Here is a 57,038-nt window from a genome sequence, read left to right as displayed (position 1 = left end):
TTTGCCAAGCTGCGGGAATTGACCGCCGGCTACGCCATCCCAGCTGATGCTTGCGGGGCGATGACCATGACCTACCAGATCCTGGAAGAATTCGACCACTTGGTCCAGGGCTAATTTTTACCAGCAGAGGAGAGGAAAATGCAGCATATATGTGTCAGCCTGGTCCCGCTGTTCGCGGACCTGCCAGAAAAAGACCAGCTTAAGATCAATTCCCTGGCCAGCCGCCGGCGCTATCAAAAAGGTGAGACGATTTTCCAGCCAGGGGATGAAAAGCTGCAGATCGTGGCCCGGGGGAACATGAAGGTTTATCAGTTGTCCGCCAGCGGACGCGAGCAGCTGCTCCGGGTTGTAGAGCCGGGCGGCTATGAAGGGGAAAAGCAGCTTTTTGGCCTGGAAAATGACAGCTTCTTCGGCCAGGCCATGGAGAACACGGAGATCTGCAGCTTGAGCAAGACAGACTTCAACCGGGTTCTCCTGGAAAATCCCCAGCTCTCCCTCAAATTGCTGGAACTCAGTGCCCAGAAGCTGCTGGAAACAGAAAGACAGACCCAGTTTTTGGCTATGGAAAGAGTCGAAGAAAGACTGGCCAGCTACCTTTTGGACTTGGCTAAGGTGGCTGGAAGCGACCAGGTCCAGCTGTCCATGAAGATGAAAGATATTGCATTATACCTCGGAACTACTCCCGAAACTCTCTCTCGCAAATTCAAACTCCTCGAAAAAATGACTTTGGTTAAAAGGAATGGCAAGCAGGTGCAAATTCTTGATGAAGACGGCCTGCTGGACTTATAATAGAGAACAAAACTCCCTCTGGCATTACTGATTTGCCAGAGGGAGTTTTTTACCGAATTTTTAAAAAGCTAAATATATAAGATAGAAGATGGAAAATATCAGAATCAGTGCAGGGCCGTTAGGAAAGTGATTAGGCCAAAAATAATGCCTGGAACATTGGCAATAAAGACCGGCCAGTCCTTGTACTTTTGCAATAGGGCGTAGCTGCACCAAAAAGTGCTGTTGATGCAGGCCACAAGCGGCTGAACGGGGTTGCCGTATTGACCGTGCAGGTTGTTCATGATCTGCGGAAAATAGGAAACGTACATCAGAATTGACATGATGCTGGCAATCCGGCCGACGAGCATGGCTTTTTTAGAATTCATCGGCTGCCTCCTTTAAGTCAAAATTGGTATTTTGCAAAAGACCGTATAAGGCCCCCAGCAAGTTGGCATCATTGCGGAATTTGGCGGCCACGATCTCCGGTTTGGTCAAAGTTTCGCCGATGATGGCCGGACTTTTGGTCAGCCGCTCATAAGCTGCCTTGATCCGGTCAAGCAGGAGGGGCTGGGCGGAAACACCGCCGCCGATGGCTACCCGGTCGCCGTCAATGATGGTCTGGATGTTCAAGATCAGCTGGGCAAGGTTGAGGCTACACTGGTCCAACACCGCCAGAGCCGCCTGGTTGCCGCTGGCCGCGCTGGCAAAAGCTGCCTGTCCGTCTAAGAGGTCGACGTTCCCAGCTGCTTGGTTCATAGCTTGGACCATTTCTACAGCTGAGCTGTTGTGGGCCACCATTTTTTCATCGCCGCCAGCTGGATCCCGGGTCATCATGAAGCTGAATTCCCCGGCTTGAGCATGCAGGCCATAGTGGAGGCGATGGTTGATGATAATCCCGCCGCCAACCGCCGTCCCTAAGACGATAACGGCGCCAGTATCGGTGCCTTTTAAGCTGCCCTGCCAGACTTCAGCTAAAGCCGCGGCCTTGCCGTCATTTTCGACATGAATTGGCAGGTCAAAATCGCAGAGCAAGTTACTAAAACTGATTCCGTCCAGAAAAGGCAGCATCCCTCCAAAGCGCAGGCGCTGGGTCACAGGATCAACCGTACCAGGCGTACTAATGGCGATCCCGCTGATCTGCTCTTTATATTGGCCGACCAAAGACTGGATCTTGCCGGTAAAGGCTTCAGCTACCGCCGGGGTGGGGCTGGTCTGCTTGTCAGTCAAGTTGCCCTCTTCGTCGGCCAGGGCGCTTTTTAACTTGGTGCCTCCGATGTCTAAGCAAAGAAATGTTGTCATGCTGAAGCGTTAGTCCTTTCTCAAAAAAGCCGAGATCTCCTTTAAAGCCTGGTCGCTTTCCGGCATGTCAAAAAGGACAAAGACGTGGAAAAGTCCTGGCCAGACCTTCAAGGTCGTGTCAACGCCGGCCTTAGTGGCGAGGTAGTTCAAAATCAAGGAGTGGTCCAGCTTGACCTCTTCGCTGCCGCAATTGATCATCATTGGCGGAAAGCCCTGGTAGTCGCCGTAAATCGGTGAAATCAAGGGATCCTTCTTGGCCGGCTCGGTGAAATACGGAACGGGGTCGCCGGCCCCAACCAGCATCGGGTCCCGGTCATCGTTCAAGTATTCTGAAGTCAGAATACTGAGCTGGGAAATAACCGGGGAAAAGAGGGCCAGGCGGTCTGGCAATTTTTCACCTTTTGCCTTTAAGGACAAGGTCAAGGTCAAGGCCAGGCTGGCCCCGGCGGATTCGCCGAAGACCAGGATGTGGCTAAAGCGTCCTCTCAAGTAAGCGTAGGCGGCTTCAACATCGTTTTGGGCCGCGGGATGCCGGCCTTCCGGGTATTGGGCGTAGTCAGCCGCAAAGACGTCGCAGGAGACTAATTGGCCCAAAGTTACCGCCAGCCGGCGGCGGGACTTGACCGTCCCGGTAGCGTAGGCACCCCCATGCAAAAAAAGGAGGACCGTGTCAGGCGAAGTTTTTTCTTCCAGCCGGTAAAATTCGCCTTTAACCGGACTGGTTACTTCTTCTAAAGTTACCCCAGCCGGGAAGCTGAAGGGGTTGCCGTCATCAGCTGACTTGCGGGCCCCTTGGACTACGTCTGGCGTAAGCGGCTCTCTTTGGGCCGGCTTGATGTATTTTCTTGAAAATTCGATTGCTTTTTCAGCTGCTTGACTAAGCATTTTGTCCCTCCAAATTGTTAGTGTTGTCTACTTTCTTTGCTTTTGAACCTTGGGCCAGCTTATTGTAGTTGACTCCGATCAAGATGGCTACGACCAAGAGGATGGCGAAGACGAAGGCCCCAAAGACGAAGGTGGTTGCTGGAGAATTGCTGCCAAAAATCTTGCTTACTGCCTGGGCAATGTATGGTGAAACCAAGGTCCCGATGTTGGCGGCTGACATGGCCACGGAAGTTGAGAATGGCACCCGGGAAGGGCTGGTGAAGTCACCCACGTAGGAACCCATGGAAACCATGGACATGGAAACGGCGATGCCGACCAAAACGACAGCCAGGCCGCTGAGGACTAAGGAGTTTGACAAAGGCAGGATGACAAAGGCTAAGGTCCCGCAAGCCAGGGCAATCGCCATGGAGAAGTGCTTGATGCCCCCCTTCAAGGCCATGAAGATGAAGCCGCCAGCGGCCATAGCAAAAGACATTACCCCCAGCAAGGTGCTGGCGTCTTGGACAGTGCCGTAGCCCTTAGCAACAACCAGGCTGGCAAAGCGGATGGTGATGAAGGCGAAAGTCGCGTTGAAGCAGAACATGAAGATGGCCAAGAGCCAGACAGGACCGTCAACGTGCTTGTCAGTCTTGACTTGCTTTTGCGGGTTTTGGCTGGCCGCGAACTTTTGGTCAATGCTGCTTGGAATAAAGAAGAGGACGAGCAAGAAGACCAGGAGGGCAAAAGCGTTAACCCAGTAGGAAGCCTGCCAGCCGTAGCGCATCAAAGAGCCGGCAAAGTAGGTCATGAGGAACATCCCCAGCCCTTGAACGACGCTGGAAAGACCCATCATTTGTCCTTGTTCCTGGCCCTGGTAAAGGGCGATGATCAAGGCTAAAGCGTAGGAAGCCAGCATCCCGGTCCCGACCCCGATCCCGATTCTGGAGATGAAGATCAAGGCAAAGTTGGTGGTCAAAGCTGGCGTAACCCCGGAGATCAAGATGATCAAAAGACCAAGCATGATGTCTTTCTTGACCCCGATCCGGTCAACGATGAAGTTGCTCAATGGCGTAAAAAAGATGATCCCCAAGGCCGGCACCGTCATCAAGAGCTCGATCATGGTTGGGCTGACATTGCTGAAGGACTTGGTCATCAAAGGAACAGTGGCGGCCGTGGCGCCAGAAGCGACCACGAAGACATTCAATAGAAGAATGGCCAATTTTGAGAAAAAGCGTTTCATTTTGCTACCTCGCTTGCTTTTTGCAAAGAATAATTTTGGAATAATTGGTTGATTTGCTTGATTTCGTTTTTATCTAATGGCTTGAAGCCGATGCCCCGCATCTCCTGGCTGAGCTGGTATAAGGAGAAGTCCTGAAAGTGGTCCAGGTTGCCCGGCGCGGTCAAAAAACCCCAGAAAGGCACCAGGTCCTGCAGCTGGTCGGCCAAGCTTTCGATTTGGCAGTAGTCCTTCAGCGGCGTGTGCACGTCAAAGGAGGTAAGCAGGGGCTGGTCGGGGATGATGGTAAATTCGTAAGTGCCCGGCCCCAGCATTTTTTGCATTTCTGCTAGGTCCAGGTTGACCTGGCCGCCAAAAGGCACGGTTAAGTGCAGCTTGACTTCGTTTGGACTGATGATTTCCCAGCCCGCTTGCAAGCTGCCGGCCGGCAGGGAAATCTGCCCAGCAAATTCCGGAAATTCCGGACTGATCCGCGGCTGCCAGCTGACCAGATTGCCATCTTGCTTTAAGCCCAGCAGGTCTTCATAAGCCCACTGCATGACAGCGCCGCTTGAGTAGTGGTTGAGGGAGTTCATCCCATTTTGGGCGATCTTGCCGGAGGAATCAACGGAATCCCATCTTTCCCAGATGGTCGTGGCTCCGTGCTCAACTTCGTAGAGCCAACTAGGGAAATCGTTGTTCAAAAAGAGGCGGACGGCCAGCTTGTGCTCCCCGTTTCTGGACAGGGCCGGCAATAAAAGGGGCGTGCCCACAAAGCCGGTGCTTAAGTGCTTATGGTTCTTTTCGATAATGTCAACCAAGCGGCGGACTAAGCGGTCTTTTTCCTGATCCGGGTAAAGGCCGAAGCTGAGGCAGATGGCTAAGCCGGTTTGCGTGTCGGCTAAAGGCCGGCCGGACTTGGTGAAGAATTCTTCCAAGAAGGCCTGCTTGATCAATTTGGCCAGCTGCCGGTAGTACTGCTGTTCATGCTTCATTTTCAGCACTTGGGCGCTTTGGGCCAGCAGACTGGCTGAGTGGTAGTAAAAGGCGCTGGCGATCAGGTCGTCGTCGGTCTTGCCCTTTAAGTGCATGATGTCTTCGGTGTCCAGGGCAAGCCAGTCGCCCAGCTGGTCGTCGCCCAGCCAGAGGTATTCGTTGCCGGCGGCTTGCGCCCGGTCATGGACCCAGTCGACCCAGGACATCATGGCTCCGATGTTTTGCTTCAAAATGGCCGGGTCCTGGCTGCGGGAGTAGGCCTGCCAAGGAATGATGACGCTGGCGTCGCTCCAGACGGCCTTGCCCCCGTCTTTTTCACCGACGCTCGGCACGTAGAGGGGAAGCTTGCCTTCATATTGGCTTTGTTCGACGGCCATGTCATAGCTGAATTTTTTGAAAAATTCGTATGTGTCCATGTTGTAGGAAGCCGTCTTGGCAAAAACTGCCGCGTCCCCGGTCCAGCCCAGGCGCTCATCGCGCTGCGGGCAGTCGGTTGGAACATCGATGAAGTTGGACTTCTGCCCCCATTTTACGTTCTCAAAGAGGCGGTTGACTTCTTTCCGGCTGCTCTTCAGCCAGCCAGTTTCTTGCATGTCGGAGTACAGGGCCACAGCCTTAAAGTCAGCTGGGTCGATTTGGCCAAAGCCGGTCAACTTGGCATAGCGGAAGCCGAAGTAGCTGAAGTGGGGGCGGACCCAAGCGGCCTCTCCGTCACTGACATAAGTGAAGCTGGCCCGGGCTGAGCGGAGGTTGTTCCGGTAGAATTCTCCATTTTGCAGGATTTCGCCAAACTGCAGGTCGACTTTCTCGCCTCTTGGCAGGCGGTTGTAGAATTCAACCCAGCCGGCCAGGTTTTGGCCAAAGTCCAGGACGCAGTCCCCGCTTGGCGTGTTAAGCAATTTGGCTGAAAAAACTTCATGCCCGGTAATTGGCAGGCTGAGCCGGTCGATGATGTAGCGGCTGACTGGCTTAACCAGAACTGCTTGACCTAACTTTCGTTTAGGTAGGGTCGGGTCAAAGTCTTCCCCGTAGTAGATGCCGGAGTGCGGCACCGGGGACTGGACCAGGTCCCAGTTTTCATCGGTCGTGATGATTTCTTCTTGGCCATCCTCGTCCAGCATCCGCAAGTCGCAGACAGCCATCAATTGGTCGCCATAGTTGTTGGCGATCCCGCCGTGTTCTTTAAGTCCCAATTTGCCCCGGTACCAGCCGTCAGCCACCATGATTTCCAGCTCGTGGCTGCCATTTTTGGCTAAAAGGGGGCTGGCATCGTAGACGGCTCTTTGCAAATAGTAGTTGTAGTCGGTAAAGCCGGGAGCCAGGTATTCGTCGCCTAATTTTTGCCCGTCCAGCCAGACCTCGTAAAGACCAAGGGCGGTTACGTAGAGGCGGGCTTGTTGGACATTGCGGCTGGTGAAGCGGCGGCGGAAGATCACCCCGTGACGGTCTTTTTGCGGGTCGCCGATCCACTTGCCCAGCAGGTTTTCTTTCATGTAGCCAGTTTCAAAGAAGCTGGAGGCAGAAATTTTTTCTTCGCCGCTAGCGGCAAAAATTTCGACTTCGTAGCGGCTGCGGGGCTGTAAGTCGATGTCAGTCTGGAAAATAAGGCTGCTGCCTTCTGCAAGGCCCGTGTCGTAGACGGTTTCGCCGGCGGTCTTGATAACCAGGCGGCAGCTGACGGTCTTGACGGCTGCCCCGGTCAGCTCGGCAGAGATCCAGAGGGGGCTGGCCAGCTGAAAGCCAACCGGCTCAGTCATGTGGTTGATTTGAATATTGCTTATCTTCACTTGTTGTCACCTCAGACATGGTATCGCGGACATTTGTAACCGCTTCATCTCTTAACGGTTACTATTATGCGGGATTTCCAGAACGCTTTTTTATAATTCGTGCTATAATTTTAGATAAAGCGTTAAAAAGAGAGCGATTACAAATGCTAGAGACGACAAAACTGTTAAGCGAATTTCAGCAGGCCACGGATTTGGACCTGTGCCTGTATTCGGTTAAAGAAGAAAAAATCATTGAGAGCTATACCCGGCCCTTGGCGGTTTTGCCCAAAAAGCAGCTTTTGCGGAATTTGGCCAAGGAGCAGGGCAAAGAGGTCCAGCTGAAGCAGGAAAAGTATCTCAGCCTGCTGGCCGCTTTTCCTTATGAGCAGGAGCTCATCGTGGCCTGGAGCACCAGTTATTCTTTGAAGGGGAAGGGAAACTATGATCGGCAGGTTCCCCTTTTGAGCGTGGAGCGTTTCCGCCACTTGGTCTTTTGCCTGTACTGGATGCTTTATCAAAGAGAGCCGGTTTTTAATGAAAATATCGGGCAGATTGCGACCGGGGACAATTTGGGAATGAATTTGCAAGATAACCAGCCGACATTGGAAGGGCGCCTGGCTGAAGAGAAAATCATGACTGATGTCCGCCGCGGCGACCTTGACCGCTACAATCATGATTTCCGCCACTTCGTCCAAGTCGGGAATTTTGGCCGCTTCAATCCTTCCTCGCTTAGAAGCAAGAAGGATCTGGCGATTTCGGCCACGACCCTTTATACCCGGGCGGCGATCGAAGGTGGTTTGAGCATTCAAGAAGCCTACCAGCTCAGCGATGAGATCATCAAGGGAATCGAGAGCGACGTGCAGATTTCCAACCTGTACGAATACACCCGGGCGATCGGGGAGATTTTTATCAACCGTTTGTGCCAGCAAAAGCGGCAGGCAGTCAGTCCCTTGGTCTATCGGGCCCAGCAGTATATAAGTGAGAACTTGAATCCGCCCCCGGATTTGGCGGAAATTGCCGGCCAGCTGCACGTCAGCCAGTCTTATCTGCAGCATGTGTTTAAGGAAGAGACTGGCCAAGGGATCAAAAATTACATCGACCAGCAGCGGCTCTTGAAGGCTAAGCAGTTGCTTCGCTTCAGCGATGAGTCGGTGACCGCTTTAGCCCAGCAGCTGGGCTACTCTAGTCCCAGCCAGTTTTCCCAGTTTTTCAAGCGGCTGACGGGCAAGTCGCCCCAGCAGTTCCGCAAGCAGGTGTATGAGAAAGAAACTGCCGATTGGTAGGAAAGATACTTCAATAGTAAGCAAAAGATTTTTGTCAAGGAGGACCAAATGAGCGAAAACATTTGCCGCCGGTGGGCGGAAGGCGACAAGCTGCTGGAAGAATACCATGACTATGAGTGGTGCAAGATCAAGCGCAGCGACCGCTTCGAGTTTGAATTGCTCTGCTTGGAAGGCGCCAGCGTGGGCTTGTCTTGGCGGACGATTATGCACAAGCGGGATTCCTACAAGGCCGCCTTTCATGACTTTGAAATCGCGGCCTGTGCGGCGATGACTGACGAAGAGTTGGAAGCTCTTTTGAAAAATCAAAAGCTGATCCGCAACCGGAGCAAGATTTTCAGCGTCAGAAGCAATGCCCAGGCGGCTTTGAAAGTGCAGGAAGAATACGGCAGCTTTGATGCCTATCTCTGGCATTTTACGGCGGGCCAGCAGGTCGACCGGCATTATGAAAAGCTTGAAGAAGTCCCGGCCCAAAGCGACTTGTCAAAAGAGGTCAGTAAGGACCTCAAGAAGCGCGGCTTCAAGTTCGTTGGCCCGGTGATCACCCACTCATTTTTGCAAAGCATCGGCATCGTCAACGACCATTTGGCGGACTGTGAATACCGGTAGTTTTTAGAAAACTCTGAATACTGAAAACGCAAAAGATCCGCTCCCAAAACTTTTGGAGTGGATCTTTATTTTTAGTCTTTAAATGTCAAGAATTCGTCATTGTCCATTCTGCTTGCCCGGAAATGGTTGATCAAGGAGTCGTCTTTTTCGTAGCCAAGGCCGATGCCCAAGGCAAAAACGTAATCATCGCCCACATCCAGTGCTTCGTGCAGGAACTTAGGGTAGAGAACGTATTCCATGGCCGGGATTGAGTCGATCCCCCGGTCAGCGGCGGCCAGCATCAAGGTCTGACCAAAGGCACCCAGGTCGTACGCTGAATACGGGGCAGTAGCGCGCGGCATCAGCAGATAAGCAACGGCCGGGGCATTGTACAGGCTGGCCGCGTCTTTAGCCATGGCCTGCGGGTCCTTGCTCATGAAATTGTTGATGCCGCTCATCCAGCCGCTCACGTTCTTCATCCCTGCCGGGCCCATGGTATCCCGGTGCAGCGGCGGCACTTCCGGGCTGTCCTGGTTTTCCTGGCCGACGGCAGACTCGTGGTGGCGACGGATCTTTTCCAGGGTCTCACCGCTGGCAATCACCAGCTTCCAAGTTTGGCTGTTGGCCCAAGAGGGGGTCAGCTTGGCTGCGTTAACAATGGCCAGCAAGTCTTCGCGGCTGACCTCCCGCTTGCTGAAGTCTCTGACTGAGTGACGGCTTTTAACCGCGTCTAAAAATTCCATAAATCTCAAACCTCTCATTCTTTAAACAACAGTTTTTTCTCTCTACGGTTCTCAGCTTACTACCGTAACTAACTTTTGGTAAGTAGCCACTTTTTTGTAAGGTTGGTTACTAAAAGTTAGTATTGTGCTATCATGGGCATTAGAGGTGATGATTATGGCTGAAGATATCAGCAGATTTGACATTTGTCCCTGCGCGGTGACCATTTCCCTGCTGGACAGCAAGTGGAAGATTCTGATTTTGCGGGAGCTGCTGCAGGGGCCCAAGCGCTATGGCGAATTGAAAAAGGGGGTCGTCGGCGTCAGTCAGAAGATGCTGACACAGAGCTTGAAAGAGATGCAGGCAGACCAGCTGGTCGACCGGAAGGTCTATCCTGAAGTGCCGCCACATGTGGAATACAGCTTAAGCCAGCTGGGGCAGAGCCTGTATCCAGTGGCTGAAGCCTTGGAGAACTGGGGCATTGCTTTTATCAAAAGCAGTGACCCGGACTACCTGGCCAAACGCTTCAACATTCATGAGCCGGGCAAGCACTGGCTGAGAATTCCAGACCGGTCAGAAGAGGAAAAATCTGGTAAGCTAGATATGTAAGCGGATACTTAAGCAGAAAGCAGGAGAAAAAATGAGTTTAACAGTCAACCTTTACTATCGCGGCCAAAACGGCAGTGCCCGCAAGTTCGCGGCGGAAATGGAAGCAAGCGGGGTGGCCAAGGCCATCCGGGAAGAAGCTGGCAACCTCCGCTATGAATACTTCCAGCCCCTGGATGACCCGGAAACCATCCTTTTGATCGACAGCTGGGAAAACCAGGCGGCACTGGATGCCCACCACGCTTCACCGATGATGGGCCAATTGGCCCAGCTGCGCGAGAAGTATGACCTGCACATGAGCGTTGAACGCTACGTCTCAGCTGAAGAAGCAGCTGGCGATGAGCAATTCATCAGAAAATAGAAAAAACAGAGTTTCCTTCTTAATTGGAAACTCTGTTTTTGCGTTAGGCGCGTTTTTTGCTGATTGAGGCCTTAATGGCCAAAATGACAAAGGTAACAGCGACAGGAACCAGCCAACCCAGGCCATCTTGGTAAAGAGGCAGAAAGCGGCCGTAAAGGCCGGTAATCGCCTTGACCTGCATCCCTGCCGGCAAAGCCTTGAAGAAGTCGCCCAGGGCGCAGAGGAAGGTAACAGCCGTCATGATCTGGTAGTCGACCTGCTTAAAGTCAAAGAGCTTGCTGGTCAGTGCCAGCAGGATCAAGGAAATCGCTAGCGGATAGAGCAGCATCAAGACTGGCAGGGAGAAGGAAATGATGGTGGTCAGACCCACGTTGGCAATCCCAAAGGCCAGGAGGCTGAAGATGATGGCCCACTTGTTGTAAGACAGGGTCTTGGGGAACATTTCCACAAAAGTCTCGCTGCAGGCCGTGATGAGGCCGATCGCCGTCTTAAGGCAGGCCACGAAGATCATCAAGGCAAAAATTACCGCCCCCAGACCTGGGAAGTAGTGGCGGGCAATCTGGGACAGGGCTTCCCCGCCGTTAGCGGCCAGACCCAGGCTGCTCCGGCTCTGGGCTCCGACCAGGGCGGTAATGGCATAGATCACCGCCATCAAAAGGCAGGTGAGGACCCCGGTCTTCAAAGTCGCGGAAGCAACTTTTTCCGGCTTGGTGATCCCGAAGGTCCGGATGCTGGAGATGACGATGATGCCAAAGGCCAGGCCCGCTAAAGCATCCATGGTGTTGTAGCCGGCCAAGACCCCGCTGATTAACGGGGCGCTGGCGTATTCGCCAACTGGCTTGACTGCCTGGTAGTTGCCCAAGGGATGAAGAAGCGCCGTGATCATGATAAAGAAGAAAAAGAGCAAGAAGGCCGGAGTCAGAAACTTGCCGATCCAGTCCATGATCCGGCCCGGTCTCAAAGAGAAGAAAAGCATGATCGAAAAGAAGATCAGTGAGAAAATAAAGAGGCCGGTGCTTTTGCTCATCCCGCTTGGCAATAGAGCTGAAATCCCGGTTTCAAAAGGAACCGTGAAGCAGCGGGGAATGGCGAAGAAGGGCCCGATGGTCAAGTACAGAAGGCAGGTAAAGAAGTAGCTGTACTTGTGGCTGACCCGGCTTGAGAGATCTAAAAGCCCTTCTGACCTGGTCATCCCCAAAGAGGCGATGGCCAAAAGGGGCAGGCCCACCCCGGTGATCAAGAAGCCCAAGAGGGAGATCCAGAGATTGGCCCCGCTGGCTTCCCCCAGGTAGGCAGGAAAAATCAGATTCCCGGCCCCGAAGAAGAGGCCAAAGAGCATGCTGGAAATCGTCAGCGACTCAGCATGCGTCAACTTTTCTTTCATGTTGATCCTCCATAAATCAAGTTAAAATAACAAATAGAAAGTAAAAACTAGAAAATATAAATTAGAAACTATTGTGCTAGAGCACACAATAGCTTATATTTTACCATACAGACTGACATAAAGATGAAAGCTCGGTGAAAAAATGACTTCTTTTTCAAAGTACCAGGCAGTTAAAAAGGCTTATGCAGCTGCTGCCAATGAAGAAAACGCCCAGGCCATGAGCAAGTACATGCGGAATCTTTTTCCTTTCTACGGGATCAAGAGTCCCTTGCGCCGGGACCTATCCAGACCTTTTTTAAAGGGTGTGACTAAAGAAGAAATAGATTGGGACCTGGTTGACCTCTGCTTTAAGGACGACTACCGGGAAATACAGTACTTTGCCTTGGACTACTTGAAAAGAGTAGAAAGGCAGCTGACTTTTAAGGATTTAGGAAAAATCAAGTAGCTGGCTGAGACCAAGTCCTGGTGGGACAGCGTCGATGGCCTGGTCAAACTGGTGGGGCAGGTTTTTGTCAGAGATGAGGAAAACAGGGAAAAGACGGCCGCTCTCATGCTGGCCTGGGCACAAGATCCCGACTTTTGGGTCCGGCGGACGGCAATAGAATTCCAGCTAGGCTTAAAAGAGGCAACGGACCCAGACCTTTTGGGCAAGATCCTTGACCTCAACCTGGGCAGCCAGGAATTTTTTATCAACAAGGCTATCGGCTGGGCGCTGCGGGACTACTCGAAGACCAACCCGGCCTGGGTCAGAAGCTATATCGCTTCCCGCCAACTTAGTCCTTTGAGCCGGCGGGAAGGCAGCAAGTATATCTAAATGTTAACTACTGAAGCAGATAACAGATTGAGTAGATAAGCGAGTGACTAAAAAATGTTTGAACTGAACTACTGCCCCCAATGCGGGCAAAAATTGACTAAAAAGGAGTTGCCTCTGGATGGCTTGATCCCATATTGCGAACAATGCGGGGACTTCCGCTTTCCGGTATTTTCTGTTGCCGTCAGCATGATCGTAATGAATGAAGCAGGCGACCAGGTCCTCTTAATCAAGCAGTATGGTAAGGACTCCTATATCCTGGTGGCTGGCTACGTTAATAAAGGGGAAAACGCTGAAGACACTTGCCAAAGAGAATTAATGGAGGAGCTTCACCTTACGGCCAAAAGCCTCCACTTCAACCGCAGTCAGTATTTTGCCCCCTCAAACACCTTAATGCTCAACTATACGGTGACCGTTGACCAGAAGGAAAGGGTTATCCCCAACGAAGAAATCGACGCCTGGAACTGGCTGAGCATAGAAGAAGCCCGCCGGCAGATCCGGCCGAACTCTTTAGCCCAGGCTTTTTTGCTGGAATACCTGGAGAAAAAAGACAAATTCGATAATAAATAATTTATGAAATATCATATAAAAACAATGAAGAACAGTGTTTCTCAGCTTAGTTAATAAGTATTTTATTATCCTGCGCTAATAACTTGATTTTACTAATCGAATGCTTTATAGTATTTTTTGCTTTAAAAGGTAGACACTCCGGCCAAGCCGCGAGTGCCTTCTTCAGTTAACGGTGTTTTGACTAGGAAATTCGTGTTTTGCTTGTGAGGTAAAGCTTGGAAAAATTTGGTGCTTTTAAGAGGAATTTTGATTTCAGCAGTCTTTCTCCCGCGGAAGCAAATAAAATGATGGGCTATGTAGGAATGATGAACCACTGTATGGACCGGGCCATGCAGGATGGGGATCCTAGCGACGCGATCATGATCTTCCTCGGTGAAATCGGGGAAAAGCTGGGGGCTGCCCGAACCTATATCTTCCAGCTGAATGACAAGCAGCTCTATGACAACACCTATGAATGGTGCGCGCCGGGAGTTGTTTCCGAGCGGGCGACCCTGCAGGACATGCCGCGGGCTGATCTTGGCTCGCCTTTTGCCCAGGCCTTTAGGGAAAATTCTGGTTACTATATCAGCGACATGGCGGCTTTCAAGGAGGCTGATCCCGTGTTATATGGGATATTTTCCCGCCAGGAGATCAGCAGTCTGGTCTTGTGCCCATTTTACTTTGAAAATGACCTGGTCGGCTTTGTCGGGGTGGACCAACCTAAAGACATGGATCTGGCCCTTCCGGTCATGCAGATTGTTTCCAGCCACATGTCAGGGCTTTTGCAAAAGTCCTTTTACGTGGAAAAAGGCTCTTCAGCTGACAGCGTGACTGGCCTGTGCAGCGTGACGGCCTTCCGCCACCATGTTGCCTATGAATTAGCCGAAATCAAGGCTGATCCTGGTATGAAACTGGACCTGGTCCACTTTGACATCAGCAATTTCAAGTTTTTTAACAAGGAGCATGGGCTAAAAGCTGGCGATGAGCTTTTAAAGCGCCTGGCTCAAGTGATTGGCCAAGAAGTGGGCAGCCCCTGGCTGGTCAGGCCGGTTGCTGACCACTTTTACGCTTTGGTTCCCGATAACAAAGTAGATCAAGCCATTAGGAATATTCATGACGCCATTATCGGGGATGAAGCCTTCGGGGCTTCGATCAGGGCCGGGATCTACCCGCTGTCGGCCAATGACCAGCAGGTTTCTTTTGTCATGGACCGGGCCAGAATCGCGGCCAACAATGCCGTCGGCAACTACCGGAACTACTATTGCCGTTATGATCCGAAAATGGAAGCTGATCTGACTTTGGCAAACTACCTCCTCAGTCACATTGATGAAGCTGTGGCCAAGGGCTGGATCAAGGTCTACTACCAGCCAATCGTGGACACCTTCAGCTCCAAGATCAGTACTTATGAGGCGTTGGCCCGCTGGGTTGACCCTAATTACGGCTTTTTGAACCCGGGTGAATTCATTGAAGTCCTGGAGCGGGGGCACCTTATCCACAAGCTGGACCTGCATATTTTGGACCTGGTCTGCCAGGACTTGGCAGATGCCATGCAAAAAGACGAAAACTACCCAATGGTTTCAGTCAACCTGTCCCGTTATGACCTGGAGCTGCCCGACCTGCATGAAAAAATCAACGCCATTTTGAACCAGCATGGAGTAAAGAGCAATCAGATCAGAATTGAAATTACCGAGTCAGCCTTGCTCAGCAATACTGAGGCCGTCATCCGGGAACACATCAGCCGCTTCCACGAAGACGGCTACCAGGTCTGGCTGGACGACTTCGGCAGCGGCTTCTCATCTTTAAACAGTCTGCAGAACTTTGACTTTGACCTGCTCAAGATCGACATGGCCTTTCTTCGTCACGCCAATGAAAAAACGCCAACTATCTTGATGGACGTGATCGACATGGCCAAGCGGCTGGGCATTGAGACTCTGTCAGAAGGGGTGGAGACCAAGGACGAATACGACTTCCTCCATTCTATCGGTTGCGTTTTGGCCCAGGGCTTCTACTTCTCCCAGCCCCTGCCAAAAGACAAGATTGCGGCCAAAAGGAAGGAGCGGGGCCTGGAATTTGAAAGCCAGGCTGAGCACGACTTTTACCAAAAGATCGGCCAGGTCAATGTTTTGAATGCCTTGTATCCTTTCAGCGGGAGAAATAACCAAGAGCTGGTGGAAACCGTTCCGGTCATGGTTGTCCTGGATCGGAAAGGAAAACTTGAGCTCATTTATGCCAACAAGGCCTCCCAGAATTTGATCAAGTCTTTGCGCTTGGAGGGCGAAATTTTTGAGACCATCTATAAGAAGGAATTTTATGCCCTCTTGAGGCGTCTGGGCAGCCAAGCTGATGGCGAAATCGTTGAAGAGAATTTCCGGATTAAGAATTATTCTGGTCGCCTCCGCCTGCAGCTGGTAGCAGAGATGCCAGGCCAGCGGGCCTATGTGACCAGCACGAATATGGTTTGATTTTTCAGAGCATTTTTTCTGTTGAAAGCTTTTTTAATAAACGTTTTCGCTTATAATTAACTGTTGAGAAAAAGCTTAAAGGAAAAAGACCATGAATGAATTAGAAAAAATGCGCGCTGGCGGCTTCTACCAGTTGACCGCCCCGGAAGTTGAGTATTATCAAGAAGCCGGGATCATCTGGAACGATGAACTGAGGCAGGGAAACAACCTGGACCGGCCGGCCCAGCTCTTGCGCTTAAAGATGCACCTGGGAGCTTTGGGGGACCAGGCCGTCTTTGGAACCAGCTTCAGCTGCCTGAATGGGCCCAACATCTATATCGGCCACCACTTTTTTGCGGCCAGCGGTTTAACCATCGAAGATGCCGGCGAGGTCCACATTGGCGACTACGTGACTTTTGGCCCCAACTGCCTGTTAACGACAATTGCCCATCCCCGGTCAACCCACCAGCGCCGCCAGCGCCTGGCCCAGGCCAAGGGGGTTGAAATTGGCAATGACGTCTGCCTTGGAGCAAGGGTCACGGTTTTAGCCGGGGTCAAAATCGGCGACAACGTGATTGTGGAAGCCGGAGCCGTAGTGGCCCAGGATCTGCCAGCCAATGGGGTATTTGCCGGCATACCGGCCAGGAAAATCGCAGATTTGAGCAACGACTGTGAATAATAGTCAACATATGGTTTGACTTTATCATCCTGTTTTAAGTAAAATATCACTATCAGCTTATGTTGATTTGACAAAGTGAGGAGTTAACAATGAAAATAGCTTTGCAAATTTTAGCCTGCCTGGTGGCGGCAGAGTTCTTCTACATCATGTATTTGGAAACTTTTGCAACGACTTCCAAGAAAACCGCGGAAGTCTTTCAGATCAGCCAAGAGGAACTGCGCCGTCCGGCTTTGAACGTCCTTTTTAAGAACCAGGGGATTTACAACGGCTTGTTGGCAGTCTTGACCTTGATTGCTGCCTTTGCCTTGAGCAAGCTTGTCCTGCAGCTGCTCTTGGCTTACATGATCCTGGTAGCGGCCTACGGGGCCGTGACCAGTCAGCCGAAGATCCTTTTGATGCAAGGGGGACTGCCGATCTTCACCTTGATTGTCAGCTTCTTTGCTTAAGGGCGGGATGCAAGCTATAAGTCTTTTTTCAGAAAAAGCCTTGCGCTGAGTTCTTGTAGGAATATAATATTTTTAATAAAACGATTAAAATAACCAGTGCAGCTGTTGAATAGGTGGGAGAACGAAATGGTTGAATACAAAATCGATAAAACCGACCGACGCATTTTACAAATGTTGGAAAAGAACGCCCGCATTTCCGTCAAGGATATCGCGGAAGCCAATTTCATGTCTTCTCCGGCCGTAGCCAACCGCATCAGACGGATGGAAGCCAACGACCTTATCAAGCACTACTACGCTGACATCGACTACTCGTCCATGGGTTACGTGGTCAAGGCCTTCATCAATCTGGAAGTCAAGCCGGAAGACAAGAGCGAGTTCTATCCCTTCATCGAGAAGATCCCAAACGTCATCCAGTGCGACTGCGTGACGGGGGACTACTCCATGCTGATCCAGGCGGCCTACCGGCGGCCAGAAGAACTGGACCACTTAGTCAACGAGCTGCAGAAATTCGGCCGCACCAAGACCGAAATCGCCTTCTCAACTCCGATTGAGCACCGGCCAATCCCGGTCAGCGCGGAGAGCAACGAGGAAGAAGACAAGAAAGAAGATTGATTTTAAGCCTCCATCTGGCAAGATGGGGGCTTTTTTTAGACCTTTTTGCAAAGAAAAAGTTAAGCTGGCCAATTTACCGCTTACAATTATACCAATTTGAGAGTAAAGACTTGACCCGGGCCAAAAAAACAGCTATGATTCCTATTGCAAGCGCAAAAATACAAATTAGTCCAATCACTTAAATTGAACTAGACCAAAGGAGAAGACATATGTGCGGAATTGTCGGTGTAGTTGGCAAGCCAGCTAGAGAAGTTGTTTTGAACGGTTTGAAGAACTTGGAATACCGCGGCTACGACTCAGCCGGTATCTACCTCAATGATTTACAAGGGCATGAATACTTGACCAAGGCAGTCGGCCGGATCGCCAATCTGGAAGAGAAGCTGACGCCAGAAGAAGAAGGGACGACCGGGATCGGCCACACCCGCTGGGCAACCCACGGCCATCCGACAGTAGAAAACGCCCACCCGCATTACTCAGAAGACGGCCGCTTCTACCTGGTCCACAACGGCGTTATTGAAAACTACCTGGAACTGAAGGAAAAGTACCTGGAAGGCGTTCACTTCAAGTCTGAAACCGACACTGAAGTTATCGTGCAATTGGTAGCTAAGTTTGCCAAGGAAGACAATCTGGATGCTTTTACCGCCTTCAAGAAGGCTTTGAAGCTGGTCAAGGGTTCATACGCCTTCTTGCTGGTAGACAACACCAAGCCAGACCACATTTACATTGCTAAGAACAAGAGCCCGATGATGCTGGGCCTGGGCGATGGCTTCAACATTATCGCGTCAGACGCGATTTCCGTTCTGGACCAAACCAAGACCTTTATCGCCTTGAACGACGGCGACTGTGCTGACGTAACCAAGGACTCAATCGAAATCCAAGACTACGACGGCAACAAGGTTGAAAGAGAAGCCCACGTTTTGGACATCGACCCGAATGCCGCTTCTAAGGGCACTTACGAATTCTACATGCTCAAGGAAATTGATGAACAGCCAGCTGTAATGCGCCGTTTGTCAACTGACTACCTGGATGAAGCAGGCAAGCCAGTTGTTGACGAAAAGATCGTCGACGCTGTCAGCCAAGCTGACCGGATCTACATCTTCGCGGCTGGTACTTCCTACCATGCAGGTCTGGTTGGCCAGCAGATCTTTGAGAAGTTTACGGGCATCCCAACTGAAGTTGGCTATGCTTCAGAAGCTGGCTACCACTTCCCAATGATGTCCAAGCACCCATTCTTCATCTTCCTGACCCAATCTGGTGAAACTGCAGACTCCCGCGTGGTCTTGACTGAAGCCAACAAGCGGGGGATTCCAAGCTTGACCATGACCAACGTTGAAGGGTCAACCTTGTCAAGAGAAGCAACTTACACCATGCTTTTGAATGCTGGTCCGGAAATTGCCGTTGCTTCAACCAAGGCTTACACTGCCCAAGTTGCCCTGCAGGCAATTTTGGCCAAGGCTGTTGGTGAAAAGCTGGGCGACCAGGATGCCAAGGACTGGAACTTGAAGCAAGGCTTGAGCCTGGCTGCTGAAGGCATCCAGGAAATCGTTGACGGCAAGGAAAAGATCGAAGAACTGGCCAAGAAGTACCTGGTACCATCAAGAAACGCCTTCTACATCGGCCGGGGGATTGACCACGCCGTTGCCTTGGAAGGGGCCTTGAAGCTGAAGGAAGTTTCCTACATTCAAACTGAAGGCTTCGCCGCTGCTGAACTGAAGCACGGGACGATTTCCTTGATCGAAGACGGCACGCCAGTTATTGCCTTGATCAACGACCCGGTAACGGCTGACCTCACCCGGGGCAACATTCAGGAAGTAGCTTCCCGCGGGGCCAACGTGATCACTATTGTTGGCAAGCAATTTGCCAAGGAAGGCGACAACATCGTTTTGCCGGAAATCGACTACTACCTGTCAGCTTTGCTGTCAGTAGTGCCGACTCAGCTTTTGGCTTACTACGCTTCCAAGAACAAGGGCCTGGACGTTGACAAGCCACGTAACCTGGCTAAGAGCGTCACGGTTGAATAATTTTTAGTAACAGGCAAATAAGCAAAACAGACAGGCGCCCAGGCGTCTGTCTATTTTTATTGAAAAAAGCAAGTAATTATTATTCTTTAGCAAAAGTAATTTACTTTTGCTACAATAGTGGCGTGATTTTGACAGAGGAGGCAGAGCAATGATTGTGACCGACCGGCAGAAAAGGATTTTGCAGATTTTGCTGGAAAACGAAGACGGCATCAGTTTGGCGGAAGTGGAAAAAAGGCTGGCGACCAGCCGGCGGACCCTCTACCGGGAATTTGGCTTGCTGAGGCCGGAACTGGCTAAATCAGACTTGACCTTGACCAACAAGAAGGGCTATCTGCAGCTGACCGGACCGACTGAGGCGATTGCCGACCTGCGCGCTGAAGTGCAAGAAAGCCAGAGTCAAGGAGAGATGAAGGCTGAAGACCGGGGTAATGCTCTGGCCGCCATGCTTTTATTGAAAGACGAACCGGAAAAAATCATTGCCTTGGCTGGTCAATTGGGTGTTAGCGAAGCTACCGTTCAAACCGACTTGGACGCGGTAGATGGGTCCTTGGCCAAGTATCAAGTGCTGCTCAAGCGGACAAAGGGTCTGGGGGTCCAGATCAGCGGCAAGGAAAGCCAGCGGAGGAGAATTCTTAACAGTATTTTGCTCAGTGAAAGCAATGACTATGTCTTTTTTGCCTACCTCAATAAGCCGGGCCAGGAAAAGTCAGGCAATTTTTTCATCGATCTTTTACCCAAAAAGGACTTACAGAAATGTTGGCAGGCTGTCAAAGGTCTGCTGCCGTCTTTCAATTTTGAAACCGACTACCAGTTGATTGAAATGATCCTTCTGTTTACCATCAGCCTGGACCGCCAGCGGCAGGGCAAAAGCGTGGAAAACACGGCGGCTAAGCCAGATTCTTTGAAATACCAAAGCTATGTTTACCAAATTTTCGCCAAGCTGGATGATGAAGAAGTCACATTGACACAAAATGAAGTGGCCTTTTTGGCCAACCAGCTGCAAGCTTATGCTGACCAACGGGTGCCTTTTGCCAATGACGACCAGGAGGTCTTTGTCAATTTGCGGGTTGGCCAATTTATTCAAGATGTTTCTGACCAGGTACATTTTGACTTTAGCAAGAACCCGGCCTTTGCCCGCCGGCTGCAAAAACACATTTCCGGTTTGCTCCAGCATCAGGTCAAGCGGCTGCCTAACGTGCGGATTGAGACCTTAAGCCAGCTGACCATGCACTTTCCAAAGCTCTACGAAGCAATCACAGCTGCTTGGAAGCTGGACTTTTCAGAGGAACTAAATGTCGCGGAGCTGCAGCTGCTGCTTTTGTATTTTGCTAATGAATATGGCAACCGGCAACCACGCCGCAACCTGTCGGCTCTGGTGATTTGTGACAACGGCTTGGGAACGTCAGCCATCCTGGCGACCCGCCTGCAAAAAGAGCTTCCGGAAATCAAGCAGGTCAAGACCGCCCGGGCTTCTGGCCTGGCTCAATTAAAACTGGAAGACTATGACATCATCTTTTCTACTTTAGATTTGCCTGGCTTTCCCCGTGAGTACCACCTGGTCAGTCCCTTGCTTTTAGGCGGGGAACTGGACCGGGTTAAAAGCGAGGTGGCTGCCTACGTAGCCAAATATCCGGAAAAAAACGAAGTCGAACAGCCGCGCCGCTTCAAAAATCCGTCAGCCATGCTGACCAAGCTGGCCCAGGAAAGTTCATTTTGCCAGCAGCTCTTGCGGGAGATGACCTTGCAGCCGCTGGCCAGCCAGGGGATGGATATGGAAGACGTTCTGGCCGCCATTGTCAACGCCGTGCCAAGCGAGTATGTTAAAGACCGGCTGGAAGTTACCCGCCGGCTGAAGTCACGGCTGGACCTGGCCCCTTTGGGCCTGCCCGGCAGTCATCTGGCCCTCTTGCACACAAGGACGCCGGCTGTCAAAAAATGCTTCTTTGCCATTTATGAGCTGGCAGAGCCAATTTCTATGGTGGCGATGGATCAAAGCCAGATCATGGTCAAGCGGCAGCTGCTGCTTTTGGCACCAGAGGATTTGCCAGAAGCCAGCGCCAATATCCTGGGAATGATCAGCAGCTTTTTGGTTATGAGCGATCAGACGCTTCGCTTATTTGAAGAAGGCAACTGCCCGGAAATCGCGGCTGGCATTGCCCAGCAGTATTTGGGGCAAGTGACCCAGCAGTTGAACCAGGCTCGCGGCCAACGATAATGCAAAAATCACAAATGGAACTCTGGCACCGTTTTCAGTGCCAGAGTTCTGTTTTCTTTCCGTTGAAAGCGGAAACAATTGATAATAAGATAAAAATGTAAGTAAAAGTTAAGTAGAGTAAGTTTTATTGTTTTTAGTAGTTTTTAGTGTTTAGGAGGAAAAGTAATGTCTGAAACTCAGAGCAAGAGCTCAGCTAAGGCAAAGATCCAAAAATTCGGGACCTTCCTGTCAGGCATGATCATGCCAAACATTGGCGCGATTATTGCCTGGGGCTTCATGACCGCGATTTTCATGTCGCCAAATGGCTGGTTCCCGAACAAGTACATCAACAGCTTTACCAGCTCGATGCTGTACTTCATGATTCCAATCTTGATCGCCTACACGGGCGGCAAGAGCGTTTATGAGGAAAGAGGGGGCGTAGTTGGTGCCATCTCCGTTGTCGGGACCATCGTCCTGGCCTTCCCTTGGGCCAACCCGGTAGCGCAAGGCATCGTTTATCCGGCTCTTTACCCATACGCTGCCAACAAGGCTACGGGGATTCCAATGTTCCTGGGGGCCATGATCATGGGGCCGCTCAGCGCTTGGTGCCTTAAGAAGTTTGACCAGGCCTTCCAAAGCAAGGTCAAGGCCGGCTTTGAAATGATCTACAACAACTTCTCCCAGGGGATCATGGGGATGATCTTCGTAGCGATCAGCTACTTCTTGATCGGGCCTATTTTGGTTGTATCCACGATTTGGATCGCCAACGGGGTTGACTGGATCATCGCTCACCACCTGCTGCCACTGGCCAACCTGGTTATTGAACCAGCTAAGGTCTTGTTCTTGAACAACGCGATCGGCAACGGTGTCCTGGTTCCTTTGGGGATTCAGCAAGCTGCCAAGGTTGGCAAGTCAGTCCTCTTCTTGATGGAATCAAACCCTGGCCCTGGTCTGGGGATCCTGCTGGCCTGCTCAATTTTTGGCAAGGGTTCAGCCAAGAGCTCTGCTCCGGGTGCCATTGTCGTTCACTTCCTCGGTGGGGTGCACGAAATTTACTTCCCGTACGTTCTGATGAAGCCAATCTTGATCTTGGCCGCCATGGCCGGTGGGATTACCGGGACCTTCCTTTTCAGCGTCTTGGGCGGTGGCTTGACTGCTGCTGCCAGTCCTGGCTCAATTATCGCCATCTTGCTGGTTTCAGCTAAGGATGCTTACTTCGGCAACATTGTCGGTGTTCTCGGCTCAGCTGCCGTTTCCTTTATCGTAGCTGCAGTCATCTACAAGATGGACAAGAGTGACGATGGTGACCTGGCTGCTGCTCAAGGACAAATGGCAGCCATGAAGGCAGAATCCAAGGGCTTGACTGAAGAAGAAAACGGTGCTTCAGCTGTTGAAACGGTTGAAAGCTACAAGGACGTACAAAGAATCATCTTTGCCTGCGACGCCGGCATGGGTTCATCCGCTATGGGGGCATCGCTTTTGAGAGACAAGGTGAAGAAGGCGGGCTTGAAGCTGCCAGTTACTAACACTGCTGTCCGCAACTTGAAGGATGAACCGGGCCTGCTGGTTATCACCCAAGAAGAATTGGCAGAACGGGCTAAGGAAAAGACGCCAAACGCGCTTCACGTATCAGTCGGCAACTTCCTCAGCACGCCAAAATACGACCAGGTCGTTGCCCGCTTGAAGGCAGCCGGTGAAACCCTGCCAGAAGCAGACCAGGTCAAGAAGAATGAAAAAGCAGCCGCTAAGAGCGACGGCTTGGCAGCTATCGACTTCAGCAAGGTCAAGGAAGTCGACTTCATCCGGCACGACCAGCACCTGGGTACGGTAACGATGGCTTCAAGCCTGTTCAAGGACCAGATGCAGAAGGCCGGCAAGGAAACTCCGGTCAAGGCCGTAAGAATCAATGAACTGGACAATGATCCAAGCCACTTGGTCATCGTTACGCCAATGGCTGGCAAGAACCTGGCTATTCGCTATGACCAGATTCAAGTCATCACGGTTGACGACTTGCTCAAGGCCGGCGAAGTCAGCGGTCTGATTGACAAGCTGAAGTAAGGAGAGCAGAAGCATGAAACTGGAAAAAGATATGATCAAGTTGAACCAAAATGTTGCCACCAGTGAGGAGGCAATCCGCATGGCTGGGCAGCTTCTGGTGGACCACGGCTGCGTAGAGCCGGAATATATTGATGCCATGCTCGCCCGGAACGCGGACGTGTCAACCTACATGGGCAACTTCATCGCCATTCCGCATGGCACTGATGAAGGCAAGAAGTATATCAAGAAAACTGGAATTTCGGTCGTCCAGATCCCGATGGGGGTCGACTTCAGCGAACCCGATGACCAGCAGGAGAAGCTGGTGACTGTCGTCTTCGGAATCGCGGGCTTGGGCAATGAGCACTTAGCGCTCTTGTCCCAGATTGCCCTGTTCTGCAGCGACGTTGCCAACGTAGCAAAATTAGCCGACGCGCAAACGCCAGAAGAAATTATCGGTTTGTTAGACAAAGTAGGAGAAAAATAAAAATGAGAGCAGTACACTTTGGTGCAGGTAATATTGGCCGCGGCTTTATTGGCGAAACTTTGGCAGCCAACGGTTTTGGAATTGATTTTGTCGACGTTAACGAAACGATCATTGATGCCTTGGTCGAGCGGGGTGAATACGATATTCAACTGGCCGCCCCGGGGCAAAAGAAGATTCACATCAGCAACGTGACCGGGATCAACAACGCCAAAAACCCTGAAAAGGTTGTCGAAGCCATCAAGACGACCAACATGGTCACCACGGCTATCGGCCCCAAGGTATTGAAGATCATTGCTCCTCTGATCGCCCAAGGCTTGAGCGCGAGAGTCAAGGAAAATCACGAACCTTTGGATGTCATTGCCTGTGAAAACATGATCGGCGGTTCCCAGTTCTTGAAGGAAGAAGTTTACAAGCACTTGAGCGACGAAGACAAGGCTGAAGTTGACAAGTATGTTGGCTTCCCGAACGCCGCTGTTGACCGGATCGTGCCAATTCAGCACAATGAAGACCCGCTCTTCGTTTCAGTTGAAGACTTCAAGGAGTGGGTCATCGACGAAAGCCAGATGAAGAATCCGAAGATTCGCTTGGAAGGCGTTCACTACGCTCCGGACCTTGAACCATACATTGAAAGAAAGCTGTTCTCGGTCAACACCGGTCACGCCACTGTTGCTTACACTGGCAAGGCTCTGGGCTATGAAACGATTGGGGAAGCCGTTAAGGATGACCGGGTCGTTGACCAGGTAACCCGCGTATTGGCTGAAACCCGTTCCCTCCTTTTGGCCAAGTGGGACTTCACTAAGGAAGAACTGGAAGAATACCACGCCCAAGTCATCAACCGCTTCAAGAACCCTTACATTTCCGACGACATCGCCCGGGTAGGCCGGACGCCAATCCGCAAGCTGGGCTACAATGAACGCTTCATCCGGCCGATCAGAGAACTGAAGGCCCGGGGCTTGGACTACAGCGCCCTCTTGGAAACGGTTGGCAAGATCTACCACTTTGACGAGCCAGCAGACGCTGAAAGCCAAAAGCTGCAACAGATGCTCAAGGATGAACCGGTCAAGGAAGTCGTTTTGGAAACGACCGGCCTCAAGGATGACCCTGACCTGGTTGAAGAAATCATCGCTTCAATCAAGGCGGCTGATTAAGTAAAACAATTTTGAAATAAAATCCGAATCAAAAACTAAAACAACACGAAGCAAAAGCAAGAAGAAAAAGCATGTTTGAAAAAACATGCTTTTTTGCTTCTTATTAAAGTGTAAACCCGTGGCGATTAGCCCGAATTACGCAGGCCTGAAGCGACCCCGTTGATGGTGATGTGGATGATCGATTCGGAGATGCCGCTGAGCTTTTCTTGCCGGCCCCGCTTGATCATTTCCAGCTGGACGTAGTTCAAGACGTTGAAGTAAGGTAGGCGGTAGTCCAAGCTGCTTTCCAAAGACGGGTTGTCTTCCAAAAGTTTGCTGTGGCCTTCGATCTGCAAGATGACTTCCTTGGTCAGTTCCCATTCCTTCTTGATGATGTCAAAGACTGACCGGGTAGCTTCGTCTTCACAGAGCCCAGCGTACTTTTCAGCGATTTCCATGTTGGACTTGGACAAAACCATGTCAACGTTGGAAAGCAGGGAGTGGAAGAATGGCCAGCCCTGGTACATTTCCTGCAATTCCTTCAAATTGTTAGGATCAGCATCGATGAAGTGCTTGAAGGCTGAACCAACCCCGTACCAGCCTGGGAACATGACCCGGCTCTGTGACCAGGAGAAGACCCAAGGAATAGCCCGCAAGCCGGACAGTTCAGTAATCTTCTTTCTGGCTGCCGGCCGGGAGCCGATATTCAAGCTGGAGACTTCCTTAATCGGCGTCGCCTGGAAGAAGTAGTCGTGGAAGTGCGGGTTGTCAAAAACAAGTTCCCGGTAAACCCGGTTGCTGTCAGCAACGATGCCGTCCATTGAAGCCGTGAAGTCCTGGATGTGGTCCTGGCTGACGGCTTGCTTGGAGACCATCCGGTCAACCGCGGCGGAAACCAGCATTTCCAGGTTGTAGTAGGCAGCGTCCTTGTTGCCGTACTTGTTCTGGATGATTTCCCCTTGTTCAGTGGTCCGGATCCGGTCCTTGATAGAGCCGAATGGCTGGGAGGTGATGGCTTCATATGATGGGCCGCCGCCCCGGCCAACCGTACCGCCCCGGCCGTGCATGAAGGTGATCTTGATGCCGCGTTCTTCGCCGATGGCCGTCAGTTCCTTCTGGGCCTTGTACAGGCTCCAGCAGGAAGCCAGGTAGCCGCCGTCCTTGTTGGAGTCGGAGTAGCCCAGCATAATTTCCTGGTAGTTGCCCTTGGAAGCAACCCAGCGCTTAACGATGTCGAAGCTGAGGTAGCGCTTTATGATTTCCCGGGAGTTCTGCAGGTCTTCCACCGTTTCAAACAAAGGCACGACTTGCACCCGGGCCTTTTCAGAATCAAGCAGGCCGTATTCCTTCAGCATGATGGCTTGTTCCAGCATGTCGGAGATGCTTTCGGTATGGGAAATAATGTGCTGCTTGATCACGTTCTCGCCCAAAGTGTCCTTGAGAATCCGGGCGGTGTGGTAGATCTTCAGTTCCTTTTGCAAAAGCTCTGACTTCGGTGAGTTGGATGAGTGGAGGCTGCGCGGGTCATTGTTTAATTCGCTGAGCAGGATCTGAATCTTTTCTTCTTCGCTCAAGTCGCTGTAGTTGTCACAGATCCGGGCGCTCTTTAAGAGTTCTGCCACGCAGGCTTCATTGACGCTGGAGTCTTGCCGCATGTCGATCGTGGCCAGGTGGAAGCCAAAGACATCGATGGCTTCCAGCAGGTCGTCAAAGTGGCCGCCAGTGACTGCCCGGTCATGGTTTTGGATCAATGACCGTTTAATGGCTTCCAGATCTTCCTTGAATTCGTAGGCATCCTTGTAGACTGGGGCCTTTAAAGCAGCTTCTTTCTTAACTACGGCTTCCTTAGAGAAGACGTCCAAAAGTTCCATTTCAGTGTGGGCCAGGCGGCTTTCCAGGTAGTAGAAGGCCCGGCGGTAAGGTTCATTTTCTCTGAATGGGGAGTTGTCGGCGGACAATTTGGCCAGTTCCGCAACTTCCGGCGTCGGCTGCACGTAAGAAGTTGAGACAGCTACCGTCCGGTAGAGGTCATTGAGGGCCTTGATGTAGTATTCAAAAATAACTTCACTTTGAATCGTCGCGCTCAAGCGGAGGGTTTCAGCCGTTACATAAGGGTTGCCGTCCCGGTCCCCGCCGATCCACATGCCCATGGTGATCGGCGTTGCCCCGGCAACGTTGAGGCCCTTTTCCCGGGCCAGTTCCTTGTAGCGGGCAGTGAGCTTGGTGATGGCCGGAATCAAGGAGTCAGGGTAGTAGACCATGACGTTCTTGATTTCGTTTGAGACCTTCAGCTTCTTTTCCCGGATGATGTCCGTCTGCATAATGATTTCAATGTAGCGGCGCAGTTCCCCAGTCCATTCTTCCCGGTTGATGGTGCCGGCCTTGACGTCCCGGTAGCGGCGGAGCAGATCATGGATCTTATTGGTAAGTTCCAGAATGGTCTTGCGCTGCACCTGGGTCGGGTGGGCGGTCAAAACAGGAACGACGTTGACATGGCTCAGAATTTCAGCGGCATTGTCCTTGCTTGCCACCAGGTCAACCGTTGATTCCAGCTTGCCCAGGTAGTCCTTGTCCGTGTTGTTGAGCAGGTTGACTTCACTGGCCAGGTCGACGTCTTCTGAAATGTTGATCAAAAGCGGCAGGGTCGCGAAGTAGCGGGCAACAACGATCATTTCTTGATTGCTCAAGCAGGCAATCTGGCTTTCCAGTTGGCTGTGGTCGTTGCTGGCAGCGATTTTGACCAGGCCCTTGATCTTGGCGAATTCTTCGTCGCCAACCAGGTGGCGGGTGCTTTCGTCAAGCAAGTCAGTCAGGATCTTGACCTCTTCAGCAATAACCGCGTGGTTACTGTTGTTCTCTAATTTCTTGGCAGTCACGCTTAACTTCCTCTTTCTTTTAACTAATGCTTTATGCTTGCTTATGCTTTTTATCTATCATACGCCTTTTTTGCTGAAAATTGAATTAGCTTGGGCTTCTTTTCCGTAACTTTTTCTAAAAAGTCGAACAATTTTCTTGACAAAAATGATACATTTCGGGTAAGGGTGAACTATACCAGCTGCTTGAGCCAGCTGGCCAGCATGATAATCAAGGGCACGCTGACCACTGACATCAGAGTCGACAGACACAGACAGCGCATAGGGAAGGCAACAGGGCGGTTGGCCAAGAGGCTGAGCATGACGATAAAGCCGGCAACCGGAGCGGCCGCCATGATGACTACGGCCAGGTAAGCGGTCGTTGACAAGGGGACCAGGAGCAAGATCACGCTCATGCAGGCCGGCATAAGGAAGTTCCGCAAGAAGCAGATCAGCCAGGCCTTGCCGTCTTTATAGAAGTCCCCCGAAATTGTTCCCAGGTTGGAGCCGATGACGATCATGCTTAAGGGAGTGTTCAAAGAAGCCACGTAGCTGACTGACCGGTCGATCACGGCAGGAAACTTGAGGCTGGCGCCGGTGATAAAAAGGATGAAGCCAATGGCCGTGGCGATGATATTTGGGTTTAAGAGGACGGTTCTGAGGGTATCGGCCAAAGGCTGCCGCTTCTTAAAGGTGCCGATGCCGTGAGACCAGATGAAGATGTTGTTTAGGACCAGGATGGGCACGGCGAAGAAGGTCCCCTTGCTGCCTAAAAGAGCTTGAATTAAGGGGATGCCGATAAAGCCGCAGTTGTTGTAGACCGCGCCAAAAGCAATCAGCTGCTTGTCCGGATCATTTTTTAACCGGGGCAGGCGGAGCAGGAGACTGCTGAAGGCGATGGGGAAGAGGTAGTTGAGCGATCCCGCCAGGAAGGTTAAGCCAAAGTCCTTGACTAAGCTGGCGCTGGCCGGGCGCTCAAAGGCGTTGATGATCAGGCAGGGGCCGACGATGTAGACCAGGATGGCGGTTAAGTCCTTGCCAGTTTCTTCATGGATCATGCCCTTTTTCCGGCAGAGGAAGCCGATGGCCATGAGGATGAACATGATGCAGATCTGCTCCAGTGAGATGAAAAATGCCATAAAAATACTCCTATCAATCAGTTCTTTTTAACAGATTATAAGCCAATTTATTCTTTAAAAAGAAAGAACTTTAAAAAAGGGGGGAGAAAATGGGTGAAAAGCTTGGTGGGCAAAGGCCAAACCTGTTATACTGATTTAGTCATAATTGCAGTAGAAAATTTAAGAAACAGAGGAAAATCTATTGATCACAGTAACAGATTTAAGTTTGCAAATCGGCAGTCGCACCCTTTACAGCGACGTCAACCTTAAGTTCACGCCGGGCAACTGCTACGGCATCATTGGGGCCAACGGGGCCGGCAAGTCGACTTTCTTAAAGCTGCTGGAAGGAAAAATGGAACCGACCACGGGCTCAATCAGCATGGGTCCTAACGAAAGAATGTCCAGCCTGAACCAGGACCACTTTGCCTTTGAAGATTTTTCCGTTATGGAAACTGTGATTCAAGGCCACCAAAAGCTCTACCAGGTCATGAAGGAGCGCGACGCCCTTTACGCCAAGGCCGACTTCAGTGAAGAAGACGGGGTCAAGGCGGCTGAACTGGAAACTGAATTTGCGGAACTGGACGGCTGGAACGCTGAAGCTGACGCTTCCCAGCTTTTGCAGTCCATGAGCATCCCGGAAGACATGCACCAAAAGCAGATGAGCGAGCTGGCGGAAAGCGACAAGGTTAAGGTCCTTTTGGCCCAGGCACTGTTCGGCAACCCGGACATCCTCCTTTTGGACGAACCGACTAACGGTCTGGACGTGCACACCACGGCCTGGCTGGAAAACTTTCTGGCTGACTATGAAAACATCGTTTTGGTCGTTTCCCACGACCGTCACTTCCTGAACCAGGTCTGCACCCAGATGTGTGACGTTGACCGCGGGCAGATCAAGCTTTACGTCGGCAACTACGACTTCTGGTACGAATCAAGCAAGCTGGCCACGGAACTGGCCCGCCAGCAAAATGCCAAGAAGGAAGAACAGATCAAGCAGCTGCAGGAATTTATTGCCCGCTTCTCAGCCAATGCTTCCAAGTCCAAGCAGGCCACTTCCAGAAAGAAGCAGCTGGACAAGATCAGCTTGGACGACATCAAGCCATCCAGCCGCAAGTACCCTTACATCAAGTTTGAGATGAACCGGGATTTGGGCAACGACTTGCTCAGAGTGGACAATGTGTCCTACAAGTCTGGCGACGAACAGCTTTTGGACAATGTCTCCTTTATCGTTCGGCCGGGTGACAAGGTAGCCTTCTTGTCCAGAAACACCCGGGCTACGACCGCTTTGATGGAAATCATCGCTGGCCGCCTGGAGCCAGACTCCGGGACTGTTACCTGGGGGCAGACGACTTCCTTTAACTACATGTCCAGAGACCTTAACGCCAACTTCGACAATGACGAATTGACCATCCTGGACTGGCTGCGCCAATACGCTGACAAGGAACACGACGACAACACCTTCTTGCGGGGCTTTTTGGGCAGAATGCTCTTCAGCGGCGACGAGATCAATAAGCAGATCAAGGTCCTGTCCGGGGGTGAAAAGGTCCGCTGCCAGCTGTCCAGAATGATGCTGGAAGCAGCCAATGTATTGGTCATGGACGATCCGACCAACCACTTGGACCTGGAATCCATCACGGCCTTGAACGAAGCCATGGAAAACTACCCAGGCTCAATTCTCTTTACTTCCCACGACCACGAGTTCATCCAGACCATTGCCAACCACATTATTGAAGTTGGTCCAAAGGGTGTGGTGGCCCGGGCCGACATCAGTTACGACGACTTCCTGGCCCACCCGACTGTTCAAGAACAAGTCGCAAAGATCTACTAAAAGCAGAAAATTCCAAAGAAAAAGCTTATCCGTCCTGGATAAGCTTTTTTGCATATCTCCTTTATATATGCCTATGCTTCTTCGTCAAGTGCTGACCGGTGACCTTTCAAGGCAAAGACATAGACCATAAGAGAAATGAAGACCGCTAATGAAACGTAGTAAAAGAAGAGACTTTCGTGGCCAGCTGACCGCATGTACAAGGCGACGTATTGGGAAGTGCCGCCAAAAAGCGCGACAGTCAAACCGTAGGGCAAGCCAACGCCTAAAGCCCGGATTTCACTTGGAAAGAGTTCAGCTTTGACGATAGCGTTGATTGAGGTATAGCCAGAGACGATAACCACGCCGGTCAGCATTAGCAGAAATGCCTGCAGGGCAGTAGTGACATGAGAGAGCAGGGTAAAGATCGGGACGGTCAAGAGGGTCCCGCCGATACCAAAGAAGATCAAGAGGGGCCGGCGGCCGATTTTGTCAGACAAGTGGCCAAAGATTGGCTGCAAGGCGACCATGACTAAGAGAACCAAAAAGTTGATCATGGCGACAGTTTCCTTGTCCAGGCCAGCTGTGTTGATCATGAACTGCTGCATGTAGGTAGTGTAGGAATAGAAGCTGATCGTGCCGCCCAGGGTCATGCCAACGACGATGGCAACTTGCTTAGGGTATTTCATCAAAAGGCTGAAGCTGCCGGCCTGCTTGTTTTGCTTGTTTTTGGCAGTGAACTGGGCGGATTCATCCATAGACAGGCGCAGCCAAAGGACGGCTACGGCGCCCAGGGCACCAATGATGAAGGGGATGCGCCAGCCAAAAGCGTAGAGCTGGGCGTCGGTCAAAACCTGCTGCAGGATGATTTGGACCAGCAAGGAGAAGAGCTGGCCAGCGATCAGGGTCACGTATTGGAAAGATGAGTAGAAGCCCCGCCGGCCGCGGCTGGCCATTTCTGACATGTAGGTGGCGCTGGTGCCGTATTCCCCGCCAAGGGAGAGGCCTTGAATCATCCGGGTGACGACCAGGATGATGGGGCTGATGATCCCGACTTGCGCGTAGGTTGGGGCAAAAGCGATGATCAAGGAGCCGGCGGCCATGATTGTGACTGACAAGGTCAAGGCTGCCTTGCGCCCCTTTTTGTCAGCGAACTGGCCCATAATCAAGGAGCCCAGGGGCCGCATCAAGAAGCCGATCGCAAAGACCGCAGCCGTTGAAAGAAGTTCAGCGGTCTGGTTGCTGGCCGGGAAAAAGGCGGCTGAGAAGTAGATTGAGAATGAGGCGTAAACGTACCAGTCGAACCACTCGATCATGTTTCCCAGTGAACCTTTGAAGATATTTGAGGCGATCTGCCATTCGCCAGACAACATGCCAACTTTTTTACCAGGAACTTCCATCATGTTTCCCTCCGTTTCTAAAAGATAAATAATGGATCAGCTCTTGCTGATGACTGTAACTATAGGAGCTTTGGAAAGGGTTGACAAGGGGTAAATTATAACAAGATTGAAAATAAGCGATAAAGGGAAGGCAAATAGCGAAAAATAGGAAAAGTACCGCCTTTGCTTAATATTCTTAAGCTTATTCTCTTGCACTTAGGGGGTAATGGGGGCTACACTTTACTAAATTAAGTTGTTGGGGAGCTAGCTGCATATTAAGCAGCCTTTTTTAAACAAAAAGCCTTTTCTTATAGGCTGTATGATGTAAGCGTGTTAAACTGAAGTATATAGGTATGGTTATATAGGAATGGCCTTGGAAGGTGGCGGTATGCAATGAAACTGAATCTGAAAAATAAAGCGGTTTGGGCGACTTTAACCATATTTTTTGTCGTTGCGTCATTTCTCATTGCAGCTGTTTTTTACTCGCAGAGTCTTGCCAGCAGAAAGGACAAGGCATACCAGATTGCTGAAGCCTATGCTATTGAGCTGAAGAGAGACTTCCAATATGCGGCCAGCAGCAACGCGGCCATGGAAAAGCTGGTGGTTGCCAAAAACGGCAAGGTAGAAAAAGAAGAATTCACGAATGCTGCCAAGCTGTTAAAGAAAGACTACATCAGCTTGATTGAACTGGTGCCTAATGGAGTAGTCACTAATACCTATCCATATCAGTCAAAGCAGAAAAAGAATAATGACTTAATGCAGGTTAAAGAGGCTAAGCAGGTTCTCAATTTCGTCAAGCAGAAAGACAAGGCCGTCTTATATGGCCCAATGCCCCTGCTCAATGCCAAGAGATGCGTCGTAGTCATGACTCCGGTAACCTTGAAAAATGGCAAGTTCTGGGGCTATGTTATCATGACGGTCAAATTGCCGGACGTCTACCAGCACACCTTGAAGAACTTGACGACCATGGGCTATGACTATTGCATTAATACCAACAAGTCGCCTTTAACCCAGAAGAAGACCCAGGTCGAGTCGTCTTTAGGGAAAGGAGAGAAGCTTAAGGACCCGGTTGGCTATACTTTTAATTATGGTTCTTGCTGGTGGACTTTAAACATCGTTCCTAAAGCAGGCTGGTGCAGCGGCGAAACAGTACTTTTGCTGATTTTTGCCGTATTGATCGACATATCACTGAGCTGCCTCTTGTATCTTTTCCTCGGTACCCGGCAGCAGAAAGTGGAGCTGGACCAGCTGGCTTTTAAAGATCCATTGACGGGACTGGACAACCGGCGGGGATTTTTTGAACAGTTAAAAAAATTAGCAGAAATAAAGGGGAAAGAGCCGCTGACTTTGGCCTTTATTGACCTGGATGACTTTAAGTTCGTCAATGACGTTTATGGACACGTGATTGGCGACTTGGCCTTGAAGCATTTGGCTGATCATTTACTGAAAAAGTTTCCGCCTGATGCTTTGGTTGGCCGGACAGGCGGGGACGAGTTCTGCGTCGCGGTGACCGGCAGGCCGGACTATATTAAGCAAGTGGTTGAAGATGCGATTGATGGCGTGCAAGAATTCAAGAGCGGTGAAACGACGGTCAGATATACGATTTCAGCCGGCTATGCTGCTTACCCAAGCCAGGCGGCCAGCATCAAAGAACTGGTGACTTTTGCTGATGAGGCACTTTACGCGGCTAAGATGCACGGCAAGCACGCGGCTAAGCGTTATGAGCCGGAAATGGAGCGGGTCAAGCGGGCCCAGCTGGGCTTCAACGTTAAGAACGTCGCTCAGGGTCTGCCGGGCGGGATTTTGATCTACCGGGCTGATGACAATGAGCGGGAGATACTTTTCGCCAACGACTACCTGGTTCATTTGCTGGGCTGCCAGAGCTACGAGGACTTTTTGGCATATACCAAGTCCAGCTATAATAACTTTGTCTATCAGGCCGACTTTGCGGAAGCGGAAAAGGCTATCAAGCTGCAGCGACAGAAAAAAGAGACAGATCCAGACAAGAGCCTGCTGCTGAACTACCGGGTCAAGGCTAAGAACGGAAAGATCCTCCACCTCAGCACTTTGGGCCGGTATGTGGAAGACAATTATTACGGCGATGTCTTTGTCGTCTTTGTCTTGCCGGATGACTTGTCCATGAAACGGAAAAAATAAAATGGTGAAGCTCGAGAAGACGAGTTTCACCATTTTTTCGTACAATTTTTGACCTGCTACTCATGAAAGTCGATGGTAAAGCGGGCTAAAAGGATCAGAAGCAACTGCAGGAGGTTCAGCCAGAGAAAGCCAGAGCCCAAGGCGATGGGCGAGATCATTTCACCGGCTGTCAAAAGTAGGAGAGCAGCCAGGAAAAAGAAGATTCCGCGGTCATCCAGCTTGTCTATCCGCAAGCTGAGCCAGGCCTCACAGACCAGCATGATGATGAAGACCAGACCAGCGGCGATTGAAGGGATAAAGGAAGACCAGCCCATTAGTCTGGCAGAGTTGCAGACATCAATCAAGCTGGCCAGGGAGACCCAGAGGAGAATGAGACTGAGCAGGAAGCTGACAGCTTGCAAAATTTTGGTAATGACTTTCAAAGTAACACCTCGATTTTCAAAGAATATTTTTCTTCAGTATAATGCGAAGAATTTTTTTGAGCAAACGCATAGGAATTGTTGAAAATTGTTATTTTCGCTTAATGACATCCTTATTTTTGTAAAATTGGGGTAAATATAGGTGAGAATACAGACGAAGAAGCGCTTGCTCTTTGAAATAATCAAGAATAATCTTCAAGCAAAAAGCCCCAAGAATGAATCTTGGAGCTTTTTTCGCGCCTAAGCTAGGCAATGTTTTTCAAAATGTTGGTCCGGTAAAGAAGCAGGTTGATCACGACGATCCCGCTGGTTACCAGGAAGACGGCGCTGTAGCCGAGGTGGGCCGAAACCGTTGAGCCCAATAGCGGCCCAAAAATATTGCCGACGTACATGGCGCTTTGGTTCCAGCTGAAGACCCGGCTGGTCAATTGTTTCGGGCTGTACTTGGTCAGCATGGTCTGCACCTGCGGGAAGAGGCAGGCGTCGGTAAAACCAATCAAGAAGCGGCAAACACCCAGCTCAATCGTGTTGCGGACAAAAGCCGTCAAAAAGAAGAGAATGATCGAACCGATCAAGCCACCTAAGATGATCTTGTGGGTCCCGATCCGGTCACCCAGTCCCCCAAAGTAGGAAGCTGCAGCTACCGTGGCAATCCCTGGCAAAGCCGCGATGATCCCGCTGACGAAGACAACCTGCCCTGAATTGTGCATCAAGCTTCTGACATACAGGGAAACGATTGGGTTGATGGAGTTGTTGGCCGCTTGAATGATCAAGGTCGTCAGTAGCAGCCCCAGAATCAATTGCCCGCTCTTAAATTGCTTCATCGTATCCTTAAAGCTGGCCCGCTGCTCGCTCTTAACCGGCACGAAGTCATCTTCATGGATAAAGAAGACAGACAAGACGAAGCAGGTGAAAAGCAGGGCCCCGGTAATAAAGAAGGTTACCCGGTAGCTAAAAGCCTGCGACAGTGCCCCGCCGGCAAAGGGCCCCAGCAATTGTCCCCCGGTCTGGGCGGAAATCATGATCCCCAGCGCCTTGCCAGACTTGTTCTTTGGCGTCTCTGCCGCGATAAGAGCGTTAGAGTTGGAGATGAAGCCGGCAAAAACCCCCTGCATCCCTCTCAGGAAGAGCAGCTGCCAGACATTTTGCGCCAACCCCATGCAGGTAAAGACAACCGCCATCCCCAAAGAAGCCCGCAGGATCATTGGCTTGCGTCCCTTCTTGTCAGCCAGCTTGCCCCAGATCGGTGAAACCAGGGCCGCTACAACGTAAACCGCTGAAAAGACGATCCCGGACCAAAAACTCAGCTGCTGGTGGCTGAACTTGCCCAAGGTGTCAATGTACAGGGATAAAAAAGGCGTGACTTCTGAAAAGGCGATCCCCGCCAAAAAGACGCTGACTGCCGAGACTTGCAGGTTTCTTTTCCATACCGGTTTCTTTTGCAATGTTTGACCTTCTTTTTTTCTAAGCTCTACTGATAAAAAACTTTACATATCTTTTACCTTACTCTTGCAAAAAAAATAGTCAAGAAAAAAAGGCTTTCTAATAAGAAGAAAGCCTTTTTAAAAGACATATCTTAAACTTTGCTTTACCGGTCGTTGTCAGCGATCCCGAAGATCTGCAGGAATTGCAGGAAGAGGTTGATGAAGTCCAAGTACAGCAGCAAAGCCCCGTTAACGGCCAGGCCAAGTTCTGGCAGCTGGTCGCCGTAGTTAGCGTAGATGGACTTCATCTTCTGGGCATCCCAGGCGGTCAAGATCGTGAAGATGATGACCCCGATGATGGAGAAGATGAAGCTGGCTGGCGTGCTCTTCAAGAACATGTTGACCAGGCTGGCTACGATCAAGCCCCAAACAGCAGCTGAAGCGTAAGCCCCGATGGTGTCCAGGTTCTTCTTAGTCACGCTGCCGTAAGCTGCCATCCCGATGAAGACGGCTGAGGCCGAGATGAAGGCCCCGCCGATTTGGGCGCCCGTATAGGCAAAGGCCAAAAGAGAGAATTCCAGCCCGTAGATAACAGCGATAGCCATTAGCATGAAGAAGGCTGTCGTAGGCTTGCGGTTAGCCTTGAAGCTGATGCCCACGCTCAAGATCAGCGGCAGTAAAAGCAGGACCCAGAGGAAGACCCGGTTGGTGAGTAGCGGCAGCAAGCTGCTGGAGAAGACCGTTAAGGTCAAGTAGGCGGTCAAGGCTGAGACCAGAACTGCCAGGCCCATGATGGAATACATTTTCGTTAAAAAGCCATTGAGCGCTGAGTCGTCAACGATGTGGCGGCGCTCTTGTTCAGGCGAAACGTTAAACATAATTTCTTTTGCTCTTTCTAAAAAAACTGTGTACAGAATTATTCCCAGATTGCCGTTTTATTCCGGTAATCAACGTGATATCCAGGGTTTAGATATAACAATAACATAGCCCCTAAAAAAAGCAAGCCGGACGGTTTTTCCGGCAAAAATCTAAAGAAAAAATCAAGAAAGTCCGCCTTGGGCAAAAATAAAGTGGCGTATCGATTGAAGAAAGCGGATAAAAAGTTCAAAATTAATAGCTAGAGGAGGTCATAATATGCCAAAAGAATATGCTGATCGGCCAATCGGCGTTTTTGATTCCGGCCAGGGGGGCCTCACGGTCCTCAGCCGTCTGGTTGATCTGATGCCAAACGAAGATTATGTCTTCTATGGCGACTCAGCCAATGCTCCTTACGGGGTAAAGAGCAAGGAAGAAGTCTACCAGCTGGCCAAGCGGGTAGTTGATGAACTGATTGACAAACACCATGTCAAGGCCGTCATGATTGCCTGCAACACGGCAACCAGCGCGGCGGCTGACCGCCTGCGCCAGGAGTACTCCCTGCCGATCATCGGGATCGAACCGGCCATTAAACCGGCGGCGGAAGAAAATCCCGGCGGGCAGGTAGTTGCCATGGCCACGCCTTTGACCTTGGAGCAGGAAAAGTTCAAGCAGCTGGTTAAAGACTGCGCTGAACCTGGCCAGGTGGTCAAGGTGCCTGCCCCGAAACTGGTCGAATTAATTGAAAAAGGTGAAACCGACAGCCCGGCCATCTACCAGTACCTGGAAGAATTGCTGGCCCCATATGCCGGCAAGGCTGCCGGAGTGGTTCTGGGCTGCACCCACTTTCCTTTTGCCAAGCAGGCCATTCAAGAGATCTTAGGTCCCCAAGCCAAGGTCTATGACGGGGCCATCGGGGCGGCCGCTGAAGTCAAGCGGCAACTTGCCAGCCGGGATGAATTAAATACCGGCACTGAGCCAGGCAAAATCCTGTTTGAAAACAGCGCGCCGGGCGGCGCCAATTTGAGCAAGCGCCTCTATGCCCTTTACCGGCAAAAGCAGTAGCTGGCAAAAGGCATTTTTTCAGCTAGAATAATAGTAAGAAAGCAGACAATTAGTTTTAGATTATTAGAGGAGGACTTATGCAAAAGCCAGCAGAATGCACGACCATTTTAGTCGGCAAGGATGCCACTATTGATGGCTCCACGATGATTGCCCGCAGCGAAGACGGCGGCAGCACCATTATTCCTGAAGCCTTTATCGCGGTAAACCCGGAAGAGCAGCCAAAGCACTACAAGGCTGTGATCAGCGGCCAGGAAATCGATGACGAAGACCTGCTGCCGAATCCCTTGCGCTATACTAGCGCGCCAGATGCTTCCGGCAAGAACGGGATCTGGGCAGCTGCCGGGATCAACGATGCCACGGTAGCCATGACGGCCACGGAAACCATCACCACCAACAGCCGGATCCAAGGGATTGACCCCTTAGTTGAAAAGGGCGGCTTGGGTGAAGAAGACTTTGTCACTTTGACTTTGCCATACATCCATTCAGCCAGAGAAGGGGTTAAGCGCCTGGGCTACCTGGTGGAAAAGTACGGGACCTACGAAATGAACGGGTCAGCCTTTGCCGACCATGACGAAGTCTGGTACATCGAAACCATTGGCGGCCACCACTGGGCTGCCCGCCGGATTCCAGACGATGCCTACGTGGCAGCGCCAAACCGCTTGAACATCGACTTCTTCGACTTTAACGATGAAGAAAACTTCATGTGCTCAAGCGACTTGCTGGACATCATCAATGAATACCACTTGAACCCGGACTACCAAGGCTACAATCTGCGCCACATCTTCGGTTCATCCACTATCAAGGACGCACACTACAACAACCCGCGGGCCTGGTACATCCACCGCTACTTTGACCCTGAATGGGAAGGCGAGCCAGGGGACCAGGACCAGCCTTTCATCACTTACGCCAAGAAGAAGATCAGCCCGGAAGACATCAAGTTCCTGGAAAGTTCCCACTACCAGGACACCAAGTACGATGTCTACAGCACGACCAACACTGAAGCTGAAAAGAAGCTCTTCCGCCCAATCGGGATCAACCGGAACTTCGAAACCCACATCCTGCAGATCAGAAATGACGTTGAAGAAGGCCTTGCCGGCGTGCAATGGCTGGCCTTTGGCCCGAACACTTTCAACGTTTTCGTGCCTTTCTACACCAATGTCACGACTACTCCAGCCAGCTTCCAGACCGGTCCGGACTTTGACTTGACCAAGATCTTCTGGCTCAACAAGCTGAACGCCCAGCTTGGCGACACCAACTACAAGGTCTACAGCGCTTTGGAGCAGGCTTTTGAAGAAAAGACCATGGCTAAATTGCGCCAGATCGAAAACGAAACTGACCGGGCCGTTAAGGGCTTGACTGGTCGCGACTTGCAAGAGAAGCTGGAAGAAGCCAACCAGAAGATGGCTGACCTGGCTTACGAGCAGACGGTTGCCTTGACCGGGGAAATGGTCAAGGACGGCCACACCTTGATGAAGCTGAAGTACGATTTGCTGGATTAACGGAGATTACTGATGGAAAAAGCCGCTGAAATTCAAATGCTGAAGGATTTTTCAAACGCCAACGCCACTTCCGGCTTTGAAAATGAATTCGTTGACCTCTTCACCAAGACGGTCAAAGACTATGCCGACCTTGAAGTCGACGGGATGCTGAACGTCTATGCTTCCAAGAAGCAAAACACTGGCAAGCGGCCGGTGATCCAGCTGGACGCCCACTCAGACGCCGTTGGTTTCTTGACCCAGGCTATCCGGCCAAACGGCTTGATCAAGTTCGTGACCCTGGGCGGCTGGAACAATGTCGTTTTGCCGGCCCTCAAGGTCAAGGTCAGAAACCGGGACGGGGAATACATCCCTGGCGTTGTGGCTTTAAAGCCGCCCCACTTCATGTCTGAAGCTGAGAGAAAGTCTGTTCCGCAGGTAGCTGACTTGTCCATCGACGTCGGCTCCTCCAGCCGGGAAGAAACGATCAATGACTACAAGATCGACACGGGCTGCCCGATTTTCGTCGACGTGGACTGTCAGTACAATGAAAAGACCGGCCTCTTCTTTGGCAAGGACTTTGACGACCGCTTTGGCGCCGCCGCCATGGCTGACATCCTGGAAAACCTGAAGGATGAAGAAGTCAACTTTGACCTGGTTGCCGCCTTGTCCAGCCAGGAAGAAGTCGGCCTGCGGGGTGCCTATGTCACGGCCCGCAAGATCAAGCCAGACCTTTGCCTGGTTCTGGAAAGCTGCCCGGCTGATGACACTTTTGAACCGGACTGGCTGTCTCAAACTGGCCTTAAGCGGGGACCAATGCTGCGGGACATGGACGTCACCTTCCTGCCAAACCCGAAGTTCCAGCAATATGCCTGTGACTTGGCTGACAAAAACGGGATTCCTTACACCCGGTCAGTCAGAACCGGGGGCGGACAGGACGGGGCTGCCATCTACTATGAAAACGGGGCGCCAACCATCGTGATCGGGATTCCGGTCCGTTATGAGCACTCTCCATACTGCTTCAGCAGCTACAAGGACTACAAGGCAGCCGTTGACCTGGCTTTAGCAATTATTAGAGATATCGATAAGGAAAAACTGGAATCCTTTAAAAGCTTTAATTAATTAAAGGACTTTTTTGCCTTGTTAGCGTTTGAATGATCTGCTAAACTAGATTAAGTCAAATTGAATAAATGCCACTAGGGGAGCGAAAGCTGAGATGACGAAAGTCGACCCTTTGAACCTGACCAAGGTAATTCTTGCGCAAGGGAAGTGTTTCTTTAACATGAGTTCAAACTCCTAGCCGGCAATTTTGTTGGATAGGAGTTTTTTTAATGCTTAAAAGAGAGAGCAAGTGGAATGTGAAAGCCATTATCTTGATGGCTTTGATTGGGATTATCATGGGGGTTATCTACACCTACGTCTTCAACCCCCTCTACAACTCGACCAAGTTTGCTTTGAACTTTGTCGGTCTAGGGCCTTTGGCTGATGAAATCTATTCTGGCCTTTGGTACATGGCCGCGCCTTTGGCCATGTACTTCGTGCCGACCTTTGGCTCCGGCATTGTCGGTGAAACCCTGGCAGCCACGGTTGAAATGGCCTTCGGCGGCCAGTGGGGGGCAATGACCATCCTGCAAGGGCTGGTGCAAGGGGCCTTCAACGAAATCGGCTTTTTCCCGAAGAAGGAAAACTATGAACGCTTTGGCTGGGGCAGCCTGATCATCGGGGCCATCTGCTGCCACGTGGCGGCTTTTGTGATGTGCTACTTCACTTACGGCTGGAGCGCCTACAAGCCGGCTCTTTTGATCGAAATGTTCATTGCCGGTTTGATCTCATCCGTTGTCTTTGACGCGGTCTTGGTCAAGCTGATCACCAAGCTTTTTGACCGGGTCATGGCCAAGTAGTTAACCATCATTTATTATCTGTTTTTGCTTACATGAATCTCTAAATCAAAATATGCCAAAGAAATAAGCGTGAACCACTTGGTTCACGCTTATTCGTTTCAGTCTGGACTTTTTTATCTCTAGTTTGCTCTCTTAGCCGTTGATAATTGACAGGAGCTTGGAGGAAACCATATCGATGGCGACCTGGTTTTCCCCGCCCTGCGGAATGATGATGTCGGCATACTTCTTGCTTGGTTCAACGAACTGGTTGTAGCTTGGCTTAACCGTGGCCAGGTATTGGGAGATGATCCAGTCAATTGACCGGCCCCGTTCCTGGGTGTCCCGCTGCAAGCGGCGGATGAAGCGGATATCGTCGTCAGCATCGACGAAAAGCTTGATGTCCATGAACTTCCGCAATTCTTCTGAAGCCAAAACCAGGATTCCTTCCAGGATGATGATATCGGCTGGTTCAACATGAATGGTGTCTTTAGCCCGGGAGAGGATGTTGAAGTTGTAGGTCGGCATTTCAATTGCCTTGCCCTCCAGCAAATCCTGCAGCTGCTCAATCAAAAGGTCAGTGTCGTAAGCATTGGGGTGGTCGTAGTTGATCTTTTTGCGTTCATCCATGCTGAGGGCTGAATTGTCGTTGTAGTAGGCATCTTCAGTCAGAATGAGCACCCGGTCAGCTGGCAGGCGCCGGCTGATTTCCTTGGAGACAGTCGTCTTGCCTGAGCCGGACCCGCCGGCAATCCCAATAACAAGTGGTTTCTGCTTAGCCATTATTCCGCCTCTTTTTCTGCTAAATCATTGCGGCGGAGAATGTCGCGGACTTTCGTGGTCAGCATGTCCAAAGCGACGTCGTTGGCCCCGCCTTCTGGCACGATGATGTTGGCGTAACGCTTGCTTGGCTCAACAAATTGGTGGTAGCTTGGCTTAACCGTTGCCAGGTACTGGTCGATGATTGAGTCAAAGGACCGGCCCCGTTCAGCCATGTCCCGGCGCTGGCGGCGGATCAAGCGGATGTCGTCGTCAGTGTCAACGAAGATCTTGATGTCCATCAAGTTCCGCAATTCTTCTGAAGCCAGGACCAGGATCCCTTCCAGGATGATGATGTCGGCTGGTTCAACGTGGACCGTTTCCGGGCTGCGCAGGTGGGTGGTGAAGTCGTAAATCGGCATCTCGATGGCCTTGCCGGCTAGCAAGTCCTGCAACTGGCTGATCAAGAGCTCGGTATCAAAAGCATCCGGGTGGTCGAAGTTTATTTTGTTTCTTTCGGCCATGGTCATTTCCGGGTGGTTCTTATAATAAGAATCTTCCGTAATGATCCGGATCCGGTCGTTTTTGAACTGGTCATATAATTCGTGGGCAATGGTCGTCTTGCCAGAGCCGGAGCCGCCGGCGATACCAATAATGATGGGATGTTGCTTTTTTGACATTGTAAAACTCCTTTAGTTATTAATTATAGAGGCCAGCAAGGGCCTGGTCTAGTCAAAGTGTGAAAAAACGGGCTTTAAAGCGGTTACGCGTGCCTGGCTCAGAAACAGTTGTTGCTAATTGGGGTAAGATCTAATATAATTAAGAATATATCAAATGAAACAAAAGAAAATGAAGTGAAAACTGGCAGCTGGTTAAGATAAGCAAGGCAGTTCTTGCTCTTTTTATTAAAAAAAGATAAAAAACTGAGCTGGAACTGACAAAATGCTTGCGTGAAAGCTTGTTTTCTGGTAAATTTAATAAAAAATTAATCATACTTAAATAAAAAACAAGCGTCCTGGAAAGAAAAAAGCAATGGCACTTTTGAGATGATTCGGTTCTCGCTGTGAAAGAGGGAAAAATACCGGCGTTTTCACCAAACTGCCGACTAATAATCGAACCTTTTTCGCGTGAGAGGACCAGCTTGGCAGACAGGCCTTAAAGTGCAGATACTGAGTCAAACAGGTGGCTATTTAATTAAGCATTAATAAAACAAGGAGGACCACTATGGCAGCAATTATTGAGTTCAAGAAAGTCAACAAGTTCTACGGCGACTACCATGCCTTGAAAGACGTCAACTTAAGCATTGACGAAGGCGAAGTCGTTTCCATCATCGGCCCTTCTGGCGCGGGCAAGAGTACCTTGATCAGAACCATGAACGGTTTGGAAGGCATTTCTTCCGGCGTCTTGGACGTGGACGGCTATGACCTGGGGGACAAGAAGACTGACTTGAACAAGATCCGCCGGGACGTCGGCATGGTTTTCCAGCACTTCAACCTCTACGAAAACCACACTGTCTTGGAGAATGTCATGCTGGCCCCAAGAATCGTTTTGCACCGGGACGAAAAGGAAAACCGGGAAATCGCTGAAAAGCTGCTCAAGCAAGTCGGCCTTTTGGACAAGGAAGACTCTTACCCAAGACAATTGTCCGGTGGGCAAAAGCAGCGGGTGGCCATCGCCAGATCTTTGGCCATGAAGCCAAAGGTGCTTTTGTTTGACGAACCAACCAGTGCCCTTGACCCGGAAATGATCCAGGACGTCTTGGACGTCATGCAGACTATCGCCGCTGAAGGGATGACCATGGTGGTCGTTACCCACGAAATGGGCTTTGCCAGAGAAGTGAGCGACCGGGTCATTTTCTTTGACCAGGGGCAAGTCTTGGAAGACTCCCACAACCCGAAGGACTTCTTCGAACACCCGCGCAACCTGCGGGCCCAAGAATTCCTCAGCAAGGTAATTGACCACTAATGAGAAGAAGGGAGCGGTTACATGAAAAGCAAGAAACTATTCCGCAAAGTTGCCGCCCTGCTTTTTCTGCTGCTGACCACTGTTTCGCTTTCTGCCTGCGCGGTTGAAAGTGACAACTCCGTGCGCGTCTACAATCACGTCAAGAGCAGCAAGACAATTACCTGGGGCGTCAAATATGATACGGCTCTGTTTGGAATCAAGAGTGTCAAGACCAACAAGCTGGAAGGCTTTGAAATCGATCTGGCCCGCCTTTTGACCAAGAAGATCCTGGGCAAGGACGGCAAGGCAAAATTTATTGAGGTCACGGCCCAGACCAAGATCCCGCAGCTCAAGAACAACAACCTTGATGCAGTTCTGGCGACCATGACTATCACTGACGAAAGAAAGAAGTCAGTTGACTTCTCCACCCCTTACTTTAAGGCGGGGACTTCCCTTATGACCAAGACCAGCAGCTCTGTCAAGTCAATCAAAGACCTCAACCACAAGGGCCGGGTGGTCATTGTCGCTAAGGGCACGACCGCGGCAGCCGATATCGCGCGTCTGGCGCCAAAGGCCACGATCCGCCAATACAATGACTATGGCTCTTGCACCAATGCCCTCTTAGCCGGGCAGGGGGACGCGGTGGCAACAGACAACGGGATTTTGGCCGGGATCGCCAAGCAGCACAAGAACCTGCACCTGGTTGGCGGCACGATTGCCGTTGAACCTTACGGGATTGCCGTTGAAAAGGGGCAGACCAAGATGCTGGAAGCCATCAACAAGGCTTTGAAGGAAGCCAAGGCAGACGGCAGCTACCACAAGCTTGTCAAGAAATGGTTTGGCAACATTCCAGGATTCAGTGTTAAGGAGGCTGAATATTAATGTTGAGTTTACTTGGAGCAAACTGGTCCACCTTTTTGCTCGGTTTTTGGAATACGATTCTCTGCAGTCTGATTTCCTTGTTTTTCAGTTTGATCATCGGATCCGGCTTTGCCATCCTGGAAACCGTGCCTAACAAGTTCTGGCGCGGGGTAGCCAAGGTTTATGTCGAAATTTTCCGGAACATTCCCCTGCTGGTCGTGACCATGGTCTTTTACCTGGTCCTGCCAACCTACACGCCGCTGAAACTGACTGGTTTCCAGGCAGGGACAATCGGTTTGTCCATCTATTCATCAGCCTTCATCGCTGAAACTGTCCGCTCCGGGATCCAATCTGTCGGCACCGGCCAGATGGAAGGGGCCCGGTCAAACGGGATGACCTACTGGCAGGCCATGCGCTACGTTATCCTGCCCCAGGCCTTCAGAATCGTGATTCCGCCATTGGGCAACCAGTTTGTCAACTTGATCAAGAACTCCAGTATCTTGGCCTTTGTTGCCGGTTTTGACTTGATGTACCAAGGGGACATCGTGGCATCCAACACTTTCCAGACTATTCCAAGCTATGTCTTGGTTGGCCTGTTCTACTTGATTTTGACCCTGCCGCTGAGCTACTACATGCAGTACTTGGAAAAGAAGGGCGTTTAGGAGGCACATAAATGGAAAATCTTACAGAAGCATTATCCTGGATCAACCTCCGCTTTTTGCTGCAGGGATTCTGGGTCACGATCGAAGTTTCAGTGATTTCAATCATCTTGAGCTTTGTAATCGGCCTGGCCCTGGGCTTGATCCGCTTTACCAGAATTGACGCCAAGACCACGCGGATTTCCAAAGTGGTTGGGGTGATCATCGACATCATCAGAAACCTGCCCCTTTTGCTGATCATCTTCTTCTCTTACTTTGGCCTGCCGGTCATGGGGATCAGAGTTGACGCCTTCCAGGCTTCAGTAATCGCCATGGTGGTCTTTGAATCAGCCATGATCGCGGAAGTTGTCCGCTCAGGGATCATGGCCGTTGACCCTGGCCAGATGGAAGGGGCCCGGTCAAACGGGATGACCTACATGCAAGCCATGACCCACGTCGTTTTGCCCCAGGCCTTGACCAAAATGATTCCGGCCCTTTTGTCACAGTTCGTGTCCTTGATCAAGGATACTTCCCTGGCGACGATCATCGTTTTGCCGGAACTGCTCTACCACGCTGAAATCATCTACAACCAAAACACCAATTACATGATTCCAATGTACCTGGCCGTGGCAGTGATGTACTTTATCATCTGCTTCGCCTTGTCCAGCTTTGCCAACTACTTGAGCAAGAGAATCAAGTATTAGCAGTTTTTTTGCCAAGGAGGAAAAATGGCACGCAAACTGAGGAAGCTGACCGCCTTTATGGCGGTTTTGCTGTTATCATTAGTTTTTACCGCTTGTTCGCATAGTCAATCCAGCAGCACCTATGACCGGGTTAAGCAGACAAACACCATCACCTGGGGGATGCGGGCCGACACCCGCCTGTTCAGCATGATGGACGTGGACAGCGGCAAGGCCACCGGCTTTGAAGTCGACCTGGCCCGGGCCATTACCAAGCAGATTCTTGGCCCTAAAGGCAAGATGAAGATTGAATACATCAGTGAAAAGTCCCGGATCATGGACCTCAAGATCGGCAACGTCGATGCCGTTATGGCTACCATGACCAACACGGCTGACCGGCGCAAGATCATTAATTTTTCCGACACTTACTTCATGGCCGGGGAAACTTTGATCGTGCCGAAAAAGAGCAAGCTGAATTCCATCAAGGACTTCAATACTTCCAAGTACTCCATCGCGGCTGTCAAGGGGTCAACTGCTGACAGTGACGTCCACAAGTATGCCCCAAAGGCCCGGGTTATCTTCTATGACGACTATGGCTCTTGCTACAATGCCTTAAAGGCCGGCAAGGCCAATGCCATGGTCAGCGACAATGCCGTTTTGGCCGGCTTGATTTCCAATGACAAGGACAAGTTCAAGATGCTGAGCGACACCTTTACGGTTGAGCCGTACGGGATCGGCATCAAGAAGGGGGAAGACAAGTTTACGGCTGAGGTCAACCAGGCCTTGAAAGAACTCCGCAAGAACGGGACTTACGCCCGTTTGATGAAGAAATGGTTTAGCGGCGTTCCAGGCTTCAATATCAAAGCTTCTTCTCGCTTGAAGGCAAGCGAATAATTTAAAGCAACTTAAGCAGTGCGTTCGTTTTTGGACGCGCTGTTTTTTTTACTTCCAGGTTAAATTGTGTTAAAAAATGGATTTTTACCTGGAAAAATAAGCCGAAGGGGCAGATTTTTTGTACAATTGAAATAGGTGACTCAGCGCTTACAGCTGAATTTTAAAGCTCATTTTGAAAACTATGTGAAAACAACCAGAGGAGAGACATATGAGCAAAAGACAATTTGGTCTAATTTACATATCATCATATCAAGCCCGTCTGTTTATCGTTGACTTGAAGAAACTGTCAATCATTGAGCAGCTGAGCTCTGCCCAGTTTGTCCAAGGCGGCAAGAAGTTTGAAGTTTATGAAAGCGAACTGCCCCGCTTGACTGACGCCTTGATCGGCTTCAAGCGGAAGATCGCGGAATACGGGATCGACAACTACAAGGTTTACGGCAACCGGCAGCTTTTGGACAAGATTTCGGCGCGCTATCTGGCCGACCAGATCAAGGTCAGAACTGGTCTGGAAATTGAATGGCTGAACGGGGCCCAGATTGCTTACTACAAGATCATTGCCGGGATGGCCCTGCCGCAGTTCTCAGAACTGAAGGATGATGAATTTACTTACTTGCTCAGCATGGGCAGCGCCATGCTCAACCTCACCTTGTTCAAGGGCCAGCACTACCTGTCAACCTGGAACTTTGCCCTGGGCCCGGAAGAAATTGAAGAAATGTCAGCCATGACCCGGGACACGCCAAGCGATCCGATCGACATTATCGGCGACTACATCTCCCGCAAGCTGGTCAGCTTCAAGACGATTGAAAAGCCGACTGGCAAGGCCCGGATCATCATCCAGCATGTTTCCGGCAGAGGCGAGCAGAGCCTGCGGCCGCAAGAAAAGGCCCGGCTCATCGACCTGGAGCAATTTGCCGGCGTTTATGATGACTTCAGAGAAGCCCCAGACCAGTACTTGATGGAAAAATACCAGCTGGATACCGACTCCCTGGCCCGGATGAAGCCGACTATCGTTTTGATCAACCAGTTGGTCAAGATCATCAAGCCGCACATGATGACACTGACTCAGTCTTCAGCCATCACCGGTTTGATGATCCAGGAAGCTGCCAAGCTGAAGTACCGGCCGGACGAATACTCAACTATCGTTTTGACGGCGACCAAAAACATCGCCCGCCGCTACGAATCAGGCGGCAAGCACAGCAACTTGTCCAACAAGTTTGCCCTGCATATTTTTGACCGCCTGGCCCACGCCGGCATGGTTGACCGTGATGACCGGCAGCTTTTGGAAATCGCGGCCCGCTTGCATGATATCGGCAACTTCATCAACTTCCACAACCACTATGAGCATGCTGCTTACATTGTGGGGGCCAACCAGATCATCGGCTTGTCTGACCGGGAAAATGAAATGCTCTTGAGCATTTTGAAGCACCAGGACATCACCAACTTGAATGCTGATGAACGCGAATACCGCCACCTTGATCCAGCCCTGCAGGTCCGGGTAGCCAAATTGGCTGCCATCCTGCGCCTGGCCAACAGCCTGGATGCTTCCCGCAAGCAGAAGATCAGTAAGATTGTGGTTTCCATCAAGGATGACCAGATGCTGATCACGGTGACCAGCAAGCGGGATCTGACCTTGGAACGCTGGGTTTTTGAAAAGAATGTCAATTTGGCTGAAGCCGTCTTCGGCATGAAGATTGCCATGAAGCAGAAGAGGGGAAAGTAAAAAATGACGATTGCTAAGAACAAGAATAAATTCACCGATCCTAGTTATTATGCCAACCGGGAACTGAGCTGGCTGGACTTCAACGACCGTTGCCTGGACGAAGCCAGAAACCCTGATGAGCCGCTTTTGGAAAGAGCCAACTTCCTGGGGATCACCCAGTCCAACGTCGACGAATTCTACATGGTCCGGGTGGCTTCCTTGAGCAAGCTGGTGGCTGCCGGGGTCAAGAGCCACGATGCCAGCGGCTTGACACCGCTTGAACAATTGACGGCCATCAACCAAAAGGAACATGAAGTCGTTGAGAAGCGCTACTCAACTTATTCCCGGTCCTTGATGCCGCTTTTGCACAAGAATGGCATCAACATCTTGGAAGGCGACGAACTTTCTGAAGACCAGGAAGAATACATTCGCCGCTACTTCGCAAATGAACTTTACCCGGTTTTGACCCCGATGGCTGACGACCAATCCCGGCCATTCCCGTTTATCAACAACAACTCCTTGAACATTGCCCTGCGCCTTAAGGACCGGGAAAGCGGCGAGCACAAGTTTGCCACGCTCAGAGTGCCGAACATTTTCCCGCGCTTGGTCAAATTGCCGGATGGCGACAATGACTTCATCATGCTGGAAGACATTATCAAGATTTTCGCCGACCGGCTTTTTGACGGCTACGAAATCCGCCAGGCAGCCTGCTACCGGGTTACCCGGGACATGGACCTGGACGTTTCTGAAAGTGATACTTCCGACTTCCTTTTGGCGGTTAAAAAGCAGCTGGAAGACCGCGAGCACGGCCACGTAACCCGGCTGGAAGTTGAAAGCAGCATGAACACCAAGCTGCTCAAGCACTTGATGAAACGGCTGAACGTGGAAGAAAGCAGCGTCTTCAGCATCAACGGCCCGATCGACTTGACCTTCCTCAAGAAGCTGCCAGGAATGGTTGAAGGCCATGAAGACCTCCGCTACAAGCCGATGCAGGCCTTTATCGACCCGGCTTTGAGAAGCGACCACAATATTTTTGACTCAATCCGGGAAAAGGACTACCTGGTTCAGCACCCTTACGACAGCTTTGATGCTGTCTTGAACTTTGTCAAGCAAGCAGCCAAGGACCCAGATGTTCTGGCTATCAAGATGACCCTGTACCGGGTTTCTGGCAATTCTCCGATCATCAAGTACCTGGGCCAGGCGGCTAAAGCCGGCAAGCAGGTTACGGTTCTGGTGGAAGTCAAGGCCCGTTTTGATGAATCAAACAACGTTCACTGGGCTAGAACCCTGGAACAGATGGGCTGTCACGTTATCTACGGGCTGGTGGGCCTAAAGACTCACACCAAGGTAACCCTGGTCATCCGCCGCGATGAAGACGGAATCCGCCGCTACCTGCACTTGGGGACTGGTAACTACAACGATGTTACTGCTCACTTCTACACCGACCTGGGCCTCTTCACCTGTGACCGGGACCTGGGCGTTGACGCGACCAACCTCTTCAACATGCTGTCTGGCTACTCCAAGCCGCCTTACTTCAGCAAGCTGCGGATTTCGCCAAAGCTGATCCGGCAGTTTATTTACGAAAAGATCGACAATGAAGTTGCCATCGCCAAGGCTGGCCGGCATGCTGAAATTCACATGAAGATGAACTCCCTGTCTGACCCGGACGTGATCGCCAAGCTTTATGAAGCTTCCGCTGCCGGGGTCAAGATCCACTTGATCGTTCGGGGGATCTGCTGCTTGAAGACGGAAATTCCAGGCGTCAGCGACAACATCGAGGTGTACTCGATTGTCGGCCGCTTCCTGGAACACAGCCGGATCTACTACTTCTACAATGACGGCAAGGAAGAAGTCTACCTGGCCAGCGCCGACATGATGCGGCGGAACTTGAACCGGCGGGTGGAAACTCTCTTCCCGGTTTTGCAAGAAGACTTGAAGGAAAGAGTTTTGGACATTTTTGCCAAGATGTGGCAGGACAATGTCCAGGCCCGGATTCTGCACAAGACCGAGTGGGTTCATGCCGACCGGCGGGGGCAGACGCCATTCAACAGCCAGGAATACTTCATCGCTGAAGCAGCTGAAAAGGTGCGGATTGTTGAAGAAGAGGAAGAAGAAGAGAAGGCTAAGAAGAAAGACGCTTTTGAGGCCATGAAGCCGCAGGAAAGCGAATTGGAAGACGAAGAAAAGTAGGCTGAAAAATGGAAAGAGACCGCCACGAAATCGAAACTTTTAAAATCGATCAAATGTTTATCGGCGACAGCCAGGAAGAGCTGATCAAGCAGGGAGAAGGCCGTCTTAAGGAACATCCAATCGCGGCGATCAGTACCTTCAACCCGGTCAAGCGGGACGTGGTCCAGCTGATCAAGCTGACTGAGGAGAAAATGATCCCTGAGCTGCTCGGAATGCGGCACAAGCGGATGATGCAGAACCCCTTTTCCTATTTCCGGGCCACGGCCGGGATCATGGAAAAGGACCTGCGTCAGTTTCCAGAAGGCCAGTCCCATATTCCAGTGATCATCTGCGGGGACTCCCACTTGACCAATTTTGGCTTTTTTGCTTCTCCGGAGCGTCAGCTTCTTTTTGGCTTGAACGATTTTGACGAAGCCCGGATCGGCAACTGGGAATTTGACCTCAAGCGCCTCTTGACTAGCGTGGTTTTGACTGGCCGGATCAATGGCTACCCGAAAGAGCAGCTGGATAGCATTTTGGCGGAGAGCGTCCACGCTTACCGGCGGGGAATCAAGTACGCTAATTCCTTGACTCTGCTTGACCGTTTCAACTTGTCTTACAGCGTTGATGACCTTTTAGGCCAAATGACGGATAACGAACAAATGAAGCGGGTTCTTTTGAAGGTGGCTAACCGGGCACCGAAGAACAATTCTGATGCTGTGGTCAAGAAGTTCACGGAAAAGACGGAAGACGGGCGCCTGCGCTTCAAGGACAATCCGCCCCGGGCCCGGCATGTCACTCAAAAAATCTATGACGAGCTTTTGGCTGGTCTGGAAGAGTACCAGAAGAGCGTAAATGACGATGTCCGTGTCCTTTTGATCAATTATGAAGTGACTGACATCATTCGCTACAGCGTGGGCGTCGGCAGCTGGGGAACCCGCTGCTACCTGGCCCTGCTCACCGGCAAGGATGGCAGCCACCTGGTCTTGCAGATTAAAGAAGCCCTGCCGCTTCGCTACAACCTGTCGGCCTTGACGGTTGAAGAAAGCCAGGCTCAAGGCAAGGGCGAAGGCAAGCGAATCATCACTGCCCAGCGGGTTCTGCAGACCTACCATGATCCTTTCTTAGGGGCCATGGAAGCTGGCGGCAGAAGCTTTTACGTCCGCCAGTTCCGGGATATGAAAGACTCGATTGACCCGCTCAAGCTGGACCAGGAAAGCTTTTCCGCCTATTGTCAGATGTGCTCCTTCATTTTGGCCGTTGCCCACTATCAAAGCCCGACGGCACCGATGATCTATGGCTATGTTCATAAGCAAAAAGAGCTGGACACCGGTCTGGCTCAGTGGGCCGTCAAGTATGCCGACCAAATGGAAGCCGATTATGCCCGCTTTGCCAAGTACCTGCAAGGCGAGGAAGACGAAGAATGATCAATGAAGAATTGACCGACCGGGACCGGGTTGAACTGACCAAGCTGTCTTATGAGGCGCTGAACGTGGGCGAGACAGTCAAAGTCGCCGGTAAGACGATCGGGCAATTAACCCGGGACGTTTATGCCAAGGACGGGATGCAGGCTTTTTTGATCGAAAACGGAAATGAGATCACAGTCTTGTTTAAGGGCTCTTATGGCTTTAAAAAAGGCAACGCGACTACCTGGCGTGATGAGTGGCTGAAGACCAACTGGCCGATTTTTCTGGCCATGCTGACGGATCAACGGCAGGTGCCCAGCGCTTTGATAACGGCCAGCCGCTATCTTAACCGCTGGCTGGAGGAGTTTCCAGATGGGCGTTTCTACATCTACGGGCATTCCCTGGGGGCGATCAATGCTGAATACGCCTTGGCAAATTGCCGTTTTCCTGACCGGATTGCCGGAGCATATCTTTATGAAGGCACCAATATCTGGCGGCTTTTGACTCATAAAGAGCGGCGGCTGGTGGCCCAGCTGCGGGGCAAAATCAACAGCTATGTTGACATCTATGATCCGGTGACTTTGGGTTATACGGCCAGCAAGCGGATGGTTGGCAAGCTGCACTACGTTGACAGCCTGCCCATGAACCCCATCAAACAGCACATGTGGGGCGGCTACCGCTTTGACGACCAAGGGAATTTGCTGGAAAAAGAAGTTGACCAGCGTTTCCTGGATTCCAGCAAAATGCAGCAGGCTTTTTTGAGCCGGACCGGGCGAATGGCCAATTACTTGAGGTATCACCGGAACCTGCAGACGGACTGGCAGAAGCAGTCAGAGCAGCGGATGGAACAGATTAAGGAAGAATTGTTTAACCACAGCTTTTTGCAAGACTTCAATGAGCAAGACAAAAAGTCAAAAGATGATCAAGAACAATAAAACAGTTGATCAAAAAGGCGCGTCAGTTGACGCGCTTTTTTGTAACTAAAGGGTTGACGTCTTCACATTTTGCCGTTATTATTTTTTAATAAAAATGATATGGAGGAGCTGTAATGAAAGAATTTTTAATTAGGGAGGGATTTGAATGAGTAAAAAGTTGACTTGGTACCTGCTCCCACCGGTACTTTTAGTGGCAGTATTCATGATTATTGATCTTGCGAGCGGCCAGCACAATTTGTGGATGTCAGCCGTTGCAACATTAGCTTGGTGGCTGTTTTCCTTTGCAAGTGACCACCTGGCCAAAGGCTGGCAAAAGGTGATTTTTCTGTCCTGTGTTGGCTTTTTACTCTTAGTTGCCGGCTTATGCATCTACATTAAGTTAAATCCATAAAACAGTTGATCAAAAAGGCGCGTCAGTTGACGCGCTTTTTTGTTAGAAAATTGGAACTATATTTCAAGCAGCAGCCCGGGTATAATTTTTCTTAGATGACTGTAAACGTAGCAGAAGGCAAGAAAAAATTAGAAGAGGAGCCATGCAAATGACGATTGAAGAAGTACTGGAAAAGCAGCTGCTGGCGGAAGATCCAAGTATCGAACGCTTTGAAGAAGATTTTTACGGGGACTTTTACGACTATTTTGTCAACTTTCTGAAGTTTAAGTGCCTCAGTCAAGGTAAGGACCTGGCCAGCCTGGAAAAGCAGAAACTGGTCTTGTATCTGGACTTGTTCAATTCCCAGGACTTCCCCGGCCGGAAGGCTTACCGTTACAAGTTAGTCTTTGACAGCCAGCTGAATTTTTTAGCGGCGGAGTCAGACTTCACCCTCAGCGCCCTTTGCCGGGACTTGCGCGGCCGGGTGGACCAGCTGAGCGACTACGAGGCAGTCAGAAGCCAGGCCTTAGCTTCTTTGGCAGAGCGTTTTGATTCAAAGAATCCAGACCCAAATACCAGGATCCAGAACTTTAACGTTGTCCTGGCTGATCTGTATGACCGCTATAATCTCAGCCGCTTCAAGATTGCCTACCAGCTGGTCAACTAAAGCGCTTTTTTAAAAGAGCGGGAATAGTTATAATTGACTTAGGAATTAAAGTTAAGGAGAAAATGCTATGAAAAAAATCGTAGTAATCGGGTCCAGCAACGTGGACACGACCCTGCATGTAGAAAACTTCCCAAAGCCAGGCGAAACTATCAACGCCAACAAGGTCAGCGAGGCTGGCGGCGGCAAGGGGGCCAACCAGGCAGTCGCGGCCGCTAAGAGCGGGGCTGAGACCATCTTCATCTCTAGAGTCGGCGAAGACTCATACGGAAGCTGGATGAAGGAGCAACTGGCCGGCTACGGGGTCAAGACTGACTATGTTTTGGCCACGGAAGGCGTTAAGACAGGCCATGCCTACATCACTTTGAACGCGGAAGGGCAAAACGACATCATCATCGACCACGGGGCCAACTACAGTTTGACTGAAGCTGATATTTTGGCGGCTAAAGACGTCATTGAAGGAGCTGACTGCGTCATCGCCCAGCTGGAAACCCCGCTTGAAGCAACTACCGCTGCCTTCAAGCTGGCCAAGGCGGCTGACAAGGTGACTATTTTGAACCCGGCTCCCGCTATCAAGGACCTGCCAGCTGATCTTTTAGCCGTGACTGACTTGATTACGCCAAACGAAACGGAAAGTGCTCTTTTGACTTCTTTGCCAGTTGCAGAAGAGGCTGATTTGGAAAAAAACGCGGCCAAGCTGCATGAATTAGGCGTTGAGCATGTGATCATCACCTACGGCAGCAAGGGGGCCTACCTGTCTTCTCCAGTCTTTACGGGCTTAGTACCAGCCTTCAAGGTCAAGGCGGTGGACACGACGGCGGCTGGCGACACCTTCTTAGGCTTTTTGGCTGGGGAATTGGCCAGCGACTTCAGCAACCTGCATGAGGCAGCCCGCTTTGCCAACCGGGCCTCATCTTTGGCCGTACAGAAGATGGGGGCTCAGCCGTCAATTCCGGACCGGGCCAGCGTTGCAGCTGCTTTAGCTGAGTAAAGGATGGGTGAAGAAATGATTATTGCACCATCAATTCTCAACGCCGACAACCTGCACTTGGGCCAGCAGATTCAAGAAGCAGCCGACAGCGGAATCCGCCGCTTCCACATCGACGTGATGGACGGGCATTTCGTGCCTAACTTGTCATATGGCCCCCAGCTGGTGAGTGATTTTAAAAAGCAGTTCCCGGACTTGACCGCGGAAGTGCACTTGATGAGCAACAACCTGCCCGACCTTTTGCCGGCTTTTGTCAAAGCAGGCAGCGACTTGATTGAAATTCACTATGAAGCTGACTATCCAAACAGAATTGACCACTGGTTGGACTACTTAAAGGAGCAGGGCGTCTCCCGCGGGTTAGTCCTTAGCCCGGACACTGATATCAAGGTGCTGGAGCGTTGCATTGACAAGGTTGACCAAGTTCTTTTGATGACGGTTTACCCGGGCTTTGGTGGGCAGAAGTTTATGGAAGAAGCGCCAGAGCGGATCAAGGCCGCCCGGGCAATTCTGCCAGATCTTCCAATCGAAGTAGATGGCGGGATTAATGATCAGACGGCTAAGCTTGCCAAAGATGCCGGAGCTGATGTCTTTGTCGCTGGCTCTTATATCTTCGGCCGTGACTCAGTGGCTAAGCAGGTAGCTGAACTGACAAGCATTTTGGAAAAATAGCGGAGGCAAAAAATGGACCAAGCAAAGCAAGATGAATTGAAAAAGGCTGCTGCCAAGAAGGCAGCTGCCTTGGTGGAAGACGGCATGGTTTTGGGCGTTGGCACTGGGTCAACGGTGAAGTTTTTCATTGATGAACTGGGCAAGAAAAAAGAAGCCGGCTTGACTCTCAAGGCGGTCGTGACCACTTCCAGCCGCAGCCAAAAGCAGTTAGAAGGCTACGGCTTTACGGTCAGCCCCCTCAGCGAAGTTGACCAGGTCGACCTGACGGTTGACGGGGCAGACAGGGTGGACAGCCAGTTAAACGGGATCAAGGGAGGCGGGGCAGCCTTGACCTTGGAAAAGAACGTGGCCGTCAACTCCAAGAAGAATGTCTGGATCGTGGATGAAAGCAAGGTCGTTGACCACCTCAGCGGCTTTGCCTTGCCAGTAGAAGTTTTGCCAATCTCCTGCATGCAGGTAGAAAAGCGCCTGGAAGACGAAGGCCTTAAGCCGGAATTCCGCTTAGAAGCTGACGGCCAGCGCCTTAAGACCCACTACGGCAACTATATTCTGGACCTCAAGCTGGACCGGATTCCGGTGCCAAGCGGTCTGGCTGATTACCTGGATCACACGGTCGGGGTAGTTGAGCACGGGCTCTTTTTGAACATCTGCGATCAGGTCATTATTGCCCGTGACAACGGGGAGATCGAAG

50 protein-coding genes, 2 pseudogenes and 1 riboswitch (2 of these 53 running past the window's edge) are annotated in these 57,038 nt (G+C 51.1%); of the genes and pseudogenes, 37 read left to right on the top strand and 15 right to left on the bottom strand.

The window, feature by feature from the left end; genetic code table 11:
* Both ACYVUV_RS08470 and ACYVUV_RS08465 read left to right on the top strand, forming a co-directional pair.
* Positions 1–114, top strand: partial view of an iron-sulfur cluster repair di-iron protein, ric gene (locus tag ACYVUV_RS08470; protein WP_439775714.1) — the final stretch only. 168 nt of this gene lie to the left of the window's left edge; 114 of the gene's 282 nt are visible here — the last part of the coding sequence; its start codon lies off the left edge, out of view; the stop codon is at positions 112–114.
* 24 nt (positions 115–138) lie between these two features.
* A complete protein-coding gene (locus ACYVUV_RS08465; protein WP_439775713.1) occupies positions 139–789 on the top strand; it encodes a Crp/Fnr family transcriptional regulator in 651 nt (216 codons plus the stop codon).
* Between the two features lie 104 nt (positions 790–893).
* Here the strand turns inward: ACYVUV_RS08465 and ACYVUV_RS08460 are convergent, their stop codons facing one another.
* From ACYVUV_RS08460 to ACYVUV_RS08440, 5 genes are read right to left on the bottom strand one after another with little or no spacing between them, the layout of a single operon-like run.
* Positions 894–1,154 (bottom strand): SemiSWEET family transporter, encoded by a 261-nt coding sequence (locus tag ACYVUV_RS08460; protein WP_439775712.1) that lies wholly within the window; start codon positions 1,152–1,154, stop codon positions 894–896.
* Complete coding sequence (locus ACYVUV_RS08455) at positions 1,144–2,067, bottom strand: ROK family protein (protein ID WP_439775711.1); 924 nt, start codon at positions 2,065–2,067, stop codon at positions 1,144–1,146. The genes ACYVUV_RS08460 and ACYVUV_RS08455 overlap by 11 nt, the downstream gene beginning before the upstream one ends.
* A gap of 9 nt (positions 2,068–2,076) precedes the next feature.
* Positions 2,077–2,952 carry an alpha/beta hydrolase gene (locus tag ACYVUV_RS08450; protein ID WP_439775710.1) on the bottom strand — a complete coding sequence of 292 codons (876 nt, stop codon included), beginning with the start codon at positions 2,950–2,952 and terminating at the stop codon, positions 2,077–2,079.
* On the bottom strand, positions 2,945–4,171 hold the full coding sequence (locus ACYVUV_RS08445; RefSeq protein ID WP_439775709.1) for an MFS transporter: 1,227 nt from the start codon (positions 4,169–4,171) through the stop codon (positions 2,945–2,947). The genes ACYVUV_RS08450 and ACYVUV_RS08445 overlap by 8 nt, the downstream gene beginning before the upstream one ends.
* Complete coding sequence (locus ACYVUV_RS08440; protein WP_439775708.1) at positions 4,168–6,930, bottom strand: family 78 glycoside hydrolase catalytic domain; 2,763 nt, start codon at positions 6,928–6,930, stop codon at positions 4,168–4,170. The genes ACYVUV_RS08445 and ACYVUV_RS08440 overlap by 4 nt, the downstream gene beginning before the upstream one ends.
* A 143-nt stretch (positions 6,931–7,073) precedes the next feature.
* Between ACYVUV_RS08440 and ACYVUV_RS08435 the strand changes: the two genes are divergently transcribed.
* On the top strand, positions 7,074–8,192 hold the full coding sequence (locus ACYVUV_RS08435) for a helix-turn-helix transcriptional regulator (RefSeq protein WP_439775707.1): 1,119 nt from the start codon (positions 7,074–7,076) through the stop codon (positions 8,190–8,192).
* A 48-nt stretch (positions 8,193–8,240) separates the two neighbouring features.
* The gene (locus ACYVUV_RS08430) at positions 8,241–8,798 is read left to right on the top strand and encodes a DNA-3-methyladenine glycosylase I (protein WP_439775706.1); all 558 of its coding nucleotides are present in this window, start codon (positions 8,241–8,243) and stop codon (positions 8,796–8,798) included.
* Positions 8,799–8,869: 71 nt separating this feature from the next.
* Here ACYVUV_RS08430 and ACYVUV_RS08425 read toward each other — a convergent pair whose 3' ends face one another.
* On the bottom strand, positions 8,870–9,520 hold the full coding sequence (locus tag ACYVUV_RS08425) for a nitroreductase (RefSeq protein WP_439775705.1): 651 nt from the start codon (positions 9,518–9,520) through the stop codon (positions 8,870–8,872).
* A gap of 148 nt (positions 9,521–9,668) precedes the next feature.
* Here ACYVUV_RS08425 and ACYVUV_RS08420 point away from each other — a divergent pair.
* Positions 9,669–9,986 (top strand): annotated as a pseudogene (locus ACYVUV_RS08420) (winged helix-turn-helix transcriptional regulator); the annotation flags it as partial.
* A gap of 151 nt (positions 9,987–10,137) precedes the next feature.
* Positions 10,138–10,464 carry a putative quinol monooxygenase gene (locus tag ACYVUV_RS08415; protein ID WP_439775704.1) on the top strand — a complete coding sequence of 109 codons (327 nt, stop codon included), beginning with the start codon at positions 10,138–10,140 and terminating at the stop codon, positions 10,462–10,464.
* A gap of 43 nt (positions 10,465–10,507) precedes the next feature.
* Here the strand turns inward: ACYVUV_RS08415 and brnQ are convergent, their stop codons facing one another.
* Complete coding sequence (gene brnQ, locus ACYVUV_RS08410; RefSeq protein ID WP_439775703.1) at positions 10,508–11,848, bottom strand: branched-chain amino acid transport system II carrier protein; 1,341 nt, start codon at positions 11,846–11,848, stop codon at positions 10,508–10,510.
* Positions 11,849–11,990: 142 nt separating this feature from the next.
* Between brnQ and ACYVUV_RS08405 the strand changes: the two are divergent.
* From ACYVUV_RS08405 to ACYVUV_RS08355, 11 genes and pseudogenes are all read left to right on the top strand, one after another.
* Positions 11,991–12,662, top strand: a pseudogene (locus ACYVUV_RS08405) (DNA alkylation repair protein).
* A 54-nt stretch (positions 12,663–12,716) separates the two neighbouring features.
* Entirely contained in the window at positions 12,717–13,229 is a 513-nt protein-coding gene (locus tag ACYVUV_RS08400) for an NAD(+) diphosphatase (protein WP_439775702.1), read from the top strand.
* Positions 13,230–13,513: 284 nt separating this feature from the next.
* A complete protein-coding gene (locus ACYVUV_RS08395) occupies positions 13,514–15,670 on the top strand; it encodes a sensor domain-containing diguanylate cyclase (RefSeq protein WP_439775701.1) in 2,157 nt (718 codons plus the stop codon).
* Positions 15,671–15,761: 91 nt separating this feature from the next.
* Positions 15,762–16,328 (top strand): DapH/DapD/GlmU-related protein, encoded by a 567-nt coding sequence (locus ACYVUV_RS08390; RefSeq protein WP_439775700.1) that lies wholly within the window; start codon positions 15,762–15,764, stop codon positions 16,326–16,328.
* Positions 16,329–16,417: 89 nt separating this feature from the next.
* Positions 16,418–16,774 carry a DUF1304 domain-containing protein gene (locus tag ACYVUV_RS08385; protein ID WP_439775699.1) on the top strand — a complete coding sequence of 119 codons (357 nt, stop codon included), beginning with the start codon at positions 16,418–16,420 and terminating at the stop codon, positions 16,772–16,774.
* Positions 16,775–16,900: 126 nt separating this feature from the next.
* Positions 16,901–17,386 carry an Lrp/AsnC family transcriptional regulator gene (locus ACYVUV_RS08380; RefSeq protein ID WP_439775698.1) on the top strand — a complete coding sequence of 162 codons (486 nt, stop codon included), beginning with the start codon at positions 16,901–16,903 and terminating at the stop codon, positions 17,384–17,386.
* 209 nt (positions 17,387–17,595) lie between these two features.
* Complete coding sequence (gene glmS / locus ACYVUV_RS08375; protein ID WP_439775697.1) at positions 17,596–19,407, top strand: glutamine--fructose-6-phosphate transaminase (isomerizing); 1,812 nt, start codon at positions 17,596–17,598, stop codon at positions 19,405–19,407.
* A 148-nt stretch (positions 19,408–19,555) separates the two neighbouring features.
* Complete coding sequence (locus ACYVUV_RS08370) at positions 19,556–21,622, top strand: BglG family transcription antiterminator (RefSeq protein WP_484499257.1); 2,067 nt, start codon at positions 19,556–19,558, stop codon at positions 21,620–21,622.
* A 165-nt stretch (positions 21,623–21,787) separates the two neighbouring features.
* The gene (locus ACYVUV_RS08365) at positions 21,788–23,659 is read left to right on the top strand and encodes a PTS mannitol transporter subunit IIBC (RefSeq protein WP_439776217.1); all 1,872 of its coding nucleotides are present in this window, start codon (positions 21,788–21,790) and stop codon (positions 23,657–23,659) included.
* Between the two features lie 13 nt (positions 23,660–23,672).
* On the top strand, positions 23,673–24,122 hold the full coding sequence (locus tag ACYVUV_RS08360) for a PTS mannitol transporter subunit IIA (RefSeq protein WP_439776218.1): 450 nt from the start codon (positions 23,673–23,675) through the stop codon (positions 24,120–24,122).
* A gap of 2 nt (positions 24,123–24,124) precedes the next feature.
* A complete protein-coding gene (locus ACYVUV_RS08355; RefSeq protein WP_439776219.1) occupies positions 24,125–25,270 on the top strand; it encodes a mannitol-1-phosphate 5-dehydrogenase in 1,146 nt (381 codons plus the stop codon).
* Positions 25,271–25,395: 125 nt separating this feature from the next.
* Here ACYVUV_RS08355 and ppc read toward each other — a convergent pair whose 3' ends face one another.
* Both ppc and ACYVUV_RS08345 read right to left on the bottom strand, forming a co-directional pair.
* The gene (gene ppc, locus ACYVUV_RS08350; protein WP_484499256.1) at positions 25,396–28,125 is read right to left on the bottom strand and encodes a phosphoenolpyruvate carboxylase; all 2,730 of its coding nucleotides are present in this window, start codon (positions 28,123–28,125) and stop codon (positions 25,396–25,398) included.
* Positions 28,126–28,295: 170 nt separating this feature from the next.
* Positions 28,296–29,240, bottom strand: a complete 945-nt coding sequence (locus ACYVUV_RS08345) for an AEC family transporter (protein ID WP_439775519.1) — start codon at positions 29,238–29,240, stop codon at positions 28,296–28,298.
* 181 nt (positions 29,241–29,421) lie between these two features.
* Between ACYVUV_RS08345 and ACYVUV_RS08340 the strand changes: the two genes are divergently transcribed.
* Positions 29,422–31,044: an ABC-F family ATP-binding cassette domain-containing protein gene (locus tag ACYVUV_RS08340; RefSeq protein WP_439775520.1), complete on the top strand. Its 1,623-nt coding sequence runs from the start codon at positions 29,422–29,424 to the stop codon at positions 31,042–31,044.
* A 71-nt stretch (positions 31,045–31,115) separates the two neighbouring features.
* Here the strand turns inward: ACYVUV_RS08340 and ACYVUV_RS08335 are convergent, their stop codons facing one another.
* Positions 31,116–32,423 (bottom strand): MFS transporter, encoded by a 1,308-nt coding sequence (locus ACYVUV_RS08335; protein ID WP_484499255.1) that lies wholly within the window; start codon positions 32,421–32,423, stop codon positions 31,116–31,118.
* Between the two features lie 369 nt (positions 32,424–32,792).
* Between ACYVUV_RS08335 and ACYVUV_RS08330 the strand changes: the two genes are divergently transcribed.
* The gene (locus ACYVUV_RS08330; RefSeq protein ID WP_439775522.1) at positions 32,793–34,556 is read left to right on the top strand and encodes a sensor domain-containing diguanylate cyclase; all 1,764 of its coding nucleotides are present in this window, start codon (positions 32,793–32,795) and stop codon (positions 34,554–34,556) included.
* A gap of 56 nt (positions 34,557–34,612) precedes the next feature.
* On the opposite strand, the gene ACYVUV_RS08325 is transcribed toward ACYVUV_RS08330, so the two are convergent.
* From ACYVUV_RS08325 to ACYVUV_RS08315, 3 genes are all read right to left on the bottom strand, one after another.
* Positions 34,613–34,978, bottom strand: a complete 366-nt coding sequence (locus ACYVUV_RS08325) for a hypothetical protein (RefSeq protein WP_439775523.1) — start codon at positions 34,976–34,978, stop codon at positions 34,613–34,615.
* A gap of 242 nt (positions 34,979–35,220) precedes the next feature.
* Complete coding sequence (locus ACYVUV_RS08320; RefSeq protein ID WP_439774719.1) at positions 35,221–36,420, bottom strand: MFS transporter; 1,200 nt, start codon at positions 36,418–36,420, stop codon at positions 35,221–35,223.
* A 143-nt stretch (positions 36,421–36,563) separates the two neighbouring features.
* Positions 36,564–37,277 (bottom strand): Bax inhibitor-1/YccA family protein, encoded by a 714-nt coding sequence (locus tag ACYVUV_RS08315; RefSeq protein WP_439774720.1) that lies wholly within the window; start codon positions 37,275–37,277, stop codon positions 36,564–36,566.
* Positions 37,278–37,533: 256 nt separating this feature from the next.
* Between ACYVUV_RS08315 and murI the strand changes: the two genes are divergently transcribed.
* The 4 genes from murI (at position 37,534) to ACYVUV_RS08295 (ending at position 41,695) form a co-directional block, all read left to right on the top strand.
* Positions 37,534–38,319, top strand: a complete 786-nt coding sequence (murI, locus tag ACYVUV_RS08310) for a glutamate racemase (RefSeq protein WP_439774721.1) — start codon at positions 37,534–37,536, stop codon at positions 38,317–38,319.
* A gap of 77 nt (positions 38,320–38,396) precedes the next feature.
* Positions 38,397–39,818: a C69 family dipeptidase gene (locus ACYVUV_RS08305; protein WP_439774722.1), complete on the top strand. Its 1,422-nt coding sequence runs from the start codon at positions 38,397–38,399 to the stop codon at positions 39,816–39,818.
* Between the two features lie 12 nt (positions 39,819–39,830).
* Positions 39,831–40,916, top strand: coding sequence for a M42 family metallopeptidase (locus ACYVUV_RS08300; protein ID WP_439774723.1), 1,086 nt, complete (start codon positions 39,831–39,833; stop codon positions 40,914–40,916).
* A 66-nt stretch (positions 40,917–40,982) separates the two neighbouring features.
* A riboswitch (TPP riboswitch) is annotated at positions 40,983–41,079 on the top strand.
* 46 nt (positions 41,080–41,125) lie between these two features.
* Positions 41,126–41,695, top strand: coding sequence for an ECF transporter S component (locus ACYVUV_RS08295; RefSeq protein WP_439774724.1), 570 nt, complete (start codon positions 41,126–41,128; stop codon positions 41,693–41,695).
* A gap of 132 nt (positions 41,696–41,827) precedes the next feature.
* On the opposite strand, the gene udk (ACYVUV_RS08290) is transcribed toward ACYVUV_RS08295, so the two are convergent.
* Both udk (ACYVUV_RS08290) and udk (ACYVUV_RS08285) read right to left on the bottom strand, forming a co-directional pair.
* A complete protein-coding gene (gene udk / locus ACYVUV_RS08290; protein WP_439774725.1) occupies positions 41,828–42,454 on the bottom strand; it encodes a uridine kinase in 627 nt (208 codons plus the stop codon).
* Positions 42,454–43,110: a uridine kinase gene (gene udk / locus ACYVUV_RS08285; protein ID WP_439774726.1), complete on the bottom strand. Its 657-nt coding sequence runs from the start codon at positions 43,108–43,110 to the stop codon at positions 42,454–42,456. Before udk (ACYVUV_RS08285) ends, udk (ACYVUV_RS08290) begins: the two co-directional genes overlap by 1 nt.
* A 544-nt stretch (positions 43,111–43,654) precedes the next feature.
* Here udk (ACYVUV_RS08285) and ACYVUV_RS08280 point away from each other — a divergent pair.
* The 14 genes from ACYVUV_RS08280 to rpiA form a co-directional block, all read left to right on the top strand.
* Positions 43,655–44,395: an amino acid ABC transporter ATP-binding protein gene (locus tag ACYVUV_RS08280; protein ID WP_439774727.1), complete on the top strand. Its 741-nt coding sequence runs from the start codon at positions 43,655–43,657 to the stop codon at positions 44,393–44,395.
* Between the two features lie 21 nt (positions 44,396–44,416).
* Positions 44,417–45,256, top strand: a complete 840-nt coding sequence (locus ACYVUV_RS08275; RefSeq protein WP_439774728.1) for a glutamate ABC transporter substrate-binding protein — start codon at positions 44,417–44,419, stop codon at positions 45,254–45,256.
* Positions 45,256–45,897 (top strand): amino acid ABC transporter permease, encoded by a 642-nt coding sequence (locus ACYVUV_RS08270; protein ID WP_439774729.1) that lies wholly within the window; start codon positions 45,256–45,258, stop codon positions 45,895–45,897. The genes ACYVUV_RS08275 and ACYVUV_RS08270 overlap by 1 nt, the downstream gene beginning before the upstream one ends.
* An 11-nt stretch (positions 45,898–45,908) precedes the next feature.
* Positions 45,909–46,577, top strand: a complete 669-nt coding sequence (locus ACYVUV_RS08265; protein WP_439774730.1) for an amino acid ABC transporter permease — start codon at positions 45,909–45,911, stop codon at positions 46,575–46,577.
* 24 nt (positions 46,578–46,601) lie between these two features.
* Entirely contained in the window at positions 46,602–47,447 is an 846-nt protein-coding gene (locus tag ACYVUV_RS08260; RefSeq protein WP_439774731.1) for a transporter substrate-binding domain-containing protein, read from the top strand.
* Between the two features lie 208 nt (positions 47,448–47,655).
* Complete coding sequence (locus ACYVUV_RS08255; RefSeq protein ID WP_439774732.1) at positions 47,656–49,167, top strand: exopolyphosphatase; 1,512 nt, start codon at positions 47,656–47,658, stop codon at positions 49,165–49,167.
* 3 nt (positions 49,168–49,170) lie between these two features.
* Positions 49,171–51,336, top strand: a complete 2,166-nt coding sequence (locus tag ACYVUV_RS08250) for an RNA degradosome polyphosphate kinase (protein ID WP_484499253.1) — start codon at positions 49,171–49,173, stop codon at positions 51,334–51,336.
* Between the two features lie 8 nt (positions 51,337–51,344).
* On the top strand, positions 51,345–52,742 hold the full coding sequence (locus ACYVUV_RS08245; RefSeq protein WP_484499252.1) for a DUF2252 domain-containing protein: 1,398 nt from the start codon (positions 51,345–51,347) through the stop codon (positions 52,740–52,742).
* Positions 52,739–53,656 carry an alpha/beta hydrolase family protein gene (locus ACYVUV_RS08240; protein WP_439775766.1) on the top strand — a complete coding sequence of 306 codons (918 nt, stop codon included), beginning with the start codon at positions 52,739–52,741 and terminating at the stop codon, positions 53,654–53,656. The genes ACYVUV_RS08245 and ACYVUV_RS08240 overlap by 4 nt, the downstream gene beginning before the upstream one ends.
* Positions 53,657–53,801: 145 nt before the next feature.
* On the top strand, positions 53,802–54,047 hold the full coding sequence (locus tag ACYVUV_RS08235; RefSeq protein ID WP_439775765.1) for a hypothetical protein: 246 nt from the start codon (positions 53,802–53,804) through the stop codon (positions 54,045–54,047).
* 148 nt (positions 54,048–54,195) lie between these two features.
* The gene (locus ACYVUV_RS08230; RefSeq protein ID WP_439775764.1) at positions 54,196–54,693 is read left to right on the top strand and encodes a hypothetical protein; all 498 of its coding nucleotides are present in this window, start codon (positions 54,196–54,198) and stop codon (positions 54,691–54,693) included.
* 67 nt (positions 54,694–54,760) lie between these two features.
* Complete coding sequence (gene rbsK / locus ACYVUV_RS08225; RefSeq protein WP_439775763.1) at positions 54,761–55,681, top strand: ribokinase; 921 nt, start codon at positions 54,761–54,763, stop codon at positions 55,679–55,681.
* 15 nt (positions 55,682–55,696) lie between these two features.
* A complete protein-coding gene (rpe, locus tag ACYVUV_RS08220; protein WP_439775762.1) occupies positions 55,697–56,347 on the top strand; it encodes a ribulose-phosphate 3-epimerase in 651 nt (216 codons plus the stop codon).
* A 12-nt stretch (positions 56,348–56,359) separates the two neighbouring features.
* A protein-coding gene (rpiA, locus tag ACYVUV_RS08215; RefSeq protein WP_439775761.1) for a ribose-5-phosphate isomerase RpiA crosses the window boundary here: on the top strand, positions 56,360–57,038 show its 5' portion. 14 nt of this gene lie beyond the right edge of the window; the window shows 679 of its 693 coding nt (coding positions 1–679); it begins with the start codon at positions 56,360–56,362; the stop codon falls past the right edge of the window.

It is taken from the genome of Lactobacillus sp. WILCCON 0149, from assembly GCF_057197965.1.
The sequence above is the reverse complement of the archived record's forward strand: the minus strand, read 5'-3'. Positions and strand labels throughout refer to the sequence as shown.

Coding starts and splice junctions, on each gene's coding strand:
- ACYVUV_RS08465 (WP_439775713.1), top strand. CDS start 139: ATGCAGCATATATGTGTCAGCCTGGTCCCGCTGTTCGCGGACCTGCCA.
- ACYVUV_RS08460 (WP_439775712.1), bottom strand. CDS start 1,154: ATGAATTCTAAAAAAGCCATGCTCGTCGGCCGGATTGCCAGCATCATG.
- ACYVUV_RS08455 (WP_439775711.1), bottom strand. CDS start 2,067: ATGACAACATTTCTTTGCTTAGACATCGGAGGCACCAAGTTAAAAAGC.
- ACYVUV_RS08450 (WP_439775710.1), bottom strand. CDS start 2,952: ATGCTTAGTCAAGCAGCTGAAAAAGCAATCGAATTTTCAAGAAAATAC.
- ACYVUV_RS08445 (WP_439775709.1), bottom strand. CDS start 4,171: ATGAAACGCTTTTTCTCAAAATTGGCCATTCTTCTATTGAATGTCTTC.
- ACYVUV_RS08435 (WP_439775707.1), top strand. CDS start 7,074: ATGCTAGAGACGACAAAACTGTTAAGCGAATTTCAGCAGGCCACGGAT.
- ACYVUV_RS08430 (WP_439775706.1), top strand. CDS start 8,241: ATGAGCGAAAACATTTGCCGCCGGTGGGCGGAAGGCGACAAGCTGCTG.
- ACYVUV_RS08425 (WP_439775705.1), bottom strand. CDS start 9,520: ATGGAATTTTTAGACGCGGTTAAAAGCCGTCACTCAGTCAGAGACTTC.
- ACYVUV_RS08415 (WP_439775704.1), top strand. CDS start 10,138: ATGAGTTTAACAGTCAACCTTTACTATCGCGGCCAAAACGGCAGTGCC.
- brnQ (WP_439775703.1), bottom strand. CDS start 11,848: ATGAAAGAAAAGTTGACGCATGCTGAGTCGCTGACGATTTCCAGCATG.
- ACYVUV_RS08400 (WP_439775702.1), top strand. CDS start 12,717: ATGTTTGAACTGAACTACTGCCCCCAATGCGGGCAAAAATTGACTAAA.
- ACYVUV_RS08395 (WP_439775701.1), top strand. CDS start 13,514: ATGATGGGCTATGTAGGAATGATGAACCACTGTATGGACCGGGCCATG.
- ACYVUV_RS08390 (WP_439775700.1), top strand. CDS start 15,762: ATGAATGAATTAGAAAAAATGCGCGCTGGCGGCTTCTACCAGTTGACC.
- ACYVUV_RS08385 (WP_439775699.1), top strand. CDS start 16,418: ATGAAAATAGCTTTGCAAATTTTAGCCTGCCTGGTGGCGGCAGAGTTC.
- ACYVUV_RS08380 (WP_439775698.1), top strand. CDS start 16,901: ATGGTTGAATACAAAATCGATAAAACCGACCGACGCATTTTACAAATG.
- glmS (WP_439775697.1), top strand. CDS start 17,596: ATGTGCGGAATTGTCGGTGTAGTTGGCAAGCCAGCTAGAGAAGTTGTT.
- ACYVUV_RS08370 (WP_484499257.1), top strand. CDS start 19,556: ATGATTGTGACCGACCGGCAGAAAAGGATTTTGCAGATTTTGCTGGAA.
- ACYVUV_RS08365 (WP_439776217.1), top strand. CDS start 21,788: ATGTCTGAAACTCAGAGCAAGAGCTCAGCTAAGGCAAAGATCCAAAAA.
- ACYVUV_RS08360 (WP_439776218.1), top strand. CDS start 23,673: ATGAAACTGGAAAAAGATATGATCAAGTTGAACCAAAATGTTGCCACC.
- ACYVUV_RS08355 (WP_439776219.1), top strand. CDS start 24,125: ATGAGAGCAGTACACTTTGGTGCAGGTAATATTGGCCGCGGCTTTATT.
- ACYVUV_RS08345 (WP_439775519.1), bottom strand. CDS start 29,240: ATGGCATTTTTCATCTCACTGGAGCAGATCTGCATCATGTTCATCCTC.
- ACYVUV_RS08335 (WP_484499255.1), bottom strand. CDS start 32,423: ATGATGGAAGTTCCTGGTAAAAAAGTTGGCATGTTGTCTGGCGAATGG.
- ACYVUV_RS08330 (WP_439775522.1), top strand. CDS start 32,793: ATGAAACTGAATCTGAAAAATAAAGCGGTTTGGGCGACTTTAACCATA.
- ACYVUV_RS08315 (WP_439774720.1), bottom strand. CDS start 37,277: ATGTTTAACGTTTCGCCTGAACAAGAGCGCCGCCACATCGTTGACGAC.
- murI (WP_439774721.1), top strand. CDS start 37,534: ATGCCAAAAGAATATGCTGATCGGCCAATCGGCGTTTTTGATTCCGGC.
- ACYVUV_RS08305 (WP_439774722.1), top strand. CDS start 38,397: ATGCAAAAGCCAGCAGAATGCACGACCATTTTAGTCGGCAAGGATGCC.
- ACYVUV_RS08300 (WP_439774723.1), top strand. CDS start 39,831: ATGGAAAAAGCCGCTGAAATTCAAATGCTGAAGGATTTTTCAAACGCC.
- ACYVUV_RS08295 (WP_439774724.1), top strand. CDS start 41,126: ATGCTTAAAAGAGAGAGCAAGTGGAATGTGAAAGCCATTATCTTGATG.
- udk (WP_439774725.1), bottom strand. CDS start 42,454: ATGGCTAAGCAGAAACCACTTGTTATTGGGATTGCCGGCGGGTCCGGC.
- udk (WP_439774726.1), bottom strand. CDS start 43,110: ATGTCAAAAAAGCAACATCCCATCATTATTGGTATCGCCGGCGGCTCC.
- ACYVUV_RS08280 (WP_439774727.1), top strand. CDS start 43,655: ATGGCAGCAATTATTGAGTTCAAGAAAGTCAACAAGTTCTACGGCGAC.
- ACYVUV_RS08275 (WP_439774728.1), top strand. CDS start 44,417: ATGAAAAGCAAGAAACTATTCCGCAAAGTTGCCGCCCTGCTTTTTCTG.
- ACYVUV_RS08270 (WP_439774729.1), top strand. CDS start 45,256: ATGTTGAGTTTACTTGGAGCAAACTGGTCCACCTTTTTGCTCGGTTTT.
- ACYVUV_RS08265 (WP_439774730.1), top strand. CDS start 45,909: ATGGAAAATCTTACAGAAGCATTATCCTGGATCAACCTCCGCTTTTTG.
- ACYVUV_RS08260 (WP_439774731.1), top strand. CDS start 46,602: ATGGCACGCAAACTGAGGAAGCTGACCGCCTTTATGGCGGTTTTGCTG.
- ACYVUV_RS08255 (WP_439774732.1), top strand. CDS start 47,656: ATGAGCAAAAGACAATTTGGTCTAATTTACATATCATCATATCAAGCC.
- ACYVUV_RS08250 (WP_484499253.1), top strand. CDS start 49,171: ATGACGATTGCTAAGAACAAGAATAAATTCACCGATCCTAGTTATTAT.
- ACYVUV_RS08245 (WP_484499252.1), top strand. CDS start 51,345: ATGGAAAGAGACCGCCACGAAATCGAAACTTTTAAAATCGATCAAATG.
- ACYVUV_RS08240 (WP_439775766.1), top strand. CDS start 52,739: ATGATCAATGAAGAATTGACCGACCGGGACCGGGTTGAACTGACCAAG.
- ACYVUV_RS08235 (WP_439775765.1), top strand. CDS start 53,802: ATGAGTAAAAAGTTGACTTGGTACCTGCTCCCACCGGTACTTTTAGTG.
- ACYVUV_RS08230 (WP_439775764.1), top strand. CDS start 54,196: ATGACGATTGAAGAAGTACTGGAAAAGCAGCTGCTGGCGGAAGATCCA.
- rbsK (WP_439775763.1), top strand. CDS start 54,761: ATGAAAAAAATCGTAGTAATCGGGTCCAGCAACGTGGACACGACCCTG.
- rpe (WP_439775762.1), top strand. CDS start 55,697: ATGATTATTGCACCATCAATTCTCAACGCCGACAACCTGCACTTGGGC.